The sequence below is a fragment of the Streptomyces avidinii genome (genome assembly GCF_045161815.1).
GTDB lineage: Bacteria > Actinomycetota > Actinomycetes > Streptomycetales > Streptomycetaceae > Streptomyces > Streptomyces avidinii.
The window spans coordinates 3,274,940-3,329,588 of record NZ_CP108863.1 but is presented as its reverse complement, the minus strand read 5'-3'; the positions used below and the strand labels follow the sequence as shown (position 1 = coordinate 3,329,588).

Sequence of the window (54,649 nt, the reverse complement as noted above, 5' to 3'; positions counted from 1 at the left end):
CCGTCACCGCACAGGTCGCGGCCGAACTGCAGCTCCGCCTCCACGGCCTCCTTCAGCATGTCGGTGACCTGCTGCTGGAGAGCGTCGTCGAAGAGCTCCGGCTCCTCCTTGCGGACGGTGTCCACGACCTCGAACGCGAAGTTCATGTGCATGGTCTCGTCGCGGAACACCCAGTTGGTGCCGGTGGCCAGACCGTGCAGCAGACCGCGCGAGCGGAACCAGTACACGTACGCGAAGGCGCCGTAGAAGAACAGGCCCTCGATGCACGCGGCGAAGCAGATCAGGTTCAGCAGGAAGCGGCGGCGGTCGGCGGCCGTCTCCAGCCGGTCGATCTTCTCGACCGAGTCCATCCACTTGAAGCAGAACTGCGCCTTCTCGCGGATGGAGGGGATCTCCTCGACCGCGTCGAAGGCGGCCGCGCGGTCGTCCGGGTCCGGCAGGTAGGTGTCGAGCAGCGTCAGATAGAACTGGACGTGCACGGCCTCCTCGAACAGCTGGCGCGACAGGTACAGGCGCGCCTCCGGGGAGTTGATGTGCTTGTAGAGCGTCAGCACCAGGTTGTTGGAGACGATCGAGTCGCCCGTCGCGAAGAACGCGACCAGCCGACCGATCATGTGCTGCTCGGAGGGCGTCAGCTTCGCCAGGTCGGCGACGTCCGAGTGGAGGTCGACCTCCTCGACGGTCCAGGTGTTCTTGATCGCGTCCCGGTAGCGCTCGTAGAAGTCCGGGTAGCGCATGGGGCGGAGCGTGAGCTCGAAGCCCGGGTCCAGGAGGTTCTTGGTGTCGTTGGAGCGCATTACTGGCAGGCCTCGCAGGACTCGGGGTTCTCAAGGGAGCAGGCCAGCGCCTCGGCGTCGGCGACCGCCTGCGGCAGCTCGACGGGGGTGGCCGCCTGCGCGGCGCGGGCGATCTTCGTCGCCGGGCGGGAGCGCAGGTAGTAGGTGGTCTTCAGGCCCTGCTTCCAGGCGTACGCGTACATCGAGCTGAGCTTGCCGATGGTGGGCGTCTCCAGGAACAGGTTCAGCGACTGCGACTGGTCCAGGAACGGCGTACGGGCCGCCGCCATGTCGATCAGGCCGCGCTGCGGGATCTCCCACGCCGTGCGGTACAGCTCGCGGACCTCGGCCGGGATCCAGCTGAAGCCCTGGACCGAACCGGAGGCGTCGCGCAGCGCCTCGCGGGTCTGGGCGTCCCACACGCCGAGCTGCTTCAGCTCCTCCACCAGGTAGCCGTTCACCTGGAGGAACTCACCGCTGAGCGTCTCGCGCTTGAAGAGGTTGGAGACCTGCGGCTCGATGCACTCGTACACGCCGGCGATCGAGGCGATCGTCGCCGTCGGGGCGATGGCGAGCAGCAGGGAGTTGCGCATACCGGTCTCGGCGACGCGGGCGCGCAGCGCCTCCCAGCGCTCCGGCCAGTTCAGCTCGACGTCGTAGTGGTCCGGGTGCAGGACACCGCGGGCGGTGCGGGTCTGCTCCCAGGCCGGCAGCGGGCCGCTGCGCTCGGCGAGGTCGCACGAGGCCTCGTAGGCGGCCAGCATGATGCGCTCGGAGAGCTTGGTGGACAGGGCCTTCGCCTCGGGGGAGTCGAAGGGCAGCTTCAGCTTGAAGAAGACGTCCTGGAGGCCCATCGCGCCCAGGCCCACCGGGCGCCAGCGGGCGTTGGAGCGGCCGGCCTGCTCGGTCGGGTAGAAGTTGATGTCCACCACGCGGTCGAGGAAGGTGACGGCGGTACGGACGGTCTCGTCGATCCGCTCCCAGTCGATCTCGCCGTCCACGACGAAGGCACCCAGGTTGACCGAGCCGAGGTTGCAGACGGCGGTCTCGCCGTCGTTGGTGACCTCGATGATCTCGGTGCACAGGTTCGAGGAGTGCACGACGGTGCCCGGCTCGGCGGTCTGGTTCGCCGTGCGGTTGGAAGCGTCCTTGAAGGTCATCCAGCCCTGGCCGGTCTGCGCGAGGGTGCGCATCATCCGGCCGTACAGGTCGCGGGCGGGCATGGTCTTGCGGGCCAGGCCGTCCGCCTCGGCCTTGCGGTAGGCGGCGTCGAAGTCGTCGCCCCACAGGTCGACCAGCTCGGGCACGTCGGCCGGGGAGAACAGCGACCACTCGGCGTCGGCGTTCACGCGGCGCATGAACTCGTCCGGCACCCAGTGGGCGAGGTTCAGGTTGTGCGTACGGCGCTGGTCCTCACCGGTGTTGTCGCGGAGCTCCAGGAACTCCTCGATGTCCGCGTGCCAGGTCTCCAGGTAGACGGCGGCGGCGCCCTTGCGGCGGCCGCCCTGGTTCACGGCGGCGACGGAGGCGTCGAGGGTCTTCAGGAACGGCACGATGCCGTTGGAGTGGCCGTTGGTGCCGCGGATCAGCGAACCGCGGGCGCGGATGCGGGAGTACGACAGGCCGATGCCGCCGGCGTGCTTGGAGAGCCGGGCCACCTGGTGGTAGCGGTCGTAGATCGAGTCGAGCTCGTCCAGCGGGGAGTCCAGCAGGTAGCAGGAGGACATCTGCGGGTGCCGGGTGCCGGAGTTGAAGAGCGTGGGGGAGGACGGCAGGTAGTCCAGGCGGCTCATCAGCCGGTACAGCGAGGCCACTTCCTCCACGGCCTGCACGCTGTCGTCCGCCGCGAGGCCGCAGGCCACGCGCAGCATGAAGTACTGCGGGGTCTCGATGACCTGACGGGTGATCGGGTGGCGCAGCAGGTAGCGGCTGTGCAGGGTGCGCAGACCGAAGAAGCCGAAGCGGTCGTCGGCGCCCTCGGCGAGGGTGAGCTCGACGAGCGAGTCCAGGCGGCTCGCGTGGGTGCGCACGAACTCGGCCGTGCGGTCGGCGATGAGGCCCTCGCGGTGGCCGACCTCGACGGAGGCCGAGAAGGAGGTGGAGCCCTGGCCCGCGGCCTCGTCCCGGACGGCCAGCGTCAGCAGGCGGGCGGCGAGCCGGGAGTAGGCCGGGTCCTCGGAGATCAGACCGGCGGCGGCCTCCGTGGCCAGCCCGCGCAGTTCGGCATCGTCGGCGGCGGAGCTGCGGCCGCGCAGGGCGGAGGCCGCGACCCGGCCGGGGTCGGTGTCGGGGAGGTCCGCCGTCAGTTCGGTGAGGGTACGCAGCAGCGTGGCCCCCGGGCCCTCGGTGTTGTCGCCAGAAGTGGACTCGGCGCGCGGTGCGGAAGGCGCGATGGTCACGGCGGGAGCTCTCCCTCGCTCGGCCCGGTCATCGGCGGAGCGGGGCGCGAGCGGGCGCATGCGGGCGCGACAGGAACGCGTACCCCGCATGGCGTCCACCGGCCCAACCGCGAGGCCCGGACGTGTCGGCACCCGGTTCGGTCGAGCCGGGCGCGCTGACGGCAGGTCATCGGACTTGGTGTCCGGATGCCGGACACTTCATACCGTTGCGGGACAGTTCCGGATTCTCACCGGATTCCCCTGCGGCGACAGCAGGCATGAGCATACATGTGGGGGCGGCCCGATGCGGCAACCCCCACATGTAGTGTCGGCGTGGCTACAGCTTGAGCCGATACGTGAGGAGTGTCAGGCCTTCGATCGGCGCCCAGTCCCGCTCCGGCGTGCGTACGAAGCCCAGGCGCGTGTAGATCCGGTGGGCGCCGGCCATGCTGCGCTGGGTGGAGAGCACGATGCCCGTGACCCCCTCGACGGCCCGCGCCCGTTCGATGCACGCCCGCACCAGAGCCTCGCCGGCGCCCTGGCCGCGCGCCGCGTGGGCCACCGCGAGCATCCGGAACTCCGCCTCGTCGGGGGCGGCGATGTCGGCGAGCGGGCTGCCGGGCGCGGCGAAGGTCACCCCGCCCAGCACCCGCCCGTCCCGCTCGGCGACGAGCACCTCGGCCGAGGCCGCCCGGCCGGCCACGTCGCGCAGCACGTGTAGGTATGCGTCGTCCTCGTTGAAGTCCAGATGCCCGTCGGCGAGGTAGGCCTGCGCCGTGATCTCGCCCAGCTCCGCGTAGTCGGCGGGCACCACCGTTCTGATCACCATGTCCATGCGGTCGAGTGTGCAGGACGGGTGCCGGCGGGCGGCGCCGTCGCCGGAGACGGCTGAACAGCGCGAAGGCCCCGCCGGAAGCAACCGGCGGGGCCTTCGGCGCGCGGGGCGGCTCAGCAGCAGCGGAAGCCCTCGCGGGGGTCCGCCTCGCGCGCGTCCGTACGGGCGCGTTCGAAGGCGCGGCGGGTGAGGACCTCCGCGTCCGGGTCGTGGGAGCGGGCGTGGGCCACGTACCGGTCGTACGCGGCCTCGCCCGAGAACTCCCGTACGTAGAACCGGGCCCTGGCCAGCGCGCTCCGTACGGTGCTCACGCCACCGGCTCCTTGACGTGTCCGCCGCCCGCGTCCGGGCCCGCCGCGGCGAGCTCCGCCCGCTCGTCCGCGGTGGCGATCAGACCGGCCGGGGCGACGATCTTCGACTCGGTCCACGGGACCTCGGAGAGGGTCGCCGACTCCGGGTTGCGGACGGCCTTCAGGCAGGTCCGGGCCGCGTCCGCGAGGACCACGATGATCAGGACGGCGAAGAAGGCGCACAGCACGCCGTCGACCGTGGCATTGGTGACCACGGTGTGCATGTCGTCCATGTTCTTGGCCGGCGCCAGCACCTTGTCGGCGTCGATTCCGGCCTGGTACTTGTCGCGCTGGGCGAAGAAGCCGACCTTCACGTCCTCGGAGAAGATCTTCTGGTAGCTCGCGGTGAGGGTCACGGTGGCGTCCCAGACCAGCGGAACGCCCGTCACCCAGGCCCACTTGAGCCGGCCGGACTTGACCAGCAGCGTGGTGCAGACGGCCAGCGCGACCGCGGCGAGCAGCTGGTTGGCGATGCCGAAGAGCGGGAAGAGCTGGTTGATGCCGCCCAGCGGGTCCTTGATGCCGACCCACAGGAAGTAGCCCCAGCCGCCGACGACGATCGCGCTCGCGAACCACACGCCGGGCTTCCAGCTGACGTCCCTGAAGGACTTGTGCACGTTGCCGAGGGTGTCCTGGAGCATGAACCGGCCCACGCGGGTGCCCGCGTCGAGCGTCGTCAGGATGAAGAGCGCCTCGAACATGATCGCGAAGTGGTACCAGAACGCCTTCATGCCCGCGCCGCCGATCACGGCGGAGAAGATCTCCGACATTCCGAGTGCGAAGGTCGGCGCGCCGCCGGTGCGGGAGAGCAGGCTGGCTTCCTCCACGTCCTTGGCGGCCTGGGCGAGGGCCTCGGGGGAGATGGCGAAGCCGAAGTTCGTCACCGCCTGGGAGGCGGACTCGACGGTGGTGCCGATGACGCCACCGGGGGAGTTGACGGCGAAGAAGAGGCCGGGTTCGATGATGCAGGCCGCGATGATCGCCATGACGGCGACGAAGGACTCGGTCAGCATCGCGCCGTAGCCGATCATGCGGACCTGGGTCTCCTTCTGGATCATCTTCGGGGTGGTTCCCGAGGAGACCAGGGCGTGGAAGCCGGAGAGCGCGCCGCAGGCGATGGTGATGAAGACGAACGGGAACATCGACCCGGCGAAGACCGGTCCGTCGCCGCTCGCCGCGAAGTCGGTGACCGAGGGCATCTTCAGCGTGGGCATCGCGATGACCACGCCGAGCGCGAGGAGCGCGATGGTGCCGACCTTCATGAAGGTGGAGAGGTAGTCGCGGGGCGCGAGCAGCATCCACACCGGCAGGACCGATGCGAGGAAGCCGTACACGACCATCCAGATGACCAGCGTCTCCTTCTCCAGGGTGAAGGTCCCGGCGAAGGAGGACTCGGCCACCCAGCCGCCCGCGACGATGGCGAGCAGCAGCAGCGCGACGCCGATGACGGAGACCTCGGTGACCCGGCCCGGCCGCAGGACGCGCAGGTAGAAGCCCATGAAGACGGCGATCGGGATGGTCATCCCGATGGAGAAGACACCCCAGGGCGAGTGCGCCAGGGCGTTGACGATGACCAGGGCCAGCACCGCCAGCAGGATGATCATGATGGCGAACACGGCGACCAGGGCGGCGGCCCCGCCGACGGGACCGATCTCGTCCCGGGCCATCTGGCCCAGTGAACGCCCGTCGCGGCGGGTGGAGAAGAACAGGGTGACCATGTCCTGGACGGCCCCGGCGAAGATGACGCCCGCGACGATCCAGATGGTGCCCGGCAGGTAGCCCATCTGCGCGGCGAGCACGGGTCCCACGAGCGGACCGGCGCCGGCGACGGCGGCGAAGTGGTGGCCGAAGAGCACCCGGCGGTCGGTGGGATGGAAGTCGACACCGTTGTCAAGGCGTTCGGCGGGGGTGGCGCGGGTGGCGTCCACCTTCAGTACGCGGTCCGCGATGAAGCGCGCGTAGAAGCGGTAGGCGATCGCGTACGAGCCCAGTGCGGCGGCGAGCAGCCAGGCCGCGGAGATCTCCTCGCCGCGGGAGAGCGCGAGCACGCCCCAGCCGATCGCGCCGACGAGTCCGACGAGCACCCACACGGCGATGGACCTGGGCGAGGGCGAGCCGGGCGTGGTGCCCGGACTCGCCGCGTCCCGTTCTGTCCCTGTTGCTTCCGGTTCAGGCATGACCTCGTCCCCTCGTCGATCATCTGCGTAAGCGCAGGGAATCTACGGGGGATTGCCCGGTGAGCGTAAGCCCCCGTCCGCAATCCGGTATGTGAAGGAATTCGGTACGCGGGATCCGCCGGGCGGGGACGCAGGGCCAGGTCAGACGGCGGGACGCTTGAGCCTGGCGACGAACTTGTAGCGGTCGCCGCGGTACACCGACCGCACCCACTCCACCGGTTCGCCGTCGGCGTCCAGGGAGTGCCGGGAGAGCATCAGCATCGGCAGCCCGACGTCGGTGCCGAGCAGGCCGGCCTCGCGCGGGGTGGCCAGGGAGGTCTCGATGGTCTCCTCGGCCTCGGCCAGGTGCACGTCGTACACCTCGGCGAGAGCGGTGTAGAGAGAGGTGTACTTGGCGAGAGACCGGCGCAGCGCGGGGAAGCGCTTGGCCGACAGGTGGGTGGTCTCGATGGCCATCGGTTCGCCGCTCGCCAGCCGCAGCCGCTCGATGCGCAGCACCCGGCCGCCGGTGGTGATCTTGAGCAGTCCGGCGAGGGTGTCGTCGGCGGTCACGTAGCCGATGTCGAGGAGCTGGGAGGTGGGTTCCAGCCCCTGGGCCCGCATGTCCTCCGTGTAGGAGGTCAGTTGCAGGGCCTGGGAGACCTTGGGCTTGGCGACGAAGGTGCCTTTGCCCTGGATCCGCTCCAGTCGCCCCTCTACGACCAGTTCCTGAAGGGCCTGCCGGACGGTGGTCCGCGAGGTGTCGAACTCGGCCGCGAGCGTGCGCTCCGGCGGCACCGGGGTGCCGGGCGGCAGTGTTTCGGTCATGTCGAGCAAGTGCCGCTTGAGTCGGTAGTACTTGGGCACGCGCGCCGTGCGAGTGGCTGCCCCGCCCTCCGGCTCCGTGGTCGCCCCTTCGGTGGCCATCGCCGCCCGCCTTCCCGACTCCAGTTTCGCTGCCGTCACCGGCTCCTCCGATATGTGCGGTCACATCGTGACACGTAAGGGGGGACAGGCCTTCTCTCTCCCCAGGTGTCGGTCCGATAACGGACCGGGCACCCGCTCATTAGACCCTTGACACCCCTAAAGGTCTAGGCCAAGCTCCAGCTACTGGTCTAAACCAATATGGATCAGATCCCGGCCCCACGGCAGTACTTCGCGTATGTCACCGCGGCGGGCAAGGGAAGTGCAGGCAGGCATCCCTGAGGAGGGTGGCGTGAAGCGCAAGCTCATCGCGGCGGTTGGAGTCGCGGGCATGGTTATCGGCCTCGCGGCGTGCGGTGATTCCGACAGCAAGGGCGGCGACAAGGCCTCCGATGCCAAGGAGCTCACCGTCTGGCTGACGGTCGACGCGCAGAAGAACTGGCCGGAGCTCGTGAAGGCGGCCGACGACGCGATCGTCGCCAAGCACCCGGGTCTCACCATCAAGCACGAGTACTACGGCTGGCCGGACAAGAACGCCAAGCTGGACGCCGTGCTCGCCACGGACAAGGCCCCGGACGTTGTCGAGATGGGCAACTCCGAAATGATCGGCTACATGTCGACCGGCGCCTTCGCCGAGGTCGACCCGTCGAAGTTCGAGAACTCGGCCGCCTGGCTGGACGCCCTCAAGGAGTCCGTGACCTACGACGGCAAGACCTACGGCGTCCCCTACTACGCCGGTGGCCGCGTCGGCACCTGGCGCAAGGACATCGCCGCCGAGGCCGGCGTCACCGCCGCGCCGAAGACCTGGGCCGAGTACACCGCAGCGCTCGACAAGATCCAGGCCGCGAAGGGCGACAAGTTCAGCGCCCTCTACCAGCCCTCCCCGGACTGGTACGCCGCGATGTCCTTCGTCTACGAGGCGGGCGGCAGCATCGCCAAGAAGGACGGCGACAAGTGGAAGGGCAACCTGTCCTCCCCCGAGTCGCTGAAGGGGCTCAAGCAGTACAAGGAGCTCCTCGACAAGTACATGCACGCCGACAAGACCAAGGACGAGTCCGACCGTCCGGTCGTCTTCGGCCAGGGCAACTCCGCGGCGATCTTCGCCGCCGCCTGGGAGGGCGCCACCGCCGGCACCCCGGAGAACGACAAGGTCGGCGGCCTGAAGGACAAGCTGGAGAACTTCGTCCAGCCCGGTCCGAGCGGCAAGAACCTCCCGGTCTTCCTGGGCGGTTCGGACCTGGCCATCCCTGCCAAGTCCAAGGCCAAGGACATCGCCGCCGAGTGGATCAACGTCTTCACCGGCGCCCAGGGCCAGAAGGGCCTGATCGAGAAGGGCAACCTGCCGAACAACAAGACGGACCTCGGCCCGCTGAAGGCCGACCCGAAGACGCAGGTCGCGGCCACCGCGGCCGAGTCCTCCTGGTTCGTCCCGACGGCGTCCGGCTGGGGCCAGATCGAGAAGGCCAAGCTCCTCCAGACCACGCTCCGCGACATCGGCACCGGCAACAAGTCGGTCGAGGACGCGGCCAAGGCCGCCGACGCCGAGATCGACAAGGTCATCAACACCAAGTGACCTGAGTGGGCAGGGCCCCGCCGGACCGGCGGGGCCCTGCTGCCCGTCAAGAGAGGGACCCCCGAGGAGCGCGCGATGAGTGCCGCACAGACAACCACCGCCGACCTGCCGCCGGCGAAGCAGAAGACTTCCCCCGGAGCGACGCCGGGCAGCCCGGCCGCACCGGCCCGGCCCGGCCGCAAGGGCCCCGGTGCCACTCCCTGGCTGCTGCTGGCCCCGTGCCTGCTGGTCATCGCCCTCGTCATGGGGTACCCGCTCTACCGGCTGGTGGCCCTGTCCTTCCAGAGCTTCGGCAAGTCCGAGCTCTGGGGCTTCAAGGATCCCGAGTTCGTCGGCTTCGACAACTTCGCCAAGATCCTCGGCGACGGCGAGTTCTGGGCCGTCGTCCTGCGTACGGTGATCTTCGCGGTCGGCGCGGTCGCCGCGACGATGGTGATCGGCATGCTCATCGCGCTGCTGCTCCAGAAGGTCTCCGGCTGGGTCAAGGCACTCATCAGCATCGCCCTCGTGGCCAGCTGGGGCATGCCGATCATCGTCGCCACCGCCGTCTTCAAGTGGCTCTTCGACGCCGACTACGGCGTCCTCAACTACCTGATGAGCAGGCTCCCCGGCGTCGACATGATCGGCCACAACTGGTTCACCAGCGGCCCCCAGGGCCTCGCGGTGATCATGCTGCTGGTGGTCTGGGGTGCGGTCCCCTTCGTCGTCATCACCCTCAGCGCGGGCCTCACCCAGGTGCCCAAGGAGCTGGAGGAGGCCGCCCGGCTCGACGGCGCGGGCGCGTGGGGCGTGTTCCGGCACGTCACCCTCCCCATCCTGAAGCCGATCCTCGTCATGCTGACGACCCTCTCCGTCATCTGGGACATGGGCGTCTTCCCGCAGGTCTTCGTGATGCGCAACGGGAACCCGGAAGCCGAGTTCCAGCTGCTGACCACCTACTCGTACCAGCAGGCCTTCGTGGTCAACGACTATTCGGGCGGCTCCGCGATCGCCCTGGTGACCGTTCTGCTGCTGCTCGGCGTGGTCGCCGTGTACATGCGCCAGATGCTCAAGATCGGAGAGGTGGAATGAGCGTGACCACCACGCCCACCGCGACCCCGCGCGTCGCAGGCCTGAAGCAGCGCAAGAAGTCCAAGCTCGGCTGGAACCTCCTCGGCCTGCTGGTCTTCGCCACCGCGGGCTTCCCGGTCTACTGGATGCTCAACACGGCCTTCAAGCCGTCCAAGGAAGCGATCAACCCCGATCCGCAGTTCTTCCCGCACACCTTCACGCTGGCCAACTTCTCCCGCGCGCTGGACATCGCCGACTTCTGGGGACCGGTCGGCCGCAGCCTGATCGTCTCGCTCGTCGTGGTCGTCATCGGCATCGCCGTCGGCATGCTGGCCGCCCTGGCCATCTCCCGCTTCGCCTTCCGCGGCCGCAAGGTCGTGATCGTCGGGATCCTCGCCGTCCAGATGGTCCCGCTCGTCGCGATGATCATCCCGGTCTTCCTGCTGCTGAACGACCTCGGTCAGTACGACAGGCTCACCGGCCTGATCATCACGTACCTGACCTTCGTCCTGCCCTTCACCGTGTGGACGCTGCGCGGCTTCATCGTCAACATCCCCAAGGAGCTGGAAGAGGCGGCCATGGTCGACGGCTGCACGCCGACCGGCGCCTTCCTGCGGGTCGTCTTCCCGCTCCTCGCCCCCGGCATGGTCGCCACCTCCGTCTACGCCTTCATCCAGGCGTGGAACGAGTACCTGTACGCGCTGATGCTGATGAGCCAGCAGAACCAGACCGCCACCGTCTGGCTCGGCAACTTCACCACCAAGCACGGCACCGAGTTCGCCCCGATGATGGCCGGCTCCACCATGATGGCCGTCCCGATCGTGGTCCTCTTCCTCATCGTCCAGCGCAAGATGGCCGCGGGCCTCACCGCCGGCGCCGTGAAGGGATAACGGCCCCATGACTGTTCTTGCGCACCGCACCGATACGGTCACCCGCGACGCCCTCGCCGTCCTCCAGCCCGGCTTCGAGGGCACCACCGCCCCCGCCTGGCTGCTCCGCCGGGTCGGCGAAGGCCTCACCGCCGTCGGCCTGTTCGGCCGCAACATCGCCTCGCCCGAGCAGCTCGCCGCGCTGACCGCGCAGCTGCGTACCGAGCGCGACGACGTCCTGGTCGCCATCGACGAGGAGGGCGGCGACGTCACCCGCCTGGAGGTCCGCGGCGGCTCGTCCTTCCCCGGCAACCTGGCCCTCGGCGCCGTCGACGACACCACACTGACCCGCGAGGTCGCCCGCGAGCTGGGCCGCCGCCTCGCCGAGTGCGGGGTCAACCTCAACTGGGCCCCGTCCGCGGACGTCAACTCCAACCCGGACAACCCGGTGATCGGCGTACGGTCCTTCGGCGCCGACACCCACCTCGCCGCCCGGCACACCGCCGCCTACGTCGAGGGCCTCCAGGCCGCGGGCGTGGCCGCGTGCACCAAGCACTTCCCGGGCCACGGCGACACCAACGTCGACTCGCACCACGCCCTGCCGCGCATCGACGTGGACCTGGACACCCTCCAGGCCCGCGAGCTCGTCCCCTTCAAGGCGGCCATCGAGGCCGGCACCAAGGCCGTGATGAGCGCGCACATCCTGGTGCCCGCCCTCGACCCGACCCGCCCGGCCACGCTCAGCCCGCAGATCCTGACGGGTCTGCTGCGGGGGGAGCTCGGCTACGAGGGCCTCATCGTCACCGACGGCATGGAGATGCACGCCATCGCCGGCACGTACGGGATCGAGCGCGGCTCGGTGCTGGCCATCGCGGCCGGCGCCGACGCCATCTGTGTCGGCGGCGGACTCGCCGACGAAGCCACCGTCCTGCGGCTGCGCGACGCGCTGGTCGCGGCCGTCCGCGAGGGGGCACTGCCCGAGGAGCGCCTCGCAGACGCCGCGGCCCGCGTCCGCGCGCTCGCCGCATGGACCCGCGGAGCCCGGCCGGACGCGCAGCCGGAGGGGAGCCGCGCGTCCGGCATCGGGCTGACGGCCGCCCGCCGCGCCGTGCTCGTCACGGGCTCTGCCAAGCCGCTCACCGGCCCCTACGTCGCCACGCTCGCGCCCGTCGCGAACATCGCGGTGGGGGACGAGACCCCCTGGGGCGTGGCGGCCGAACTCGCCGAGCTGCTCCCGGGCACCGGGTCGGGCGTCTACCCGGAGGGCTCCTCGGCCGGGGACGTCCTGGCGGCCGCGGGGGACCGTACCGTCGTCGTGGTGGTCCGTGACGCGCACCGGCACCCCTGGATGACCGAGGCCGTCGACGCGCTGGTCGCGGCCCGGCCGGACACGGTCGTGGTCGAGATGGGCCTGCCGCGCGCCGAGCCGCGCGGGGCCCTGCACATCGCCACGCACGGCGCCTCGCGCGTCTGCGGCCGAGCCGCCGCCGAGGTGATCGCGGGCGCCTGATCCCGCCAAGAGCCCCTGACCAGGGCGTCAGCCCCTGTGCCGGACACCGTCCGGGGCAGGGGCTGCCGGGTGTCCGGAGCCGGCCACCGCGCGTACGGAGAAGGGCCGGACATCCCCCGGCGGGGAGTCCGGCCCTTCTCCGTGCGGGCCTGCGGGTCCTACAGACCCTGCCAGGACGGCTTGTTGGCGTAGGTGTGGCGGAAGTAGTCGGCCAGCTTCAGCTTCGAGGCGGCCGCCTCGTCCACCACCACGGTGGCGTGCCGGTGCAGTTGCAGCGCGGAGGCCGGCACCAGCGCGGACAGCGGGCCCTCGACGGTCTGCGCGATCGCCTCGGCCTTGCCCTCGCCGGTGGCCAGCAGGACCAGGTGGCGGGCGTCGAGGATGGTGCCGATGCCCTGGGTGATGACGTGGTGCGGCACCTGGTCCAGGTCGTTGTCGAAGAAGCGCGCGTTGTCCACGCGGGTCTGCTCGGTGAGCGTCTTGATCCGGGTGCGGGAGGCGAGCGACGAGCACGGCTCGTTGAAGCCGATGTGGCCGTCCGTTCCGATGCCCAGGAGCTGGAGGTCGACGCCGCCGGCCTCGGCCAGGGCACGGTCGTAGGCCTCGCACGCGCCGACGATGTCCTCGGCCGAGCCGTCGGGGCCCATGAAGGAGGCCTCGGACAGGCCCAGGGGCTCGACGACCTCGCGGAGCACGACCGCGCGGTAGGACTCGGGGTGCCCGGCCGGCAGGCCCACGTACTCGTCGAGCTGGCAGATCCGGGCCCTGGAGGCGTCGGCCCGGCCGGCCCGGACCTCGGCGGCGAGGGCTTCGTAGATGGGCAGCGGGGTAGAGCCGGTCGCCACACCGAGCAGGGCGTCGGGCTTGCGGCGCACCAGGGCGGCCATGGCCTCCGCGATGAGCTCGCCGCCTGCCTTGGCGTCCGGGACGATGACAACTTCCACGCGGGGCCTGCCGATCTGGAGTGGTGGTGTGGTATAGACCAATCTAGCAGAGGCCGGCGCGTCCGGCGGGGGTCTCGCCGTTATCCATCGTGGTCCGGATCCGGGCGTCCGGCCCGCCGGTGCCGCCGGGCCCGGAGCGTGGTGCCCCGGGCCCGGCTCCCGCGCTCAGAGCAGGGCCAGCCGGAGGCCTCCCGTCGCGTCCAGGTGCTGTCCGGTGACCCAGCGGGAGTCGGGGGAGGCCAGGAAGGCCACCACGTCGGCTACCTCCTGGGTCGTGCCCACGCGACGGAAGACGGAGCGGGCGGCCAGGTGTGCCCGGGTCGCCTCGTCCGCCAGGAGGTCGGCGTTGAGATCGGTCTCGGTGATGCCGGGGCCGACCGAGTTCACCGTGATCCCGCGCGGGGCCAGTTCGGCGGCCAGTGACCGGGTCAGTGCGTTCACCGCGCCCTTCGCCGTGACCGTGGCCAGGATGGCCGGCAGGGCGATGTGCGGGGTGCCGGTCACGTTCACGATCCGGCCCCCGTCCCGCAGCCGCTCCAGCCCGTACTTGATCACGAAGAACGGCGCCCTGGCGTTGAGCGCGTGGGCCCGGTCGTACGTCTCCTCGTCGGTCTCCCCGATTCCCGCGAAGGCCGCCGCCCCGGCGTTGTTGACCAGGATGTCCACGCCCTCGGTGTGCGCGGGATGGGCCCCGTACGCCGCCCAGAGGGCCTGTGCGTCACCGGGGACGCCGAGCTCCGCCCCGATGGCGAAGGCCCGTCCGCCGGCCGCCCCGATCGCCTCGACGGTCTCCTGTGCCGCCGCCGCGTTGCGTCCGTAGTGCACGGCGACCAGGGCCCCGTCCCGCGCCAGCCGCTCGGCCACCGCCCGCCCGATGCCCCGGCTGCCGCCGGTGACCAGTGCCGTCTTTCCCTTGAGCACGCCCATGACGCGCCCCCCTCCGGTAATTGCTAGTGGTCGCTACAGAAAGGAACGTATCAGATTCCCTAGCGACCGCTATAGAATCTCGGCATGGTGACCGGACAGCGCGGCAGACCCCGTTCCTTCGACCGCGACGCCGCCCTCGACAAGGCGATGCTCGCCTTCTGGGAGCGCGGCTACGAGGCGACCTCCATCGCCGACCTGACCGCCTCGCTCGGCATCAGCGCGCCCAGCCTCTACGCGGCCTTCGGTGACAAGCGCAAGCTCTTCGACGAGGTCGTGGTGGTCTACGGAGGCCGGTACGGGGACTTCGCGAGCGTGGCGCTCGCCGAGGAGCCCACCGCCGCGGCGGCCGTCGCCCGCATCCTGCGCGAGGCCGCCGAGGTCTACACCGACCCGGCCCACCCGCGGGGCTGCATGGTGATCAGCGCGGCGATCAACACCACCTCGGAGGAGGTGGCGCAGGCGCTGCGCGAGCGGCGCAACGCCAACCTGGAGATGTTCGAGAGCCGGATCCGGGCCGACATGGCCACGGGGACGCTGCCGGCGGACACGGACGCACGGGGGCTGGCCCGGTACGCGGGAGCGGTCATCCAGGGGATGTCGCAGCAGTCGCGCGACGGGGCGAGCAGGGAAGAACTGGAAGCGGTGGCGGAGCGGGCGCTGCTGGCCTGGCCGAAGGCCTAGTCGGCCGAGTCCGGATCAGGGGGCTTCCGCCCGGAATCCACTCCGGAATTGCGCGGAGGGGCGTTCCTCTGGGCCACGGTGCAGAACGGGACCCTCGACCCGCCCGGCACCGTAGCCCGGAGTACTTACGGCCGACAGGTGTGCGGTTCCCGACGGCCGGTGGAGGTGCCTGCGCGGTCAGGGCAGAGCGCGCGGCTTACCTCGATCCGTCCTCCTGTGCGGGGAGGGCGGAGGTTCTTGAATCAATTGTGGACTAGACCATTCTGTTCTGTCCATCCAATGACAGGGCCCGGAAACCCGTCACTTCCTCCAACAGTACGCGGCTCGCGCCCCGCTTGGATACTCCTGAGTACTGTCGTGGGCAAAGTCATGGCGCGTACCCGGGGTACGCTCGCAACGTGCCCTCCATGAACGACCTCGTACGCCAGCACACCGCTCTCGGTGAAACCGACCTGGAGTGGCTCCACCTGCTGGTCTCGGAGTGGCAACTGCTCTCCGACCTGTCCTTCGCCGACCTCGTGCTGTGGGTGCCCACCCTCGACGGCACGCGGTACGTCTCGGTCGCCCAGATGCGCCCGAACACCGGTCCCACCTCGTACCAGGACGACATGGTCGGCCACCTGGTGCCGCGCGGCCGCCGCCCGCTGCTGGACGCCGCGCTCGACGAGGGCCGGATCGTCCGCGAGGGCGACCCCGAGTGGCGCGAGGAGGTGCCGGTCCGCGTCGAGTCGATCCCCGTCCGCCGCGAGGGCCGGGTCCTGGGCGTGATCGCGCGCAACACCAATCTGCTCACTGTGCGTACACCGAGCCGGCTGGAGCTGACCTACCTCCAGTCCGCCTCCGACCTGGCCCAGATGATCGCGGCGGGTTCCTTCCCGTTCCCCGGCCAGCAGGTCGACATGGACGCCTCCCCGCGCGTCGGGGACGGCCTCATCCGGCTCGATGCCGAGGGCGTGGTCACCTACGCCTCGCCGAACGCGCTCTCCGCCTACCACCGGCTCGGCCTCGCCTCCGACCTCGTCGGTCAGCATCTGGGCAACACCACCGCCGAACTCGCACCCTCCCGCGGACCGGTGGACGAGGCCCTGGTCAAACTCGCCAGCGGGTGGGCCCCCCGGGAGACCGAGGTCGAGGGCAACAGCGGGGTCATCCAGCTGCGCACCATCCCGCTCAAGCCGAAGGGCACCCGGATCGGCTCCCTGGTGCTGTGCCGCGACGTCACGGAACTGCGTCGTCGCGAACGTGAATTGATCACCAAGGACGCGACCATCCGGGAGATCCACCACCGGGTGAAGAACAACCTCCAGACCGTGGCCGCGCTGTTGCGGCTCCAGTCCCGCCGGATGGATTCGGCGCAGGGCCGCGAGGCGCTCAACGAGGCGGTGCGCCGTGTCGGTTCGATCGCGATCGTGCACGAGACGCTGTCTCAGAACCTCGACGAGCGGGTCGAGTTCGACGAGATCGCCGACCGCGTCATCGCGATGGTCTCGGAGATCTCGCCGGGCAAGGTCGACTGCCGACGCACCGGCAGGTTCGGGATCCTGGACGCGGAGGTCGCCACTCCGCTGTCGATGGTGCTGACCGAGATCCTCCAGAACGCCCTGGAGCACGCCTTCACCCAGGGGGAGCGGGGCGCCGTGGAGGTGGCCGCGATCCGTTCCGGAACCGGTCGCACGGACGGCCGGCTGCTGATCACCGTGCTCGACGACGGCAGCGGTCTGCCCGAGGGATTCGATCCCCAGCGGGCCGGCAACCTCGGGCTGCAGATCGTACGGACCCTCGTGGAGGGGGAGCTCGGCGGCACCTTCGACATGCTCAGGGCCGAGCCGCGCGGCACCAAGGTCGTCCTCGACATCCCGTCCAGCCCGCAGAAGTAGCAGCCGATCCGTAACTCAGCGTGATGCTCTGCTGTGCGCCCCGCACAGCACTGAGCCCCGGACCGAATGATTCGGTCCGGGGCTCAAGAGCACGTTGCTGAGCGCTTGTTCGGTTACTACGCGCTGCGCGTCGAGGCTCGAAAGTCGTTTGTCAGGCGCTGGCGTTGCGCGCCCGGTTGCGAGCGGCGCGGCGCTTCATGGCGCGGCGCTCGTCCTCGCTGAGACCGCCCCAGACGCCGGAGTCCTGACCGGACTCGAGCGCCCACTGCAGGCACTGCTCCATAACGGGGCAACGGCGGCAGACGGCCTTGGCTTCCTCGATCTGCAGCAGCGCAGGACCGGTGTTGCCGATGGGGAAGAAGAGTTCCGGGTCTTCCTCACGACAAACGGCGTTGTGACGCCAGTCCATGGCTGCTCCATCTCCTTGTATTGCGGGCAAGTTGCTTGTGAATGTGAACGCTTTCACGAATCCCCCCGTGAGGGAAGCGCGACCGCCCGGTTTCACGCGGGTGATCAATCAGAGATTCGTGGAGGGGTTCTGGCGGTCTGTGTGGGTGCCGGGTGTTGCGGGCTGTCCCGATCGCCATGAAGAGATTCGCAAACCTCGGACGGGGATACAACCCCTTCCGGAAAGTTTTTTTTGATTCGTCGGTGTCGACTAGGTCACAGCCCTACATCGTGAGGGTGGACCGGCGTGTAAACGTTCGACTGAAAGGCCCTCGGGCCCTTCTACTCACACAATCACACGCAGTGCACGGCGTACGCCTGTGAACCGAACGCTGGTCCGCAGTCCGAGGTGATCGCCGTCCATCTGGAACGGGAGCGGAACCTTCGAATGCAAGGTGAAGTCGGTCAGATCGTGCAGAGACACCGCATGCTTGCCGTGTGGACCCCGCTCAGGAGTGGAGGTCAGGAGCTGTGTCGCGTACCGAGCGACCGCCGGAGTTGACAAACGGTTCAGTGCCAATACGTCAAGCGCAGTATCGAACGAAGCTTCGGGAGAGGCGTAAAGCGGACGATTCCCCAGATACGTCCACGGTGACGTATTGCACACTATCGACAGCACCAGATCGGTCACAGGGTCCGCGCCGGGGCGTTCCAGCGTGACCGTGCCGTGCCGCCGGTTGGGCTCCTCCCAGAACTGGCGCATCAGCTGTCGCACATACAGAGCGTGGGTCGAACGCTTGCCGCGCTCGCGCTGCTGCTCCACCCGGCCCACCACACCGGCGTCGAAGCCGAAGCCCGCGCAGAAGGTGAACCACCGGGCCGGGACCGACTCGTCCTCCGTGCCCGGGGTGCCGGCCGCCAGGCCCAGACCGACCGTCCGCTCGCGCTGCTCCCGCAGCGCGTCCAGGAGCGCGCCGGTCGCCTCGACCGCGTCGTTGGGCAGCCCCAGGGCGCGGGCGAACACATTGGTGGACCCACCGGGAACCACCGCCAGCCGGGGGAGGCGCTCCGGGTCGGGCCCGTTGTGCAGGAGCCCGTTCACCACCTCGTTGACCGTGCCGTCGCCGCCCAGTGCGACGACGAGGTCGAGCCCCTCGTGCGCGGCCTTGCGCCCCAGGTCCCGGGCGTGCCCGCGGTACTCGGTGGTGATCGCCTCCAGCTTCATCTCGCTGGCCAGGGCATGGGTCAGGACGTCGCGCGTGCGCGCACTGGTGGTCGTCGCTGCTGGGTTGGCCACGAGAAGTGCACGCATGAGCGCCAGACTACCCACCCCCTCGGATGCCGACCGTACTGCCCGTCCCCTCCGGGCCCGGGGCTGCGCCGCTACGCTGCTGGGGTGAGTCAGAAGCAGCCCGCGAATGCCCCCACCCCCGCCGCCGCCCCGCCCGCCGCGCTGCCCGGCCGGCTGACCGCGGCCGCCGCGCTCACCGCCCTGGAAGGCCTGGCGCTGGCCGGTCTCGGGCTCTACATGCTGTTCGTGGGGATCGCCGGTGACCCCGATTCCCCGCAGCAGGCCGAGACGGGCGGGATCACCCTGCTCGCACTCGCCGCGCTGCCGCTGATCGCGGCCCGGGGGCTGCGCCTGGGCCGGCGCTGGAGCCGCGGTCCGGCACTGATCACCCAGCTGATGGCGCTGCCGGTGGCCTGGACCCTCTACAGCACGGGCGGTGCGATGATCGCCGCCGCCGTGGCCCTGGCCCTGGCCGCGGTGGCCGTCGTAGCGCTCCTGGTGAACCCGACGGCGACCGAGGCTCTCGGTATCGGGCCCGGGGAACAGGCCCGATAACCGGTCGTCCGGTTCTTGGCCGGCCGCTCTGCTCGGCCGCCCGCTACTCCTCGACGAGGAGCTTGTCGCGGAGCTGGGCCAGGGTGCGGGCCAGCAGCCGGGAGACGTGCATCTGGGAGATGCCGACCTCCTGGGCGATCTGCGACTGGGTCATGTTGCCGAAGAAGCGAAGCAGCAGGATCCGCTTCTCCCGCGGGGGCAGGCCCTCCAGCAGCGGCTTGAGGGACTCGCGGTACTCGACGCCCTCCAGGGCCTCGTCCTCCGCACCCAGGGTGTCCGCGACCGCCGGCGACTCGTCGTCGGTGTCCGGGACGTCGAGGGAGAGCGTGCTGTAGGCATTGGCCGATTCCAGCCCCTCCAGCACCTCCTCCTCGGAGATCCCCAGCCGTTCGGCCAGTTCGTGCACCGTCGGGGAACGGCCGTGCTGCTGGGACAGTTCGGCCGTGGCCGTCGTCAGCGAGAGCCGCAGCTCCTGCAGACGACGCGGTACGCGCACCGCCCAGCCCTTGTCACGGAAGTGGCGCTTGATCTCGCCGACCACCGTGGGCGTGGCGTACGTGGAGAACTCGACCCCGCGGTCCGGGTCGAACCGGTCCACCGACTTGATCAGGCCGATCGTCGCGACCTGGGTCAGGTCGTCCAGCGGCTCACCGCGGTTGCGGAAGCGCCGCGCCAGGTGTTCCACCAGCGGCAGGTGCATCCGTACCAGCCGGTTGCGCAGCTCCGCCTTCTCCACCGACCCGTCGGGCAGTGCCCGCAGTTCGATGAACAGGGCCCGCGCGCCACTGCGGTCGCGTGGATCCGGCAGCGCGTGCGACACCGGGAGCACCGGCGCCGCCGGTACCACCGGTGCCAGTTCCGGGGCCGTGGCAGCGGCCTCGGTCGGCTGGGATGGTTGTGGTTGTTCCTGCTGGTTCTCGCTCATAGGGCCCGCCCGTCGCTCCGCCGAGTCCAAAAAGCCGTCTTCCGCATCCGCGTCAGCCGGGTGCGGTCGGGCGTGCTGCTGCTCCGGGATGCCGCCGTCGACCTCGTGCCGTACCCGGGGCCGATCCCCGCCCCGTACCGGGATCTCCCCGCCGCTCACGCCGGGCCTGGTCCCGCGCCGCGCTGTTTGTAGAGGCTGATGCTCACCGTCCGGTTCTCCTCGACCGTGGCCTCGACCTTGCCGGCCAGCGCCGACAGGACGGTCCACGCGAACGTGTCACGCTCCGGTGCGCGCCCGTCGGTGGTCGGTGCCGAGACGGTCACCTCCAGCGAATCGTCGATCAGCCGGAACACGCAGCTGAGGACGGAGCCCGGCACGGCCTGCTGGAGCAGGATCGCGCAGGCCTCGTCCACCGCGATGCGGAGGTCCTCGATCTCGTCGAGGGTGAAGTCCAAACGTGCCGCGAGACCGGCCGTGGCCGTCCGCAGCACCGACAGGTAGGCACCCGCAGCGGGCAGCCGGACTTCCACGAAGTCCTGAGTCCCGGGCTCGCCTGCGATCTGGGACACCCTCACCTCCAAGGTGGTACGAGCTCTGTTCGCCGGTGACGCTATCGCGATCCGGGCGATCGTGTCGCGGCACCCCTCTTGGTGCCCGCTTCGTGCACCCCGCCTGCGAGCCAGTGACTGATGGTAAGCCCATGGGTACGCACAGTGGCTAGGGGTCTGCGGGGCCCAAATCAGGGGAACCGGCGGAGGGTTGAACTACCCCGCTTCAGACGATCGAACCGTCGACAAAACACCAGCGCCAGGTCTCACCCGGTTCGAAGCTGCGCATCACCGGATGCCCCGTCTCCCGGTGGTGCGCCGTGGCGTGCCGGTGGGGCGAGGAATCACAGCAGGCCACGTGCCCGCATCCCAGGCACATCCGCAGCTGTACGGGGTGGCTGCCGAGTGCCAGGCACTCGGAGCAGGTGTCGTGGGAGGGCACCGGTTCGGGACGCGGCAGTTCGGCAACGTGGGTGCACTCGCTCATCGCATTCTCCTTGTACCGGAACCCCGGCCTTCAGTCTCGGGGCGAACCGCGCGCACGGGCCGGAGCTGCGATGCAGCGGAGTGTCGATGCGTCACGCTTTGACCGGAGCTCGATCTCGTACAGAATACGTTCCCGCCGTGCGAGTCATGAGGATCTCCTCGGTCAAGCCCGCGCGTTCGGGGCGATCGGCCGACGATTGAGGTGGATCTTCGATGGAGGTATTGCCGCTGGTGGCGCTGATCGCCGGCAGCGCGGCCGTCGCGGGGCTGGCCCGCCGGACCCCGGTGCCCGCGCCCCTGTTGCTGGTCGCCGCCGGCCTGCTGGCCGGGTACGTGCCGGGGGTGCCCGCGTACGCACTCGACCCGCACATCGTGCTGCCGCTGCTGCTCCCGCCGCTGCTGTACACGGCCGCCGTGGACAGCTCGTACCTGGACCTGCGCGCGAACATCCGGCCCATCGCGATGCTCTCGGTGGGCTACGTGCTCTTCGCGACGCTCGCCGTCGGGTACGCGACGTACCTGCTGGTGCCGGGGCTCTCCGTGCCGGTGGCCCTGGTGCTGGGTGCGGTGATCGCCCCGCCGGACGCCGTCGCCGCCACCGCGATCGCCCGCAAGCTGCGGCTGCCGAACCGCATCACGACCATCCTGCAGGGCGAGTCCCTGGTCAACGACGCGACCGCGATCACCGCCTACAAGGTGGCGCTGGCCGCGGCCGTCGGGGTGAGCGCAGGCTGGGCGGGCGGCATCGCGGAGTTCCTGCTGGCCTCGGTCGGCGGGATCGGCGTCGGCCTGCTGCTGATGGTGCCGATCCACCACCTGCGCACGCGGCTGAAGGAGCCGCTGCTCCAGAACACCCTCTCGCTGCTGATCCCCTTCGTGGCGTACGCGGCCGCGGAGCGGGTGCACGCCTCCGGGGTGCTGGCCGTGGTCGTCGTCGCGCTGTACCTCGGCCACCGCAACTGGCAGGTCGACTTCGCCACCCGGCTCCAGGAGGAGGCGGTGTGGAAGGTGGTCGCCTTCGTGCTGGAGTCGGTGGTCTTCGCGCTGATCGGGCTCCAGCTGCCGGTGGTCCTGGGCGGACTGGGGGAGTACGACGGCATGCACGCGGCCACGTACGCGGTCGCCGTGTTCCTCGCGGTGGTGGTGGCCCGGTTCCTGTGGGTGTTCCCGGCGACCTTCGTGCCGCGCTGGCTGTCGCCGCGGATCCGGGACCGGGAGCCGGAGACCGACTGGAAGGCCCCGGTGATCGTGGGATGGGCCGGGATGCGCGGCGTGGTCTCGCTGGCCATCGCCTTCTCCGTGCCCATGTCGGTGCCGCACCGGAACCTGATCCTCTTCCTGACCTTCACCACGGTCATCGGGACGCTGGTGGTGCAGGGGTTGACGCTGCCGCCGCTGATCCGGGCGCTGAACCTGCCGCCGAAGGACGTGCAGGCCGAGACCCTGGCCGAGGCACAGGCACAGAGCGAGGCCTCGCGGGCGGCGGAGGAACGGCTGGCGGAGCTGCTGGAGGAACCGGAGAACAGCACGCTGCCGCCGCCGCTGGCGGACCGGCTGCGGACTGTCCTGGAGCGGCGGCGCAACGCGGTGTGGGAGCGGCTCGGCGAGGTCAACCCGGAGACGGGGGAGTCGGCGGACGACATCTACCGGCGCCTCGCGCGGGAGATGATCGCGGCCGAGCGGGAGGTCTTCGTGACGCTGCGGGACCAGCGGCGGATCGACGACGAGATGCTGCGGGCGCTGCTGCGCCGCCTGGACCTGGAGGAGGCCGCGGCCTACCGCGAGGAGGGCTGAGACCTACCGCGAGGAGGGCTGGGGCCGAGGGCCGGGGCGGCAAGCCGCCCGCTACGGCCGGCCCGTGACGACCGCGGCGAGGGTCGTGCCGGGCGGGAAGGCGCCGGACGCGGTGAGTTCGGTCAGGGCCCAGAGCAGCTTGGCCACGTAGATCCGCTCGACCGGCAGGCCGTGGCGGGACCCGAAGTCGGCGGCGAAGGCCTCCAGCGCGGCCGGGACCCGGGCGTAGCCGCCGTGGTGGAAGTCCTCGGCCAGACTCCAGTCGCCGGCCGGACCCCCGAAGGCGGCCGCCTGGAGGGAACGTATCTCCGCGGCCAGGAAGCCGCCCGCCAGGACCGGAACGCCGAGCGCCCGCTGCCCGGGGCCCAGCCCGGCCGCGAGGCCCGCCAGGGTGCCGCCGGTGCCGCAGGCCACCGCCACCACGTCGGCGGCGCCGCGCAGTTCCCGGCCCAGCTCGGCGCAGCCGCCCAGGGCGAGCGCGTTGCTGCCGCCCTCGGGGACGACGTACGCACCGCCCGCGCCCGCCGCGTCCACCAGCCGTGCCAGCAGATGCGGCTCGGCCTTGCGGCGGTACTCCGACCGGGACACGAAGTGCAGCCGCATGCCGTCCGCGGCGCACCGGGCCAGGGAGTCGTTGAGGGGCCGCCCGGCCAGCTCGTCCCCCCGTACGATGCCGACCGTCCGCAGCCCGAGCAGCCGCCCGGCGGCGGCGGTGGCCCGCAGGTGGTTCGAGTACGCCCCGCCGAAGGTGACCAGCTGATCGTGACCGCCCTCCAGGGCGGCCCGGAGATTGGGCGCGAGCTTGCGCCACTTGTTGCCGGGCAACTCGGGATGCACGAGGTCGTCCCGCTTCAGCAGCAGCCGCACGCCGTACCGCTCGAACCTGTCGTCCGCCGCCTCGACGAGCGAAGACGGCGGGCGTGGCAGCAGTTCGGAATGGGTCACCAGGCCATTGTCCCTGGTGGGGGCCCGATTACTTCAGGCGCTCGCCGATGCGGGCGCGCATGGCGTCCATCGTGAAGCCCCTGGGGTCGACCTTGCCCGGCTGCCATTCGCGGTGGCCGATCACCGAGCGGGACGTCCAGCGGTGGACCCGGCACAGGGCCGCCGCGGCACGGGCGATGGCGTCGAGCTGGACCGCCGGCCAGGGGTCCTCGCCGTCGCCGAGGTTCTCGCACTCGAAGCCGTAGAAGTGGCGGTTGCCGTCGGTGTCCGTCTCGTTGTCCGGCGGGAGCCGCTTCTCCGCGATCACCGCCGCGAGGACGTCGGAGTCGCCGGCGCCCGCGTGGTTGGTGCGGCCGTAGCCGACGAGGTGGACGCGACCGTCCTTGGCGATCACGCCGTGACACAGGGGGCCGGGCAGGGCGCTGTGGCCCTCGCGGCAGAGCTCGACGGTGCGGGCGGTGCCGCGGGTGACGGTGTGGTGGATCATCACCCCGTGGACCGGCCCCCAGGGGCCCTTGTGGTTGCGGTTGTGGGTCCGCCAGGCGCCGACTTCGACGACGGTCAGACCCTCGTTCCGCAGTGCGTTGATGAAACGGTCCGCGGACATGGGTGCGGCCATGGCCGCCTCCTTCGTTGCGGTGCGCGACGACACCCTCTGTGCTCGTCTCGTCACCCTACGGTTTAGTGGAGGCGGCCCTTCCGCGCTAGTGCTTTCGTACGGCGAGCGAGCCGATCCGGCCAGGTGTCAGACCGATGCGAGCCACAGGTCCGGGCCGAAGACCTCGTAGTGGATGTCGGCGGCCGGCAGCCCCTTGGCGATCAGCTGCTCGCGAACCGCCCGCATGAAGGGGAGCGGCCCGCACAGGTAGGCCCGGGTGCCCGGGGCGACGGCGACGGCCGAGAGGTCCATGAGGCCCTCGCCGTCGCCCGGCTCCGCCGCCTCCTCGTACCAGAACCGGGCCGAGGCGTCCGGCAGCTTGTGCGTCAGCGCCCGGTGGTCGCTGCGCAGCGGGTGGTCGGCGGGGGAGCGGTCGGCGTGCAGCACGGTCACCGAAGCGGTGTGCCCGGTGTCGGCCAGGTGCTCCAGCATCGACAGCATCGGGGTGCAGCCGATGCCGGCCGAGGCGAGCAGGACCGGGGCGGCCGAGTCCGCCAGGACCAGGTCGCCGTACGGGGCCGAGACCCGCAGCGTGTCGCCGGTACGGACCCGGGCGTGCAGGTGGTTGGAGACCTCGCCGTCCGGGCCCGCGGCGGCCGGGCCGTGGACCCGCTTGACGGTGATCGCGCGGACCGCGGAGCCGGGCGAGGTGATGAGGCTGTACTGGCGGATCTGGCGGGCGCCGTCCGGGAGTTCGACCTGGACCGAGACGTACTGGCCGGGCCGGTGCGCGGGTGCGGGGGCGCCGTCCGCGGGGGCGATCCGGAAGGTCGTGCAGTCCGCCGTCTCCGCCACCCGGTCGGTGACGGTCCACTCGCGCCACACGTCACCGGCGACGACCCGCTGCTCGGCGTAGAGGCGCTCCTCGATGGCGATCAGGGCGTTCGCCATCAGCCAGTAGACCTCGTCCCAGGCCCGGGCGACCTCGGGGGTGACGGCCTCGCCGAGGACCTCGGCGATCGCCTCGAACAGGTGCCGGTGGACGACCGCGTACTGCTCGCGGGTCACGCCGAGGCTGGCGTGCTTGTGGGCGATGCGGTTCAGCATCACGTCGGGGCGGGTGTCCGGGTGGGCGAGGAGGTGGGTGGCGAAGGCGGCGATCGAGCCGGCGAGGGCCTGCTTCTGGAGGCCGGCGTTCTGGTTGCCCCGGTTGAAGAGGTCGCGGATCAGCGCCGGGTGGGCCGCGAAGAGCTTGGTGTAGAAGAGCTCGGCTATCTCTCCGATCGCCCCTCCGACGGCGGGCAGGGTGGCTCGTACGGTCGCGCTCGACGTCTCGGACAGCATGGGGAACTCCTCGCGTGATGGGCCTGTGAGCGTGGGGGATTGAATTTGCATCTGAGATGCGTATTTTTGATCGCAGAAGGACCGCCGTGGTGCGGACTTCTGTTCGGACTCGTGCCGGACCGGTTCGCCCGGGCGGCGGTAACCGGCCATCCGGACCGAGGGTCAGGGGCTGCTGCCCGTCCCGGTCGGCGCCCTGCTCGAAATGCCCAGCAGGAGCGGCCCGGTCGGCGACGCCACCAGGTCGTTCACCGTCAGCGGGTCCAGCGCGGCGTAGAAGGCCTCCTGGGCCCGGCGCAGTGCGCCGCGCAGGACGCAGGCCCCGCGCAGCGGGCAGGGGGTGGTGCCTTCGCAGTCCACGACGTCCCCCTCGCCCTCCAGTTCGCGCACCACGGAGCCGACCGGTGCGGCCCGCCCGGCGGCGGTCAGGGCGAGCCCGCCGCCGCGGCCGCGCCGCGCCTCGACCAGGCCGAGGTGCTGGAGCCTCGCGACCACTTTGGCCGTGTGCGTGTAGGGGACCTCCATGGTCGCCGCCACGTCGCGGGTGGTCGGGAGGTCCGTTTCCTCGATGGCCAGGCGCATCAGGACGCGCAGTGCCAGGTCGGTGAATCGGGTCAGCCGCATGGGGCCACCGTAGAGAAATATGCATCCTTAATGCAAGTTAGGTCGCCCAGGGTGTCCCGCTTGGCCGAAATCGATGGGTCGCGTGGGGCCTGAGGGGCTCGTGGGGAAGGAGTGCGACCCCAAAGAGTGCCCCGCACCCGGACGGAGTAGTCCCACCCTTTTGTGTAATGGTCCGATCACGTTCCGTACTGAAAGGCTGCACCCGCAGATCCATGGAGTGATCGAAAGGGAAAGACATGTCGGTCCAGGCAGGTTCCGAGTCCGAGGCCCAGACACCGCAGCGAAGTCTTGGGACGACGGCCGCACGGAACTTGGCAACCACGACCAAGTCCGCGCCGCAGATGCAGGAGATCACCTCGCGGTGGCTCCTGAAGATGCTCCCGTGGGTGTCGGTGCAGGGCGGTACGTACCGCGTCAACCGCAGGCTGAGCTACTCGGTCGGCAACGGCGTCGTGGAGTTCATCAAGACCGGCACCCAGGTCCAGGTGATCCCGGCCGAGCTCGGTGAGCTCCCGCTGCTGCGCGACTACGAGGACCTCGACGTCCTCGGCGAACTCGCCCAGCGCTGCCGGCAGGTCGAATTCGAGGCCGGACAGGAGCTCACCTCCTTCGGCAGCCCCGCCGACCAGGTCTTCCTGCTCGCCCACGGCCGTATCGACCAGATCGGCCCCGGCCCCTACGGCGAGGACGCCGTCCTGGGGACCGTCGCCGACGGCGCGTACTTCGGCGACGAATCCCTCGTCGATGAAGAATCGATTTGGGAGTACACCGCCCGCGCCGCCACCTCCGGCACCGCGCTGACCCTGTCCCGGCAGGACTTCCAGCTCCTCGCCGACCGGGTCGAATCGCTGCGCGCGCACGTGGAGAACGTACGGAGCCGGCCCGACCGGCAGACCAACAAGTACGGCGAGGCCGCGATCGAGCTCTCCGCCGGCCACCGGGGCGAGGCCGTCCTCCCCGGCACCTTCGTCGACTACGAGGCCCGGCCGCGCGAGTACGAACTCTCCATTGCACAAACGGTCCTGCGCGTCCACAGCCGCGTCGCCGACCTCTACAACCACCCGATGAACCAGACCGAGCAGCAGTTGAGGCTCACGGTCGAGGCGCTGCGCGAGCGCCAGGAGCACGAGATGCTCAACAACCGCGACTTCGGCCTGCTCCACAACGCCGACTACGACCAGCGCATCCAGCCCCACGACGGCGCGCCCAGCCCCGACGACATGGACCAGCTGCTCAGCATGCGGCGCGGCTCCAAGCTGTTCCTGGCACACCCCAAGGCGATCGCCGCCTTCGGCCGCGAGTGCAACAAGCGCGGGATCTACCCCGAGTCGGTGGACATCGGCGGCAACCGGGTGCCGGCCTGGCGCGGGGTGCCGATCTTCCCGAGCAACAAGATCCCGATCAGCGACGCCCGCACCACGTCCATCCTCTGCATGCGCACCGGCGAGGACGAGCAGGGCGTGATCGGGCTCCACCAGCCGGGCATCCCCGACGAGATCGAGCCGAGCCTGTCGGTCCGCTTCATGGGCATCAGCGAGCAGGCGATCATCTCGTACCTGGTCACCGCCTACTTCTCGGCCGCGGTGCTGGTGCCGGATGCGCTCGGCGTGTTGGAGAATGTCGAGATCGGCCGTTGGCGCTGACCCCGGTGAACACCATCGCGACCGGTGAGGGCCAGGACGCCGCAGCCCTCCTGGACCGGACGAGAGAAGCGGTCGACCCGCAGCTGCGCCGTACCGTCGAGAGTCTGCCGGGCTCGATGCGGCGCGTGGCGATGTACCACTTCGGCTGGGAGCACGAGGACGGCAGCCCCGCCGCGGGCGGCGCCGGGAAGGCCATCCGGCCGGCCCTGGTGCTGGCATCGGCGCAGGCCCTGCGCGGTCCGGGTGCCGGGCCGGCCGACGAGGCCGTGCGGGCGGCGGCCGCCGTGGAGCTGGCGCACAACTTCACGCTGCTGCACGACGACATCATCGACAAGGACGTCCGGCGGCGCGGCCGGGCCACGGCCTGGACCGTCTTCGGGACGCCGGACGCCATCATCACGGGCGACGCGATGATGGCGCTCTCGCTGCGGCTGCTCGCGGAGGATCCGCATCCGGCCGCGGCGGCGGCCTCGGCCCGGCTCGCCGCCTGCGTCATCGAGCTGTGCGCGGGCCAGCAGGCGGACTGCGCGTTCGAGCGGCGCGGGGACGTCTCGCTCGACGAGTGCCTGGCCATGGCCACCGCCAAGACCGGGGCACTACTGGGCTGCGCGTGCGCGCTGGGCGCCCTGTACGCGGGGGCCGGGCCCGACGAGGTCGATGCCATGGACGCGTTCGGTCGGGAGGCCGGGCTGGCCTTCCAGCTGATCGACGACCTGATCGGCATCTGGGGGGACCCGGGGCACACCGGCAAGCCCGCCGGGGCCGACCTGATCGCCCGCAAGAAGTCCCTCCCGGTCGTGGCCGCCCTCACCTCGGACACCGCGGCGGGGAAGGAGCTGGCCGCGCTGTACGCCGGCCCCATGACCGGGGACGACGTACGCAGGGCGGCCGACGCGGTGGACCGGGCCGGCGGGCGGGACTGGGCGCAGGCCGAGGCCGCGGACCGGATGGGGCGGGCGGTACAGCAGCTGTCCCGGGCCGTGCCGGACCTCGGGGCGGCGGGCGGGCTGCTGGCCCTCGCGGAGTTCGTGACGCGCCGCACGAGGTGAGCCCGAGGGGCGCTCCACGGGCCCGAGGCCCGTTCCGGTACCGCATGGTGCCGGAACGGGCCTTACCGCATGTCCGCGCCAACTCTAGGATCGCTCACGGTTGTTGACACGTGAGTGAAGGGTGTGACCCATGGCGGCGCTGGAGATACGACAGGCGGATCAGTCGGACCGGGACGCGGTGGCGCGGCTGCTCGACGAGTCCTTCCGGACCGACCCGGTGAGCAGCTGGGTCTTCCCGGACCCGGAGCACCGCGCCGCGGTGCACGGGAAGTTCCTCGGCGTCTTCGTGGACGTGGCGCTGGAGGAGGGCCGGATCGACTACGCCGCGGACGGTTCGGCGGCCGCGCTCTGGCTGCGGATCCCGGCGGCCGACCCGGAGGGGGAGCCCGTCGAGGACGAGGTCCCGGCGCGGATGCGGGCCGTGGCGGACCCGGACAACGAGCGGTGCGAGCTGGTGGGGCGCCTCACGGGCGCGGTGCACCCGACGGCGGAGGAGCACGAGTACCTGCTGATGATCGCGGTCGCCCCGGACCGGCAGGGTCAGGGGCTGGGGAGCGAGTTGATGCGGCCGGTGCTGGAGCGCTGCGACCGCGAGGGGGTGCCGGCGTACCTGGAGGCGAGCAGTGAGCGCAGCAAGGAGCTGTACGAGCGGCTCGGCTGGGAGTACACGGGGGAGGCGGTGCAGCTCCCCGAGGGCCCGCTGATGTGGCCGATGTGGCGCAAACCGCGCGGCTGAGGGCGACGCCGGGCCCGCCCGGGGGAGCCGGGGAGGGGCCTGGAGGTTGTCCGGGAGGGGCTGGTGAGGTGCCGGTGAGGCGGCGGTGAGGCAGCGGTGAGGCGGATGGGAAACGGAGAGGCGCGGGGCCTTGCGTAACCACTGCACCTGAAGTACTTTATGCGACGTGCCCCGGTGCGGTGGCACTGTCCAGCGAAAGAGAATCGCTTGCGCAAGCTCACGTACTTCATCGCCACCTCCGTCGACGGGTTCATCGGTGCCCCGAACGGTGACGGCGATTTCTTCTACAGCCACCTCGACGCGGAGTTCGTCGGATTCCTCGCGGCCGAATACCCCGAGACGATCTCGGCCCAGGGGCGCGTCCACCTCGGGATCGCCGATGCCGCCCCCAAGCACTTCGACGCGGTGATCATGGGGCGGCACACCTACGAGCCGGGCCTCAAGCAGGGCATGACCAGCCCCTACGGTCACCTGCCCGAGCAGTACGTCGCCTCACGCTCCCTCGCCGCCCCGCCGGACCCGCAGGTCCGGCTGATCAGTGGCGACCTGGCGGCCGAGGTCCGCGAGCTCAAGGCCAGGGACGGCCTCGGCATCTGGCTCTGCGGCGGTGCGGACCTCGCCACCCAGCTGATCGACGAGATCGACGAGATCATCGTCAAGACCTACCCGGTCTTCGCGGGCACCGGCATGCCGATGTCGCGCGCCGGCTTCGGAGTGCGCCCCCTGGAGCTCACCGGGGTCAGGACCTTCGGCGGCGGCCAGGTCGTCAGCACCTACACCGTCCGCGAGCGCTGACCCGCCGAACGCGCAGAACCGGCCTACCTTGGAGGTATGGCCGGTGAACAGCAGCATCACGCGCACGAAACGGTGGCCCCGCAGGCCGGGCACGAACAGCAGTCGTGCCCGGCGTGCGGACGCCGCGTCGACACAGTGGTCAGGCGGCGCAAGTCCCTCGGGATCTTCATTCCGGTGTGGGGCCGGGGTCCCTGCCGGAACCCCGACTGCCCTGACTACGCGGACCCCGAGGAGCGGTGACTCAGCCCTTGGTGGCGAGATCCTTCGCGCCCAGGCCCGAGGCGAAGCCGTTGGCCCAGAGCTGGTTGACCCGTGTCCGCTCGGCGGAGTTCGGGGTCGCGTTCGTGCACGAGGTGCCCGGGCCGCCACCCGACATCAGCTCGCTGCACGGGCCCGAGTAGTGGTCCGGCAGACCCAGCACGTGGCCGGTCTCGTGCGCGGTCACCCGGGTGGAGTTGTACTGCTGGTTCTGGCGGTAGTCGAGGAAGATGTAGCCCCGGCCGTGCCCGTCCGTGCTCGCGTACGAGCCGCGTGAGTCGTTGCCCTCCCGGTAGGAGAAGTTCCCGCCCGAGGACACCTCCTGCAGCTTGACGTTGGACACCGAGCTGTTCCAGATCTGCGTGGAGCGGGCTATCTGGGTGCGGAAGCTGGGGGCGCTGCGGGTGTTGTACGTGACGGTCACGGCCAGGGCGCCGGGGTTCGCGGCGCGCTGCTCGGCGACCGAGCGCTGCACGGCCTCGAAGAACGCGCGGTTGGCGGCCGCGTTCTCCGGCGAACCCTCGTACGCGGCGTAGCTCACGGCGCTGCCGACGGGGGCGGGCGCGGCGGTGGCGGTGGGGACGACACCAAGGGTGGCGGCGAGGCCGAGGCCGACGGTCGTGGCCAGCATGGCCTTACGGGAGTGGCGCATGTGGGGGAGCTCCTACTCGTCCGGTGCGGTGGGGGGTGGTCTTTCGGTACCGGAGTCTGCGGGAGCGGAAGTGCCCGGCGGATGATGTCAGTCCCCGATAGCGCGGGCCTATCGGGAAGATTTCGGAAGCCCAACTAGCGTGAGAATGGCGGGATTCGGGGGGCTATCGGTGGCTGGTGCGGTCCGTAGGGACCGGCCTACCCTCAGGGCATGGAGCTTGAGGTCAGGCACCTGCGCGCCCTGTGCGCCATCGCCGACGCCGGAAGCCTGCACAAGGCCGCCCGGCAACTCGGCGTGAGCCAGCCCTCCCTGACGACTCAGCTGCGCCGCATCGAACGGGCCCTCGACGGCGAGCTGTTCCTGCGCGAGCGCACCGGCTGCCGCCCCACCCCCTTCGGCCGGACCGTCCTGGGCCGGGCCCGTCCGCTGCTCGCCGAGATGGCCGCGCTGGTCGCGGAGGCCCGCGAACTGGCCCACGCCTCAAGGCTGCGCATCGGTTCCACCGCCAGCAGCGCGCTGCCGGGCTGGCTGCGCAGGATCCACCGCCGGCTGCCGGACACCGAGACCTCGCTGGTGGTGGACGTCTCCGCCAACGCGCTGCTCAGGATGGTCGCCGCGGGGCAGCTGGACGTGGCGTTCGTGCACGAGGTGGAGGGCAGCCCGCTGCGGGTGCCGCCCGGGCTGCAGATGCACGTACTGATGGAGCGGGAACCGCAGTTCGTGTCGATGTCCCGGGACCATCCGGCCGCCGGGCAGGCGGTGGTCTCCTTAGGGGACCTCGCCGCCGACCGCTGGATGGTGGACCCCTCGGTCGACGGCGAGTGGGACGGGCTGCGCCGGGTCTTCGCCGGGGCCGGGCTCGACCCGCCGGTCCTGCACGCCGACTACCACACGGCGACCTCGCTGATCATCTCCGGCGAGGCGGTCGCGCCCTGCCAGCCGACCTCCGGGCCGCGCGAGGACATGGCGATCCGGCCACTGTGCGGGGACCCCCTCGCCGTGCGCCTGCTGCTGGCGACCCGGCCCGGCGCGCACGCCGAGGTCTACGAGGACCTGCGCGCGGCCTATCGCGAGGCCGCCCTGCGGACGCCCCCGTACCGGGCCTGGCTCCACCACCACGCGAGCCCGCTGCTGGAGGTGGCGTAGCGGCGGATTCCCCCGGTCAGCGCCGCGCGCGGGCCCGGTCGTAGGCGAGGGTCGCGGCCCCCTGCGCCAGCAGGACCGCGCCCGCCGTCGCCCAGCCCGGGCTGCGGCGGTGGGCGGCCCAGGCCAGCAGGGGTGCGCCCGCCGTGAGCTGGGCCGCGCCCAGCAGCCGGGCCCTGGGGCCGCGGACCCACGGGCCCAGCGGGCCCCCCTCCACCGCGTCGAGTTCGGCCCGCACCGCGTCGCGCCAGCCCGACCACTCCACCGTCTCGACCCCGGTGGCCACCCGGGCCGCGCCCCGAAGCCGGTCGGCCGGTTCGCCCGGCGCCAGCCCGGGCGGCAGGGCCAGCCCGGCGCGGGTCAGCAGCGCGACCAGGGCGAGCAGCCGGCCCTCCCCGTCGAGGGCCGGGTCCGCATCGGCGCGGGTGAGGCGTTCCAGTTCCGCCAGGTCGAGGACCGGGTCCAGGCCGAGCCGCGCCGACAGGGCCCGCATCGCACCGGGCTCGCCGGCCGGGCGCCCGGCCGCGTCCCACCCGTAGGCGGCGGTGCGCCGGAACCCGCTCGACAGGGCGAAGCCGGTCCGGCCGTCCTCCCACCACAGGCCGAGCACGGGCCAGTCGGTGCCGATCGCGAGGGCCGAGCCCCAGCCGGCGACGACCTCCGCCACCGTCTCCGGGCCGTCCCGCCAGGGCTTCTCCTCGGGAACGAGCACGCTCCACCCGCCCGCCGGGGCGAGCAGCAGGCGGACGCGCAACAGGTGGGCCGCAGGGCGGACGGCCAGAGGTTCGGCGCGGCAGAGCAGCAGCCCGCCGGTCACGGTCCGGGATATTGACATGCCCACACAATAGAGCAAAACACCCCAAACGGCGGGGTTTCGGGAGGGCGCTTGACTTCCCCCGACCGCGATATATCGTGTTAACGGAAGACGCGATATGTTGCGTGCGTCGAGTCCGGTCCGTGTACGCACGAGGAGGATCAGCACCATGGCAGAGCAGTCGCCCGAGTCGCCCCAGCCGTCGCCGGCGCCGTCGACGTGGCACTTCGCCGAACCGCGGAAGCTCACCTTCGAGGAGCCGGTGACCGAGCTCCGCGTCCGTGTCGTGAGCGGCACCGTCAATGTGGTCGCCGCCGAGGAGGGGCAAGCCCGCCTGGAGGTGACCGAGGTCGACGGACCGCCCCTGTACGTCGTGCAGGACGGCGGCACGCTGACCGTCTCCTACGAGGACGCGCCCTGGAACGGCTCCCACGGACTCAAGGAATGGTTCGAGTCCAAGCCCTGGAAGGCCTGGTCCGGCTCGTTCTCCGGCCGCAAGGCCTGGGAGCGCAGCGCCGCGATCACCCTCACCGTCCCCGCCGGCACCCATGTCCGCGTGGCCGCCGTCGACGCCGTCTCCTTCGTCTCCGGAATCTCCGGAGGCACCGACGTCAACGGGGTCTCCGGCGACGCCACGCTGGTCGGCCTGTCCGGCCGGGTCAAGGCGCACACCGTCTCCGGCAGCGTCGAGGCCCAGTCCGTCACCGGCGAGTTCGGCTTCCACTCGGTGTCCGGAAGCCTGACCGTCGTCGACGGCGCCGACGTGAAGGTACGGGCCGACTCGGTCAGCGGCGACATGCTGATCGACCTGGACCCCGGCCCGGAGGACGCCGGTCCCGTGGACATCGCGCTGAACTCCGTCTCCGGCCAGGTCGCGATCCGCCTCCCGCACCCCGCCGACGCGCGCGTGGAGGCCAACACCGCCACCGGCCGCGTCTCCAACGCCTTCGAGGACCTGCGGGTCTCCGGCCAGATGGGCGCCAAGCGCATCACCGGAACCCTCGGCTCCGGCGCGGGCACCCTGCGGGCGACCACGGTCTCCGGCTCGATCGCACTGCTGCGCCGCCCGCAGGCCGAGGCCGACACCCCCGCCGCCCCCCTCGCGCTCGACAAGAAGGTGCTCTGACATGCCGCCCGTCTTCGCCCACGGCCGCCTCCGCCTGTACCTCCTCAAGCTGCTGGACGAGGCCCCGCGCCACGGGTACGAGGTGATCCGCCTGCTGGAGGAGCGCTTCCAGGGCCTGTACGCGCCCTCCGCCGGCACCGTGTACCCGCGGCTGGCGAAGCTGGAGGCCGAGGGCCTGGTCACGCACGCCACCGAGGGCGGGCGCAAGGTGTACTCCATCACCGAGGCGGGTCGCGCCGAGTTGGCCGACCGGGGCGGTGAACTCGCCGACCTGGAGCTGGAGATCCGCGACTCGGTCACCGAACTGGCCGCCGAGATCCGCAGCGAGGTCCGGGGCGCGGCCGGTGACCTGCGGCGCGAGATGCGGGAGGCGGCCTCCGCGTCGGCGACGCGGACGGCCGAGGAGGAGTCCTGGCAGACCGCCAAGGAGGAGCTGCGCAAGGCGCGGCAGGAGTGGAAGGAACAGGCGCGCCGGGCGAAGGACGAGAGCCGCCGCGCCCGCGAGGAGGCGCAGCAGGCCCGCCGCCAGGCCAAGGAGGCGCAGGAGCGGGCCCGTGAGGAGGTCCAGCGGATAGCGGTCCAGCTGCAGGAGCAGTTCGCCAGGTCCGGCGGCGTGCTGGGCAGCCTGGCCGGCGCCTGGCTCGGTGGCGGTACGCCGACCACGGCTCCGGGGGCGGCCGGTGCGGGTGGCGGTGCGGGTAGGGGTGGCGGTGCGGCGGCGAAGGCGGCGGACGCCTGGGCGGATGCGGCGGCGGACGCGGACGCGGACCGGGCTTCGGACTGGGCCGCGGACCTGACGGCCACCGGTGACCCGGCCCGTGACCTGGACCGGCTGCTCGACCGCTTCCGCGACGAGGTGCGCGACGCGGCCCGGGACCGCGGGGTGACCGCGGCCCAGGTGGCCGAGGCCCGCCGGCACCTCGAGGCGGCTTCCCGGCGGCTGGGAACCACGTTCGGGGCCAGGTCGTAACCCGCCCGCGGCACCGCTGCCGGGGCGCCGCCCCGGACCCCGCGCCTCGAACGCCGGCGGGGCTGGGAGTGGGGCGCTGCCCCGGCCCTGCGCCTCGAACGCCGGCGGGGCTGGAAGAGTGTGGCCCGGCGGGGCTGGGAGTGCGGCGCCGTTCCGGGCCCCGCGCCTCGAACGACGGCGGGGGCTGACGGAGGGCGGCGGGGCTCGGGTGGGGGTGGTCAGGCTGCCAGGGTGGTTTCGGCCGTGCGGTAGGTGATGCCGTGGTCCGTCAGGACCTCAGAGACCGTGCCGGGGCGGGAGAGCAGCGCCAGCAGCAAGTGCAGGGTGCCGATGTGGTTGTCCTTCCGGCCCAGGGCGATGCGCAGCGACTGCTCCAGCACCTTCTTCGCCCCGGCGGTGAAGGGGACGTGCCGGCTGCCGGTGCGGTCGTCGGCGTCCTCGCGCCCGAGGACGGAGCGGAGCGAGGAGCCCAGGGTCCGCCTGCGCGGCGCCGCGGCCGCGAGCGCGCCCTCGCCGTGGGTCTCCTCGATGCGGGAGACGATCTCGGTGACGTCGATACCGAGTCCGGCCAGCGCCTCCTCGTCCGCCCTGGACATGCCGCCCCGGCGGCGGGCCGCCGTGAGATCGGCGGCCACCGCCGCGCGGTCCACCCCGAGGGGGTCCAGGGTGCCCAGGGCCAGCAGGGACAGCAACAGGTGTTCCTCGGTGACGGTGGCGGCGCCGCTCCGGCGGGCCTCGGTCACCGCCCCGGTCACGGTCGACCGGGCCTCGCGGGTGAAGCGTTCGAACATCAGAGCCTCCCGTACTTCTTGTGCACGGCCTGCCGGCTGACGCCGAGCTCGGCCGCGATCTCCTGCCAGGACCACCCCTGCGCGCGGGCGCTGCGTACCTGTACGGCCTCCAGCTGCTCCAGCAGCCTGCGGAGGGCGGACACGGCACGCAGGCCCACGCGCGGGTCACGGTCACCGGCCCGCTCGGCGAGATCAGTGGCTTCGGTCATGCATGTCAATGTAGGTTGACGCGGGAGGTTCGTCAACCCCGGTTGACATCAGGGGTTCACGGGGTGAGGACGATCTTTCCGAAGAGGTCGCCCGACGCGAGCTTCTCGAAGCCCTCCCGCGCCCGGTCCAGCGGCAGCACCTCGTCGATGACCGGCCGCAGCCCGGTGGTCGCGCAGAAGGCGAGGAGGTCCTCCAGCTCGTCCTTCGAGCCCATCGTGGAACCGACCACCTTCAGCTCCAGGAAGAAGATCCGCGTCAGCTCGGCGTGCGCCGGGCGGTCGCCGCTCGTGGCACCGGAGATCACCAGGGTGCCGCCGGGGCGCAGGGACTTCACCGAGTGGGACCAGGTGGCGGCGCCCACCGTCTCGATCACCGCGTCCACCCGCTGCGGCAGCCGCGCGCCCGGCTCGTACGCCTCCACCGCACCCAGCTCCACGGCCCGCTTGCGCTTGGCCTCGTCCCGGCTCGTGGCGAAGACGCGCAGGCCGGCCGCCTTGCCCAGGGCGATCGCGGCGGTCGCGACACCGCCGCCGGCGCCCTGTACCAGGACGGAGTCCCCGGGACGGACCCCGGCATTGGTGAACAGCATCCGGTACGCCGTCAGCCAGGCCGTCGGAAGGCAGGCGGCCTCCTCGAAGCTCAGCTCGGCGGGCTTGCGCAGCACGTTCCAGGCGGGGACGGTCACCTGCTCGGCGAAGGTCCCCTGGTAGCGCTCGGTCAGGATCGAGCGGGGCTCGTCCGGGCCGACCCCGTGGCCGCTCTGGCCGATCACGGAGTGCAGGACGACCTCGTTGCCGTCCTGGTCGATCCCGGCGGCGTCGCAGCCGAGGATCATCGGGAGTCTTTCCTCGCCGAGGCCGACCCCGCGCAGCGACCACAGGTCGTGGTGGTTGAGGGAGGCGGCCTTGACGTTCACGGTCACCCAGCCGGGCCGGGCCTCGGGAGCCGGGCGGTCGCCCAGCTCAAGGCCGTTCAGCGGCTGGTCACGGTCGATTCGGGCGGCGTAGGCAGCGAACATGCGGCGACGCTACCGCTCGGTAGCCCCGGCATCCACCCCCGTTCCCGTCACACGGCCGTACCCGCCCCCGGCTCCGGCCTCGGGACTCCGCCCGTGCCGCCGGGGCCGGGCGGGGCCGTGCGAGGGGGGCGGGGAAAGCCAGAGGCCCGGCCGGATCGCTCCGGCCGGGCCTCTGCGGGTACTGCTCAGGTCCGGTGTCAGACCAGGCGGGCCACGCCGTCGGCCTTCGCCGCGGCGGCGACGGCCGTGGCGACGGCCTCGGCGACGCGCTCGTCGAACGGCGACGGGATCACGTAGTCGGCGGCGAGCTCGTCACCCACGACACCGGCGATGGCGTCGGCGGCGGCGATCTTCATGCCCTCGGTGATCCGGGTGGCGCGCACCTTGAGGGCGCCCGCGAAGATGCCCGGGAACGCCAGCACGTTGTTGATCTGGTTCGGGAAGTCCGAGCGGCCCGTGGCCACGACCGCCGCGTACTTGTGCGCGACGTCCGGGTGGACCTCCGGGTTCGGGTTGGCCATGGCGAAGACGAACGCGTCCTTCGCCATCGAGGCCACCGCCTCCTCCGGGACCGTACCGCCGGAGACGCCGATGAAGACGTCCGCCCCGTTCAGGGCCGCCTCCAGGGAGCCGGTCTGCCCGGTCCTGTTGGTCAGGCCCGCGATCTCCGCCTTGACGTCCGTCAGGTCGGAGCGGTCCGCGGACACGACGCCCTTGCGGTCGGTGACGCAGACGTCGCCGATGCCCGCGTCCACCAGGATCTTGGCGATGGCGATACCGGCGGCGCCGGCACCCGAGATCACGGCGCGCAGGTCGCCGAGGGTGCGACCCGTCAGCTTCGCCGCGTTGCGCAGCGCGGCCAGTGTCACGATGGCCGTGCCGTGCTGGTCGTCGTGGAAGATCGGGATGTCCAGCGCCTCCTGGAGGCGGCGCTCGATCTCGAAGCAGCGGGGGGCGGAGATGTCCTCCAGGTTCACCCCGCCGAAGGACGGAGCGAGGCGGATGACCGTCTCGATGATCTCGTCCGTGTCCTTGGTGGCGAGCGCGATCGGAACCGCGTCCACACCACCGAACTGCTTGAAGAGGATGGCCTTGCCCTCCATGACGGGGAGGGAGGCCTCGGGACCGATGTCACCGAGTCCGAGCACGGCCGTACCGTCGGTGACGACGGCGACCACGTTGGACTTCCAGGTGTACTCGTTCACCAGCTCCGGCTGCTCGGCGATGGCGCTGCACACCTTCGCCACGCCGGGCGTGTACGCGAGGGAAAGGTCATCCTTGTTGGTGACCGGCACTGTGGCCTGGATGGCCATCTTGCCGCCCCGGTGCAGCGCGAACACCGCGTCCGGGTTGTTGTCCGTGACGCTGTCACTGCGAGGGTTGATGATCTCCGCTGCCACTTCGTGTGACCCCTTAAGTCCTTTGAATCGTTGAGGGTGGCCACTCCTGGTTAAGGGGTGGGCGGGCACCGCGTCCGTACTCCGCGTCAACGGTTGGCCCGTCTCCGCGAAGGGGAGGTTCGTACGCGCGGGCGCGCCGCACGCGCGCCCTGAGCCCCGGATGAGGGGTGTAAGGATCTGTTCTACCCGAAGAACGCTCGCCCAGACGAGTCGATTCCCGCTCAACTGTAGGTCCCTTGCCCGGCTTTTGGCGAAAAGTCCAAACCTTGCCGTCCAGTGGGCGAGACGCTCCGTAGAAACTGCGGCAAAAAGGCCAGGTCACAGCAGTATCTGCGGCCTCGAACCCCCTTCCCCGCAGTCCTGTTGGGCTACCCCTACCGCCCGTTATGCGATTTTGACCTGACGGGCACCCTGAATGTCTCAGTCCGAATGGCAAGATGCCGTAATCACACAAGGTCGCGACACTCGATGGTGCGTGTCCGACCGTTTTTCGATGCTTTTCCACCAGCGCCGGAGGAACCAAGCCATGACCGCTAGCACCACCCGTCGTACGACCGCCGCACGGTCCCGGATCGCCGCGGTCGGCGCGATCGCGGTCGCGGGCGCCCTGATCCTCACCGGCTGTGGTGACCAGACCGACAAGGCCTCCAGCACCCCGTCGGGTGCGGCGAACAACAGCAGCGCGCCGCTCTTCTCCAAGCTCCCGAAGAAGATCCAGGACGCCGGTGTCATCAAGGTCGGCACGGACGCCACCTACGCGCCGATGGAGTTCACCGAGGGCGGCAAGATCGTCGGCGTCGACCCCGACGTCGCGGCGGCCCTGAGCAAGCAGCTCGGCGTGCAGTTCAAGTTCGAGTCCGGCACCTTCGACACCCTGATCGGCAGCATGCAGACGGGTCGCAGCGACCTGGTCATGTCCTCGCTCACCGACACCAAGGCCCGTCAGGAGGGCCTGGACGACAAGGGCGCCAAGACCGGCGCCGGTGTCGACTTCGTCGACTACTTCTCCGCCTCGACCGGCATCCTGGTCAAGAAGGGCAACCCCCAGGGCATCAAGACCCTCGACGACCTGTGCGGCAAGACGGTCGCCGTGCAGCGCGGCACCACGTACGAGGACTCCGCCAAGACCCAGGCCGAGAAGTGCAAGACGGACGGCAAGGGCGAGCTCAAGATCGAGTCCTTCCCGACCGATGCAGAGGCCCAGACCCGAGTGAAGGCCGGCGGCGCCGCCGCGGACCTGAACGACTCCCCGGTCGCCGCGTACATCGCGCAGACCGCCGGTGGCGGCAACGACTTCGAGGCCATCGCCAACCCGACCGACGCCGGTCTCTTCGGCATCGCGGTGGACAAGAAGAACACCGAGCTGCGCGACGCGCTCAAGGAAGCCCTCGACGCGGTCATCAAGGACGGCTCCTACAAGGCCGCCCTGGACAAGTGGAACGCGGGCTCCGGCGCCGTGACCGAGGCCAAGATCAACGCCGGTTCCTGACCTCCGCGCACACCGCAGCACACTGAAGGGCAGTCACTGTGACTGACAAGCTCGACAAGGTCCCGGACCCGGCGGACACCCCGCCGGCCGGGGCCGTCCCCCCCGAGGCGATCCGCGCCATCCCGGTCCGCCACTACGGCCGCTGGATCAGCGCCGTGGTCGTCATCGGCCTGGTCGTGGCGCTCGCGATCGCCTTCTCGCAGGGCAACGTGCGCTGGGCGACCGTGCCGGAGAAGCTGTTCGACCCCACCATCCTCCGTGGTGTCGTCAACACGATCTGGATCAGCGTCGCCTCGATGGCCCTGGGCCTGGTCCTCGGTGTCCTCTTCGCAGTCATGCGGCTCTCGAAGAACCCGGTGACCAGCACCATCTCCTGGTTCTACATCTGGCTGTTCCGCGGCACCCCGGTGTACGTGCAGCTCCTCATCTGGTTCAACCTCGCCCTGATCTTCCCGATCCTGAACCTCGGGTTCTACAAGGACGAGATGACCCAGGTCATGACGCCCTTCCTGGCCGCCCTGCTGGGTCTGGGTCTGAACGAGGGCGCGTACATGGCGGAGATCGTCCGGGCCGGCATCCAGTCGGTGGACGAGGGCCAGACCGAGGCCTCGCACGCCCTCGGAATGACCCGGATGCAGACCATGCGCCGCGTGGTGCTGCCGCAGGCGATGCGGGTGATCGTGCCGCCGTCCGGCAACGAGTTCATCAACATGCTCAAGACCTCCTCGCTCGTGGTGGCCGTGCAGTACTTCGACCTGCTGCGCGCGGCCCAGGACATCGCGTCCACGTCGTTCGCGGTGATGGAGATGTTCTTCGTCGCGTCGATCTGGTACCTCGCCCTGACCAGCGTCTTCAGCGTCGGCCAGTACTACCTGGAGCGCCGCTACGCCCGTGGCGCGCTGCGCTCCCTGCCGCCGACGCCGATGCAGAAGATCAAGGCGAAACTGTCCAGCTTCTCGAACCGCAAGGCGGTGGCCTGATGACGACTGCCATGGTGAAGGCCGAGGGCGTCCACAAGTCCTACGGTGCGGCGCACATCCTCAAGGGCATCGACCTGGAGGTCGCCCCGCGTGAGGTGTTCTGCCTGGTCGGTCCGTCCGGTTCCGGCAAGTCGACGTTCCTGCGGTGCATCAACCACCTGGAGCAGGTCAACGCCGGACGGCTGTACGTCGACGGGCAGCTCGTCGGCTACCGCCAGAAGGGCGACAAGCTCTACGAGCTGAAGGACAGCGAGGTCGCGGCCCAGCGCCGGGACATCGGCATGGTCTTCCAGCGGTTCAACCTGTTCCCGCACATGACGGCCATCGAGAACGTGATGGAAGCGCCGGTCATGGTCAAGGGCGAGTCGAAGGCGGTGGCGCGCGAGCGCGCCGCCAGGCTGCTGGACCGCGTCGGTCTGGGTGACAAGGGCGGGAACTATCCCACCCAGCTCTCCGGCGGCCAGCAGCAGCGCGTGGCGATCGCCCGCGCGCTGGCCATGGAGCCGAAGCTGATGCTCTTCGACGAGCCGACCTCCGCGCTCGACCCGGAGCTCGTGGGTGACGTCCTGGACGTCATGCGGGACCTGGCCGAGTCGGGCATGACCATGATCGTGGTCACCCACGAGATGGGCTTCGCCCGCGAGGTCGGCGACAACCTCGTCTTCATGGACGGCGGCGTCGTCGTCGAGTCGGGCCACCCCCGCGACGTCCTGGGCAACCCCCAGCACGACCGGACGAAGGCATTCCTGTCCAAGGTGCTGTAGTTCCACGCACCCGCGGACGGTGAGGGGCGGTACGGGAATCCCGTACCGCCCCTCCGTCGTGTGCCGACGTACCGGTCCCTGTTTGCGGGTCCCTACTTCAGTCCTAGGACCAGCGCGTCCGAGGGGGAGCGCCAGACCGTACGGGCCTCCGCGAAGCCCGCGGCGCGCAGGGTCTCGGCGTGCCAGGCCTCGGAGGGGGTGTCGCCGTCCGCGTGCTCCCCGTAGATCTCGAAGCGCCGCTTCACCTGCTCGGTCAGCGCCGGGTCCGCGCCCGCCAGGTCCCACCACTCGCGCCAGTCCACCGCCCCCGCCGCCCTGGCCCGGTCCATGCCGGCGTGCCGGTGGGCGTGCTCGGCGGCATCGATGCGCGGGGTGGCCGGGTCGGGCATGTGGTCGGCGTTCATGAACACCCCGCCCGGCGCCAGCAGCGGCGCGAGCTGCCCGTACAGGACGGCCAGGTCCTTGCTCGGGAGCCAGTGCAGGGCGGTGGCCGTCAGGACGGCGTCGTAGGTGGCGCGGGGGAGGGCGGCGCGCCAGTTCGGGTCCTTGAGGTCGGCGGTCACGAAGGTGACCCGCTCGTCCCCCGCGAAGTGGCCCTCGGCGATGGTCAACAGAGCGGGGTCGAGATCGACGCCCGTACTGGTGGCTTCCGGGAACCGCTTGAGGACGCGGTCCGTAATACTTCCCGTACCGCATGCGAGATCCAGCACCCGGGGGGTGGGTCCCACCAGTGCCTCGACCATGTCCAGCATCACGCGGAACCGCTCCTCGCGGTCGGGCATGTACCACTCCTGCTGCCGGTCCCAGCTGTCCTGCCAGGCCTGCCAGTCGGTCGTGCCCGCCGTACCCGTGCTGTCCGCCGTATCCGTCATCCCGAACCCCTCCATACGTAATACCCTCGAAGACGTCTCAGCCGTTACCGGAGACACTAATCCGCAGCCGTAAGGACTACAAGTGGAACTGGCCCATTACTCGGACTTCGCCGTGCGCCTGGTCAACACCGAGGAGCCGGCCCGCAACAAGGACGCGCTCACCTCGGTGGACGCCGTCCGCGCCCTGTTCGGCGCCAGTCAGCAGATGGCGCGCCGCGTCACCGACGGTGACGTCACGCGCTTCCGCAACGTCCGCGGCCGCCTGCGCTCCGTCTTCGAGGCCGCCGACGGCGGCGACGAGGTCCTCGCGGTCGACCTGCTGAACTCGCTGCTCATGGAGTTCCCCGTCAGCCCCCAGGTGTCCGGCCACGAGACCCTCGCCGACGACGGCCGCCCCGACTGGCACATCCACCTCGCCGAACACCCTTCGAACGCCTCCGCGGGCTACGCCGCCATGGCGGCCATGGGCCTGGCCTTCGCCCTCACCGAGCACGGCCCCGACCGGCTCGGCCTGTGCCAGGCCGCGCCCTGCCGCAACGCCTACCTCGACACCTCCACCAACCGCTCCCGGCGCTACTGCTCCGACCGCTGCGCCACCCGGGCGAACGTGGCCGCCTACCGTGCCCGCAAGCGACTGGAGGCCGAGGCGTCCGCCCGCAGCGGGCGCAGCGCCGAGACCGCCCAGGACAGCCGGGCCCTCAGCGAACGCTGATCCTCCTCGCGCGGCCGGAAGCGCAGCACCGCCGTCGCCAGCACCAGCTCCCCGGGCACCGGCCCGTAGTCGGTGCTGTCACCGGTTTCGTTGAACGGGTTGTCGCCGAGCACCCACCAGCTGCCGCCCGGCCGCCGCTCCACCGCACGCTTGACCACCAGCAGGTCCTGCTGGAAGGGGTGGCGCAGCACGACCACGTCACCCGGCCGGACGGCAGCCCCGTACCGGACCACGAGCCGGTCCCCGTTCAGCAGCGTGGGCACCATCGACGCCCCCGTCACCTCCACCACCTCGAACCGCTTCCGCGGGCGCCCGATCTCCACCATCCGTGTCCTCCTCGTCACCCCCGCATGCTCCCGCACGAGTCCGTACATTCGCTCACCGGTCCGGCCGCGACCCTGGACTTTTGTCCTAAGCCCATGGGGGCGCCCGCGAAATCCGGTTGTTCAGCGAGTAATCTCCCCCTTGAGAAGACGATCACGAGGAGGACAAACTCCATGCTTTCCCGCCTCTTCGCCCCCAAGGCGAAGGTCTCCGCCCACTGCGATCTTCCGTGCGGCGTGTACGACCCTGCCCAGGCCCGCATCGAGGCCGAGTCCGTCAAGGCCGTGCAGGAGAAGTACCAGGCCAACGAAGACGCCGACTTCCGTGCGCGCGCCATCACCATCAAGGAGCAGCGCGCCGAGCTCGCCAAGCACCACGTCTCGGTGCTGTGGAGCGACTACTTCAAGCCCCCGCACTTCGAGAAGTACCCGCAGCTGCACACCCTGGTCAACGACACCCTGAAGGCCCTCTCGGCCGCCAAGGCGTCGAACGACCCGGCGACCGGCGCGAAGGCTCTTGAGCTCATCGCCGAGATCGACCGCATCTTCTGGGAGACCAAGGCCGCCTGATCCTGGGCGCCCCGGGGAACTCCCCGCGCTGCTGGTCAGAGCGCAAATAGCAACGGCCCGACCGCTTCGAGCGGCCGGGCCGTTGGGCTCTCACAAGATCATCTGGGAATCAGTCCTGCCGGAGGTGGTGCAGCATCAGCAGCGCCGCAATCGCGTTCGCGCTCCGGATCTCACCGCGCGCCACCAAGTCAGGTACGCGTGCGAGCGGCACCCACTCGCGCCGCGCAGACTCGAAATCGTCCGCAGGGGGCCCGATGTACTCCGCCCGGTCAGACCAGTAGACACGATGGTGCGATGTGGAGATACCCGGCATCGGGTCGATCGCCATCAGCAGCTTCATCGGGCCTGGGCGCCAGCCGGTCTCCTCCTCCAGCTCGCGCGCGGCAGCCACGGCCGCGTCTTCGTCCTCACCAATTCCGCCAGACGGGAGCTCCCAACCCCAGGCGTCCGTAATGAATCGGTGACGCCATAGAAGCAAGACCTCGTCGCGCTCATTGACGACAGCGGCCACCGCGACCGGGCGCAGCCTGATCACGGTGTGGTCCAGGTGTCGGCCGTCGGGAAGTTCGACGTCGGCCATGTTCACTCGCAGCCAGGGGTTCTCGTACACGGTTCGCTCGCCGTGGGTCTGCCACACTGACACGCTCTTGCCTCTCGTCGGGGTGCCCCTATCCCAGCATGGATCGGTCAGAAAGGGATGCGGAGGGTGTCGTCGATGCGTTCGACGACATCGGCTGTCGCCTTGCTGCCCAGGCTGGACATCGACTGGCGGACCTTGACGAGTCGGTCCCGCAGCCGCCGGGACTCCATGCCTTCCATGGTGTCGAGCATGCTCATTGCCGTGGCCGCGGCGAGCTCGGGTCTGCCGCCGCGCAGCTGGCAGTCCGAGAGGGTCGCCAGCCGGTGGACTCGGCCGCGCTCGTGTGTCTGAACGGCGACGGCCTCGGCTGCGTAGGTCTGCGCGGGCGCCATGTCTCCCAGCCTCATGAGCGCGTCCGCGAGGTTGGCTTCCAGCAGTCCGGCTTGGACGTAGCTGGTCTCGGCTGGTTCCTCTGCGCGGCGGATGAGCCCCGCCTCTGCCTCGGCCAGTCCCATGCACCGGTGTGCCTGCCGCTGGTCGCCCAGACGGGAGTACGCCTTGGCTTGCATGGCGTAAAGGTCGCAGGCCAGGGCGTGGGAGATGGCATTGCCGGCAGTTCTCAGGCCCGCCTCGACGAAGGCCACGGCCTGACGGTGCTCGCCCATGTACAGCGACTGGTTGACGAGCAGCGCTATCACGTACCCGCCGAATGCCCTGTCCCCACTGGCCTTGGCCAGCCGCAGCGCCTGGTGGAAGTAGCGCTGGGCAAGGCCTTGCGCGTCGGAGTCGTAGGTACAGATCCCGGCGACAGCCACGATGCCGCCGGTAGCGCGGTGGAGCTCTCGGCCCGTGGCATCCGTGTACGAGCCTCGTAGAAGCGGGGCGGTCTCGTCGGTCAGGTAGGTCACCACTCGGGCCCGGGTCGTGACGCCGCCGACCTTGCGGTACATCTGCTCGTAGTGCGTGCGGGCGGTGCGGAGTACGGCTACGTCGTCCAACCCCACGCGGATGGTGCCTCTCCTGGACACGTCAGCGTCATCCGGGGGGTTCTCCCACTCCCAGACGGGCCCGACCGCCGGCAGCCCGGTGATCACGGCGGCGTCCTGGACGTCTCGCCGCTGTTGCTGGTCGCCTCGCCATAGGGCGGTCGATCGGTCGATGAATCCGGCGAGCGGTGTGGCCACTGGGGGTGTTGCGCTGCCTCCCATACCGGTGTCCTCCAGGGCAATTGGGCGGCCGAGTCGCTCTGTGAGGATCGAGCAGATCAGCTCCGGCACGATGCCTCGGGGGCGCTGGCCTTTGAGCCAGCGGATCACCGATGAGTGGTCGTAGGAGACCGGCTTGCCTTGGGCCTGCGCCGCCGCGTTGATGCGTGCGGCTAAGCCGACGCGGCTCATCCCGGCTTCGTCAAGGAGCGCGTCGAGCAGCGTATTTGCGTCCATGTGTGCCCCAAATCACTGAGAGGCCGAGGGTATCGGCATCGGCTTCACACAGTGTGTGGAGCGACCAACGCGGCGCAGACCCTGCGCACAGTGCCGGTGGCGCCGCGACAGCGAGAGCATCGAAGGCATGGCCACTCAGACAAGATCGCGGAAGCCGGATACGTTCCCCCAACACGGCGCCCGCAACGTGCTCAGCATCGACACACCGGACAACCCCTCGGCGAGGGTGGCGTCTGTGGTCGAACCCAGCGCCGAACTCCTGGACCGCGCGCTGGTCGGCTGGGAACTCTTCCTCGGCTCCCCCTCGGGGGTGACCGATGAGTGAGCAGTACGAGTACGTGCCGCACCGGCTTCTGCGCCGCCGAGTACGCGACATCGCGTCCGGCGCCGAGGGCGAACTGATGGCTGTGATCAACGAGAACGTCTCGAACACCGGCATCGAGCACTGGATGGAGGAGGCCTACATCCGGGGCGCCTCCGGCCGTGAATTCACCACCGCCGTCGACAACGTCGAGGCCGCCCGATGAACGAGGTTCAGCGGCAGGCCCTGTACGTCTCGATCGTGCTCGACTTCCTCGCCGTGATCATCGTCGGCACGCACTGAACCGAAGACGGCCCCGGAGGCCATACAGCGATGACCGTCGGCGACAACGATCAGGACCGGATGCGTTGGGAAGCATTCGACCTCGCGCCCCTGGAGCCGGAGGCAACGGCATCTGTCGCCCACCCCGATGGGGTGTGCTTCAGCGAGTACATGTTGTGTCGCAGCTGCAACCTGCTGGCCCCGCTGGGGCCCGGGTACTGCGGGAGCAAGATGGCTCACTGTCGGCTCTGCGGCTTCGCCTGGATGGTCAACCACGATCCCGAACTCTGCCGGCAGCGCGAAGACCTCCTCGGCCTGCACTTGACCGAGGAGCACGTGACCGCACTCATGCTCGCCCGGCTGGAGCTGCCGTGAAGCCTTGGCTTGAGCAGACGTTGTGTCTCCTGGCCGTTGTGGCCGTCGGCGGCGCCATCTTCCTGGCGGAGGCCGCTGGCCGGTAACAGCCCTCAGACTCCCGCCCGATCAGGGCGGGCCATGCACGATCCGACCATGAGAGAAGGGAACCACCCATGCCTCGTATGAAGCACTCCGGGAAGCCGGACACCGCCTCGTCGGACGGCCACCGGGACAAGCCGCCGAACGTCACCCCGCCGCCGAGGAACAACCCGCCCCAGAACCCGCAGACGCCGCCCAAGACGAAGTAGAGGGGCACCGCGTGCACACCCAGCGACACCTCGTCCAGGCCCTGGAGGAGGCCGGCACCCTGCCGCCCGAATGGGCGGCAACGGTCCGGGCGGTCGATCGAGGTATGTTCATCCCCGACAAGACGCAAGACCTGGACCGCTTCACGGACGCTGCCGGCTGGGCCGCCGCCGTCTACTCGGACACCCCCCTCGTCACGCAGTACGACGACGGGGCGCCCGAGGGCCCGGGGATGCCGACATCGTCCTCGTCGAAGCCGTCGGCCATGCTCGAAATCCTGGCCCTGGCGGACATCCAGCCCAGGGACAAGGTCTTCGAGATCGGCACGGCCACGGGCTACATGGCCGCCTGGCTGTGCCAGCAGCTCGGCGACGAGCAGGTGACGACCATCGAGTTCGACGAGGGCCTGTACCTCGAAGGCCGGCAGAATCTGCGTCTCGCGGGCTACGGCCCTACGGTTCTCCACGGCGACGGCCTCAAGGGGAGCCCGGACCGAGCACCCTTCCACAAGGTGATCGCGACGTGTTCCCTGGGGGCCATCCCGGGCGACCTGCTCGGGCAGGTGAAGGACGGGGGCCGGATCGTCGCCCCGTTCGGTAGCGCGTTCCACTCGTACTCGTACGTGACCCTCGACGTCTCGGGCGGCCGCGGCATCGGCCGGTTCAGCGGGAACCCCGACTTCATGTGGGCCCGCCAGCAGCGCAACCGGCACGCCGCCATCTCGGACGTCTACCACGAGGAGAGGGGAGAGGAGGGCACCACCCGCATCAGCCCGTACGACATCCACCACCAGGGCGACGCCGAGTTCTGGATCGGACTGCACGTCCCCGAGGTCTGGGGGCAGCTCCACGGCGGCGGCGACGAGGCGCCGGACGAGGCGACCTACTGGCTTTTGGCCAACGACCGGAAGTCTTGGGCGACCGTCGAGTTCACCGCCGGCGCGGAGGAGTTCGTCACGGAGCAGTACGGCCCGCGCGAGCTGTGGACCGAGGTGGAGAACGCCTACAAGTCCTGGCAGAGCCTCGGCAGGCCGGGCCGTGACCAGTTCGGCATGACCGCGTCCGAGACCGGGGGCGTGGTCTGGCGCGGCGAACCGAGCAACGTGATCGCGAGGGTCTGAAGAGCTCCCAGCGGCCCCAGGCGGTGCGTACTCGCCCCGCCTGGGGCCCTTTTCTCACCCAGCGCGAAACCGGGAAACGCGGTGTGATCACGGACCCCGGAGGGCATGACCACTTCCCCCCCCCGGCGCTGCTCCGCGCCTCTTCAGGGAAGGCCGGCGGCTCCGTCGATACTGAGAATCTCCGCGTGAACCTTTCCTACCTGCGCCTCCCGCTGAACTCCCACCCCCCCCGTGCGTCGGCGCCGGTCGGGGCCCCGGTGACGGGCCCGGCCGTGGGGCCGGGCCGGGTCACTCGTCCTCGTCGTCGTCCTCGTCGTCCAGGCGGGCCAGCCAGGTGGCCAGGCGTTCCACCGGGACCTCGAAGTCCGGGTTCAGGTCGACGAAGGTGCGCAGCTGCTCGGCGAGCCACTCGAAGGTGACCTCCTCCTCGCCGCGCCGCTTCTCCAGCTCCTCGATGCCGCGATCGGTGAAGTACAAGTCGGGCTCCGTGCCGTGATGGGGGTGTGCAGGGGGTGTTTCCCGCCAGGATAATCCGCCTTACGGCGAGACCTCCCGCCCGCGCCGCCCCCGGGTCTAGCCTGGATGCCCAACGAGCGGGGGGCGCGCATGACGGACGGGCGCACGACCGGGTCCGCGCGCGCCTTCGAGCTCCTGGAGCCCCTCGTTCAGGCCGCGACCGTACGCGTTCACGCCCCGCCGGGCGGGTATGAGAACCCCCGCAGTCATCGGACCGGTCCCACGTGGGGGAGCGGCTTCTTCATCGCTCCCGGGTGGGTCCTGACGTGTGCGCACGTGGTCGGCGAAGGGGGTGCTGCGGTGCGTCTGACAGGGCGCGAGGTCGGCATCACCTTCTCCGCCGGGAGCCTCACCGGGACGGTCACCGGGCGCGTGGAGTGCGTCCTGCCCGAGCGGCTGGAGGAGCGGCGGCCCGGTCGGCGCGCGCTGTGGGACCTGCCCGACCTCGCGCTGGTCAGGGTGCTGGCGCCCGTCTCGCACGCCTGCGTCTGGCTGACCGACCGTTCCCGCCCGCGCTTCGACGAGGTCGCCTACTTCGGCTGCACCGAGGACCTCGGCACCCCCGAGATCACCGGCCGCACCACCCGGTTGCGCGGCACCGCCGGCAACGGCGCGGCCATCCGGCTCGGCGACGACGACGAGATCGAGCCCGGCATGTCCGGCGGACCCGTCGTCGACCTGGCCCGCGGGGAGGTCGTCGGCGTGCTCAAGGCCCGTCGGCAGACCGGGGGCGGCGGGCTCGCCGTCTCCGTCGTACAGCTGCGCACCCTCCCGATGGCCGCACGGGGCCAGGTCGGGCTCTACCGGCGGATCATGCAGGCCCACGACCTGTACCACTACGACCAGCACCTCAGCGATCTCGACAACCGCCGGACCTGGACGGACGTGCACGGCGAACTCCCGCCGGAGGAGGGCGACCCGTACGCCGGCCGGGGCAGGCTCACCCCCGGCGAACGCACCACGCTGTGCGGGTTGCTGGCCGAACTGCCCCCGCCCGGCTCCTCCGAGGTCGTACGCGCCCTGGTCGAGGCGGCCCGCGGCGAGGAGCCGGACCCGCTGCCGCCCGCCCCGCTGAGCTGGCGCGACGGGCTGGGGCTGCTGCACGACCCGCCCGGCGGGACCGGGGAGGCCGCGGCGATGCTCCGGTACGCGACGGACGTGAGCGTGGCCGACTACCGCGAGCCCGTCACCCCGGGCGCCGACGAGGAACTGTGGGACTGGGTACGGGCCACGGCCGAGCGGCTGTGGCGGCCGCTGCGCAGGGAGCTCGGCGAGCGCCACGAGCGGGGCCTCGCCGAGCGCGAGCGGCGCCGGCGGGCCTCGGCCGGCCGGGCGGTGCACGGCACGGCCCGGCGGGCCGGCGGGCTGCCGTCCGGGGCCTCGGTGCTGCTGGAGGTGTGGGCGCACGGCTGGGAGGACGTCTACGACTGGCGGGTCTCCGTGCTCGCCGGTCCCGTGCACGCGGGGCGGGTGACACCGGTGGACTCCGGCGTACGGGCCACCCTGGCGGGTCTGCCGGAGGCGTTACGGGTCCCGCTCGCCGAGGGCTTCCGGCGGTGCGACACCCACGAGGCGGCGGCCCTGCTCGAAGTGGCGGTGGCTCCCGAGCTGTTCGGGCTGGCGGTGGACGCGTGGGTGGTGGTGGGCGGCGTACCGCTGGGCGTGCAGCGGCCGGTGGTGCTGCGCCACCCGGCCGGGACCGCAGGGGCCGGCAGGGCGGGCGGGACCACAGCGGCCACAGCGACCACAGCGGCCACCGGGCCGAACCCGGGCGGTGCGCGCGAGCATCCCGCCGACCGCGAGGGCACCGACGCCGCCGCCCGCTGGGCCCGGGTGCAGGCGGGCCCGCTCCAGGACGAACGGGCCGACTGCGCAGGGGGGCGCCCGCGCAGCCCCGCCACCGAGTGGCTGACCGGGCTCCCCGACAACACCGTGCCCGTGCACTGCCGGGCGGCGGACCAGGAGCCCACGCTCGGCTCGCTGCACGCGGTACGGGACGCCGGGTACGGGGTGGTCGTGACCCGGCGGCCCCCGCCGGAGCCGGGAGCCTCGTGCGCGCCCTTCCACCGCGGGCTGCGCGAGGAACTGGCCGACGCGGGGCGGGCGGAGGTCCTGCCGGTGCGCTTCCAGACCCTGCGGGGGCGGGCGTACGGGGCGGACCCCGACGCCTACTGGGCGGCCGGGGCGGGGCTGGTGTGGGAGGACCCCACGCGGCCGCTGCCCGAGGAAGAGCCGCTGCAGGGCGACCTGTGACGGGCGCCGGCCCGGCCGACGCGAGGGAGGGAGCAAGCACCATGAACGACGAGTGGCTCATTTACCGCGGGGTGGGCGAGCCCCACGACGGGATCGACGCCCTGCCCGACCCGCCGCCCTGGCGGGACTTCGACGGCGGACCCGTGGCGGAGCCGGGCGGTCCGGCCCGCGTCGCCGACGGCAACGTGGCCCGGCGGCTCGGCGCGCACCGGCAGGCCGCCGAGCTGCACCGCCCGGAGCCCGAGGAGCTGGAGGCCATCAACGCGGCGCTGTACCTGCGACGGCCGCTGCTCGTGACCGGCTTCCCCGGAACCGGGAAGTCCACGCTCGCGCACGCCGTCGCCCACGAGTTGAAGCTGGGGCGGGTGCTGCGCTGGCCGGTGGTGTCGCGGACCGTGCTCCAGGACGGGTTGTACCGGTACGACGCCCTGGCCCGGCTCCAGGACGTGCAGATCGCCGCGAGCGGCCGGGCCAGGGACCCCCACGGCACCGACACCGGCACCGGCACCGCACCCGGCCCCGGACCCGCCACCGTCCCCGGCATCGGGAAGTACATCCGGCTCGGGCCGCTCGGCACCGCTCTGCTGCCGACCGCGAGGCCCCGCGTCCTGCTCATCGACGAGCTCGACAAGAGCGACATCGATCTGCCCAACGACCTGCTGAACGTGCTGGAGGAGGGGGAGTTCGCCCTCCCCGAGCTGGAACGGGTCGCCGACACCGAGCCCGAGGTGCAGGTGCTCACCGACGACGGGACGAAGGTGACCGTCCGCGGCGGCCGCGTCCGCTGCCGGGCCTTCCCGTTCATCATCCTGACCAGCAACGGGGAACGGGACTTCCCGGCCGCCCTGCTGCGCCGCTGCATCCAGCTCGGGCTCGGCCAGCCCGGCGAGAAGCGGCTCGCCACCATGGTCCGCGCCCACCTCGGCGAGGAGGCCGCCCGGCTCGGCGCCGACCTGATCCGCGAGTTCCTCAGCCGCTCCCAGACCGAGCTGGTCGCCGCCGACCAGCTGCTCAACGCCGTGTACCTGACCCACTACGCCGCCCCGCCCACCCGGGAGGACCTCGCCGACCTGCTCATCCAGCGCCTCGACCGCCCCAGGTGACCGGCCGTGTCACCCGCACCCGCCGGAGCGCCCGGCGTCCGTGAACTGGCCGCCCTGCTGCGCGCCGCCGGACTCGACCCGTCCGCCGAGGAGATCGCCGACGCCCTGTGGCTCGCCGGCCACATCCGCGGGCCCGTCCGGGCCGCCCCGGGCGGCCGGGAGCCGGGCGGCGGCGGCCCGGACACCGCGGCCGCCGAACCGGTCGCCGAGCCCGCCGAGCCCGTACGGGCGGAGGCGGAGGCCGACGACCCGGTCGGGCTCTACGCGCCCGGGGCGGCCCGCAGCGACGGCGCCGGCGGGGAACGGCCGGGGGAGTCGCCCGAAGAGTACGGAGTGCCCGTGCGGGTGCCCGGAGCCGCCGCGCTGCCCCGCATCCTGGAAGTCCAGCGGGCCCTGCGCGCCCTGCAGCGGCACCGCCCGCCCGGCCCGCCCACCCGGCTGGTGATCGACGAGAGCGCCACCGCCGAGGCCAGCGCCCGCACCCTCGGACTGGTCGTCCCGGTGCTCCGGGCGGAGAGCCGGCGCGAGGCGACCGTACGGCTGGTGATGGACGCGTCCCCGTCGATGGCCGTATGGCAGGACATGTTCGAGGAACTACGGGCGGTGTGCGAGCGGTTGGGGGCCTTCCGGGACGTCCAGGTGCACTACCTGCACCGCCTCACCGACGGCACGGCCGCCCTCGGACGCAGCCCCGCACCCGGCTGCGTACGCGCCTCCGGACTGCGCTCCGGAGACCAGCTGCGGGACCCGACCGGCCGGGCCCTGACCATGATGGTCTCCGACTGCGCCGGGCCGCTGTGGCGCGAGGGCACCGCGCAGCGCCTGCTGCACCGCTGGGCCGAGTGCACGCCGTGCGTGGTCGTCCAGCCGCTGCCGCAACGGCTGTGGGGGCGCAGCTGGCTGCCCACCGAGCGGGGCACGCTCACCCGGCTGGAGGGCGGCGCGCAGCAGCTCGCCTTCCGGCCGGACCGGCCGCCGTTGCCCGGGCGGCCCACCGGAGGGCTGACCGTGCCGGTGCTGCCGCCGAGCCCGACGGCCCTCGGGGCGTGGGCCCGGCTGCTGGCCGGACTCGCCGCAGGAGCCGTACCGGCCGAGGTGGGCCGCGTACGGGCCGACCATCAGGCCGCGCCCCTGCCGCCGCCGCGTGCCGTGCGGCCGCCGCGCGAGCTGGTGGCGCGCTTCCGGTCCTCGGCCGCGCCCCGGGCCGTACAGCTCGCCGTGTACCTGTCGGCGGCGCCGCTCACCCTGCCCGTGATGCGGCTGGTGCAGCGCACGATGCTGCCGGACTCCGATCCCTCCGACCTGGCGGAGGTGCTGCTGAGCGGGCTGCTGCGGCGCAGCGGGCCGGGGCACGGGCACTGGTACGAGTTCGTACCCGGGGTGCAGGACGTGCTGCTGGGGCCGCTGGGGCGGGACGAGGCGGCGCTGGTGCTCAAGCACTGCTCCGAGTACGTCCTGGCGCACTTCGGCCGGGGCGTACGGAACTTCCCCGCGCTCGCCGTCTCCCAGCTGACCGGGGTCCCGCCGGCGGTCGCCGACTCCGGACCCGAGGACACCGAGCGCCCGCCCGAGGGGCGGCTCCCGCAGGCCTTTGCACAGGTTTCGGCCAAAGTCGTACGGCGCTACCTGCCCGGGATGCCCCAGGAGGCCCCGCCGGTACGGGAACCCGCCCCGGCCCGGGTGCCCGCCCGGGCCGGCGCGGTGCGCGCCGCCCGGGACCGGCTCGCGGA

The 54,649-nt window shown here is 71.2% G+C and carries 55 protein-coding genes and 1 riboswitch (2 of these 56 cut by a window edge); of the genes, 27 read left to right on the top strand and 28 right to left on the bottom strand.

The features are described 5' to 3' along the window. The 6 genes from OG373_RS14390 to OG373_RS14365 form a co-directional block, all read right to left on the bottom strand. Window positions 1–797, bottom strand: partial view of a ribonucleotide-diphosphate reductase subunit beta gene (locus tag OG373_RS14390; RefSeq protein WP_405438641.1) — the 5' portion only. Its footprint begins 220 nt before the window's first position; the window shows 797 of its 1,017 coding nt (coding positions 1–797); the start codon lies at window positions 795–797; its stop codon lies beyond the left edge, outside the window. After that, window positions 797–3,175: a ribonucleoside-diphosphate reductase subunit alpha gene (locus OG373_RS14385; RefSeq protein WP_405438639.1), complete on the bottom strand. Its 2,379-nt coding sequence runs from the start codon at window positions 3,173–3,175 to the stop codon at window positions 797–799. Before OG373_RS14385 ends, OG373_RS14390 begins: the two co-directional genes overlap by 1 nt. A 142-nt stretch (window positions 3,176–3,317) precedes the next feature. Beyond that, window positions 3,318–3,447, bottom strand: a riboswitch (cobalamin riboswitch). Between the two features lie 44 nt (window positions 3,448–3,491). Next, on the bottom strand, window positions 3,492–3,989 hold the full coding sequence (locus OG373_RS14380) for a GNAT family N-acetyltransferase (protein WP_405438637.1): 498 nt from the start codon (window positions 3,987–3,989) through the stop codon (window positions 3,492–3,494). A 113-nt stretch (window positions 3,990–4,102) separates the two neighbouring features. Beyond that, window positions 4,103–4,300, bottom strand: coding sequence for a CstA-like transporter-associated (seleno)protein (locus tag OG373_RS14375; RefSeq protein WP_397729155.1), 198 nt, complete (start codon window positions 4,298–4,300; stop codon window positions 4,103–4,105). Further along, window positions 4,297–6,516, bottom strand: a complete 2,220-nt coding sequence (locus OG373_RS14370) for a carbon starvation CstA family protein (RefSeq protein ID WP_405438634.1) — start codon at window positions 6,514–6,516, stop codon at window positions 4,297–4,299. Before OG373_RS14370 ends, OG373_RS14375 begins: the two co-directional genes overlap by 4 nt. Window positions 6,517–6,657: 141 nt before the next feature. Continuing rightward, window positions 6,658–7,422, bottom strand: a complete 765-nt coding sequence (locus OG373_RS14365) for a GntR family transcriptional regulator (protein WP_030016685.1) — start codon at window positions 7,420–7,422, stop codon at window positions 6,658–6,660. Window positions 7,423–7,711: 289 nt separating this feature from the next. Here OG373_RS14365 and OG373_RS14360 point away from each other — a divergent pair, with 289 nt between their 5' ends. The 4 genes from OG373_RS14360 (at window position 7,712) to OG373_RS14345 (ending at window position 12,421) form a co-directional block, all read left to right on the top strand. After that, window positions 7,712–8,992, top strand: coding sequence for an extracellular solute-binding protein (locus tag OG373_RS14360; protein WP_405438632.1), 1,281 nt, complete (start codon window positions 7,712–7,714; stop codon window positions 8,990–8,992). A 75-nt stretch (window positions 8,993–9,067) separates the two neighbouring features. After that, window positions 9,068–10,063: a carbohydrate ABC transporter permease gene (locus OG373_RS14355; protein ID WP_397729152.1), complete on the top strand. Its 996-nt coding sequence runs from the start codon at window positions 9,068–9,070 to the stop codon at window positions 10,061–10,063. Further along, window positions 10,060–10,932 carry a carbohydrate ABC transporter permease gene (locus OG373_RS14350; protein ID WP_405438630.1) on the top strand — a complete coding sequence of 291 codons (873 nt, stop codon included), beginning with the start codon at window positions 10,060–10,062 and terminating at the stop codon, window positions 10,930–10,932. Before OG373_RS14355 ends, OG373_RS14350 begins: the two co-directional genes overlap by 4 nt. 7 nt (window positions 10,933–10,939) lie before the next feature. Further along, on the top strand, window positions 10,940–12,421 hold the full coding sequence (locus OG373_RS14345; protein WP_405438628.1) for a glycoside hydrolase family 3 protein: 1,482 nt from the start codon (window positions 10,940–10,942) through the stop codon (window positions 12,419–12,421). Window positions 12,422–12,579: 158 nt separating this feature from the next. Here OG373_RS14345 and nagB read toward each other — a convergent pair whose 3' ends face one another. After that, window positions 12,580–13,365: a glucosamine-6-phosphate deaminase gene (nagB, locus tag OG373_RS14340; RefSeq protein ID WP_405438626.1), complete on the bottom strand. Its 786-nt coding sequence runs from the start codon at window positions 13,363–13,365 to the stop codon at window positions 12,580–12,582. Between the two features lie 165 nt (window positions 13,366–13,530). Continuing rightward, window positions 13,531–14,292, bottom strand: a complete 762-nt coding sequence (locus OG373_RS14335; protein ID WP_397729148.1) for an SDR family oxidoreductase — start codon at window positions 14,290–14,292, stop codon at window positions 13,531–13,533. A gap of 84 nt (window positions 14,293–14,376) precedes the next feature. On the opposite strand from OG373_RS14335, the gene OG373_RS14330 reads away from it, so the two are divergent. Beyond that, complete coding sequence (locus OG373_RS14330; protein WP_405438624.1) at window positions 14,377–14,973, top strand: TetR/AcrR family transcriptional regulator; 597 nt, start codon at window positions 14,377–14,379, stop codon at window positions 14,971–14,973. 407 nt (window positions 14,974–15,380) lie between these two features. Beyond that, the gene (locus OG373_RS14325) at window positions 15,381–16,850 is read left to right on the top strand and encodes a PAS domain-containing sensor histidine kinase (protein WP_405444055.1); all 1,470 of its coding nucleotides are present in this window, start codon (window positions 15,381–15,383) and stop codon (window positions 16,848–16,850) included. A gap of 151 nt (window positions 16,851–17,001) precedes the next feature. On the opposite strand, the gene OG373_RS14320 is transcribed toward OG373_RS14325, so the two are convergent. After that, on the bottom strand, window positions 17,002–17,259 hold the full coding sequence (locus tag OG373_RS14320) for a WhiB family transcriptional regulator (RefSeq protein WP_003953983.1): 258 nt from the start codon (window positions 17,257–17,259) through the stop codon (window positions 17,002–17,004). Window positions 17,260–17,583: 324 nt separating this feature from the next. Then, window positions 17,584–18,549 (bottom strand): diacylglycerol/lipid kinase family protein, encoded by a 966-nt coding sequence (locus tag OG373_RS14315; protein WP_397729146.1) that lies wholly within the window; start codon window positions 18,547–18,549, stop codon window positions 17,584–17,586. An 84-nt stretch (window positions 18,550–18,633) separates the two neighbouring features. Here OG373_RS14315 and OG373_RS14310 point away from each other — a divergent pair, with 84 nt between their 5' ends. Next, window positions 18,634–19,083, top strand: a complete 450-nt coding sequence (locus OG373_RS14310) for a hypothetical protein (RefSeq protein WP_405438622.1) — start codon at window positions 18,634–18,636, stop codon at window positions 19,081–19,083. Between the two features lie 43 nt (window positions 19,084–19,126). Here the strand turns inward: OG373_RS14310 and OG373_RS14305 are convergent, their stop codons facing one another. The 3 genes from OG373_RS14305 to OG373_RS14295 all read right to left on the bottom strand — a co-directional run bounded on the left by OG373_RS14305 (window position 19,127) and on the right by OG373_RS14295 (window position 21,043). Continuing rightward, the gene (locus OG373_RS14305) at window positions 19,127–20,167 is read right to left on the bottom strand and encodes an RNA polymerase sigma factor SigF (RefSeq protein WP_397729144.1); all 1,041 of its coding nucleotides are present in this window, start codon (window positions 20,165–20,167) and stop codon (window positions 19,127–19,129) included. Beyond that, on the bottom strand, window positions 20,164–20,577 hold the full coding sequence (locus OG373_RS14300) for an anti-sigma regulatory factor (protein ID WP_030012703.1): 414 nt from the start codon (window positions 20,575–20,577) through the stop codon (window positions 20,164–20,166). Before OG373_RS14300 ends, OG373_RS14305 begins: the two co-directional genes overlap by 4 nt. 205 nt (window positions 20,578–20,782) lie before the next feature. Then, window positions 20,783–21,043 (bottom strand): UBP-type zinc finger domain-containing protein, encoded by a 261-nt coding sequence (locus OG373_RS14295; RefSeq protein ID WP_030385976.1) that lies wholly within the window; start codon window positions 21,041–21,043, stop codon window positions 20,783–20,785. A 212-nt stretch (window positions 21,044–21,255) separates the two neighbouring features. Here OG373_RS14295 and OG373_RS14290 point away from each other — a divergent pair, with 212 nt between their 5' ends. Continuing rightward, a complete protein-coding gene (locus tag OG373_RS14290; RefSeq protein ID WP_405438620.1) occupies window positions 21,256–22,836 on the top strand; it encodes a Na+/H+ antiporter in 1,581 nt (526 codons plus the stop codon). A 51-nt stretch (window positions 22,837–22,887) separates the two neighbouring features. On the opposite strand, the gene OG373_RS14285 is transcribed toward OG373_RS14290, so the two are convergent. From OG373_RS14285 to OG373_RS14270, 4 genes are all read right to left on the bottom strand, one after another. After that, window positions 22,888–23,781, bottom strand: a complete 894-nt coding sequence (locus tag OG373_RS14285) for a 1-aminocyclopropane-1-carboxylate deaminase/D-cysteine desulfhydrase (protein ID WP_405438618.1) — start codon at window positions 23,779–23,781, stop codon at window positions 22,888–22,890. A gap of 28 nt (window positions 23,782–23,809) precedes the next feature. After that, window positions 23,810–24,400, bottom strand: a complete 591-nt coding sequence (locus OG373_RS14280; RefSeq protein ID WP_397729141.1) for an N-acetylmuramoyl-L-alanine amidase — start codon at window positions 24,398–24,400, stop codon at window positions 23,810–23,812. Between the two features lie 126 nt (window positions 24,401–24,526). Then, the gene (locus OG373_RS14275) at window positions 24,527–25,723 is read right to left on the bottom strand and encodes a globin domain-containing protein (RefSeq protein WP_405438616.1); all 1,197 of its coding nucleotides are present in this window, start codon (window positions 25,721–25,723) and stop codon (window positions 24,527–24,529) included. 162 nt (window positions 25,724–25,885) lie between these two features. Beyond that, on the bottom strand, window positions 25,886–26,344 hold the full coding sequence (locus OG373_RS14270) for an RrF2 family transcriptional regulator (protein ID WP_405438614.1): 459 nt from the start codon (window positions 26,342–26,344) through the stop codon (window positions 25,886–25,888). Window positions 26,345–26,580: 236 nt separating this feature from the next. Here OG373_RS14270 and OG373_RS14265 point away from each other — a divergent pair, with 236 nt between their 5' ends. The 4 genes from OG373_RS14265 (at window position 26,581) to OG373_RS14250 (ending at window position 30,567) form a co-directional block, all read left to right on the top strand. After that, window positions 26,581–27,987: a family 2B encapsulin nanocompartment shell protein gene (locus tag OG373_RS14265; RefSeq protein WP_397729138.1), complete on the top strand. Its 1,407-nt coding sequence runs from the start codon at window positions 26,581–26,583 to the stop codon at window positions 27,985–27,987. A 5-nt stretch (window positions 27,988–27,992) separates the two neighbouring features. Then, window positions 27,993–29,036 carry a family 2 encapsulin nanocompartment cargo protein polyprenyl transferase gene (locus tag OG373_RS14260; protein ID WP_405438612.1) on the top strand — a complete coding sequence of 348 codons (1,044 nt, stop codon included), beginning with the start codon at window positions 27,993–27,995 and terminating at the stop codon, window positions 29,034–29,036. 130 nt (window positions 29,037–29,166) lie between these two features. Beyond that, complete coding sequence (locus tag OG373_RS14255) at window positions 29,167–29,772, top strand: GNAT family N-acetyltransferase (protein ID WP_405438610.1); 606 nt, start codon at window positions 29,167–29,169, stop codon at window positions 29,770–29,772. Between the two features lie 207 nt (window positions 29,773–29,979). Then, a complete protein-coding gene (locus OG373_RS14250) occupies window positions 29,980–30,567 on the top strand; it encodes a dihydrofolate reductase family protein (RefSeq protein ID WP_405438608.1) in 588 nt (195 codons plus the stop codon). A 241-nt stretch (window positions 30,568–30,808) separates the two neighbouring features. On the opposite strand, the gene snpA is transcribed toward OG373_RS14250, so the two are convergent. Next, window positions 30,809–31,477, bottom strand: coding sequence for a snapalysin (snpA, locus tag OG373_RS14245; protein ID WP_189972298.1), 669 nt, complete (start codon window positions 31,475–31,477; stop codon window positions 30,809–30,811). Window positions 31,478–31,687: 210 nt separating this feature from the next. On the opposite strand from snpA, the gene OG373_RS14240 reads away from it, so the two are divergent. Then, complete coding sequence (locus tag OG373_RS14240; RefSeq protein WP_405438606.1) at window positions 31,688–32,623, top strand: LysR family transcriptional regulator; 936 nt, start codon at window positions 31,688–31,690, stop codon at window positions 32,621–32,623. A gap of 16 nt (window positions 32,624–32,639) precedes the next feature. On the opposite strand, the gene OG373_RS14235 is transcribed toward OG373_RS14240, so the two are convergent. Then, window positions 32,640–33,455 (bottom strand): hypothetical protein, encoded by an 816-nt coding sequence (locus OG373_RS14235; RefSeq protein WP_405438604.1) that lies wholly within the window; start codon window positions 33,453–33,455, stop codon window positions 32,640–32,642. A 148-nt stretch (window positions 33,456–33,603) separates the two neighbouring features. On the opposite strand from OG373_RS14235, the gene OG373_RS14230 reads away from it, so the two are divergent. Together OG373_RS14230 and OG373_RS14225 are read left to right on the top strand one after the other, a co-directional pair. Next, the gene (locus OG373_RS14230; RefSeq protein ID WP_405438602.1) at window positions 33,604–34,560 is read left to right on the top strand and encodes a DUF4097 family beta strand repeat-containing protein; all 957 of its coding nucleotides are present in this window, start codon (window positions 33,604–33,606) and stop codon (window positions 34,558–34,560) included. Window position 34,561: 1 nt separating this feature from the next. Continuing rightward, entirely contained in the window at window positions 34,562–35,530 is a 969-nt protein-coding gene (locus OG373_RS14225; protein ID WP_405438600.1) for a helix-turn-helix transcriptional regulator, read from the top strand. A gap of 218 nt (window positions 35,531–35,748) precedes the next feature. On the opposite strand, the gene OG373_RS14220 is transcribed toward OG373_RS14225, so the two are convergent. The 4 genes from OG373_RS14220 to OG373_RS14205 all read right to left on the bottom strand — a co-directional run bounded on the left by OG373_RS14220 (window position 35,749) and on the right by OG373_RS14205 (window position 38,949). Beyond that, window positions 35,749–36,321, bottom strand: a complete 573-nt coding sequence (locus OG373_RS14220) for a Clp protease N-terminal domain-containing protein (RefSeq protein WP_405438598.1) — start codon at window positions 36,319–36,321, stop codon at window positions 35,749–35,751. Further along, window positions 36,321–36,530, bottom strand: a complete 210-nt coding sequence (locus OG373_RS14215; RefSeq protein ID WP_030385998.1) for a helix-turn-helix domain-containing protein — start codon at window positions 36,528–36,530, stop codon at window positions 36,321–36,323. The genes OG373_RS14220 and OG373_RS14215 overlap by 1 nt, the downstream gene beginning before the upstream one ends. Before the next feature lie 56 nt (window positions 36,531–36,586). Next, window positions 36,587–37,549 (bottom strand): zinc-binding dehydrogenase, encoded by a 963-nt coding sequence (locus OG373_RS14210; protein ID WP_030385999.1) that lies wholly within the window; start codon window positions 37,547–37,549, stop codon window positions 36,587–36,589. 197 nt (window positions 37,550–37,746) lie between these two features. Then, window positions 37,747–38,949: an NADP-dependent malic enzyme gene (locus tag OG373_RS14205; RefSeq protein ID WP_405438596.1), complete on the bottom strand. Its 1,203-nt coding sequence runs from the start codon at window positions 38,947–38,949 to the stop codon at window positions 37,747–37,749. Window positions 38,950–39,475: 526 nt separating this feature from the next. Here OG373_RS14205 and OG373_RS14200 point away from each other — a divergent pair. The 3 genes from OG373_RS14200 to OG373_RS14190 are packed head-to-tail and all read left to right on the top strand — an operon-like array spanning window position 39,476 to window position 42,182. Beyond that, on the top strand, window positions 39,476–40,438 hold the full coding sequence (locus OG373_RS14200) for an ABC transporter substrate-binding protein (protein WP_397729127.1): 963 nt from the start codon (window positions 39,476–39,478) through the stop codon (window positions 40,436–40,438). 38 nt (window positions 40,439–40,476) lie between these two features. Then, entirely contained in the window at window positions 40,477–41,418 is a 942-nt protein-coding gene (locus tag OG373_RS14195) for an amino acid ABC transporter permease (protein WP_397729126.1), read from the top strand. Then, a complete protein-coding gene (locus OG373_RS14190) occupies window positions 41,418–42,182 on the top strand; it encodes an amino acid ABC transporter ATP-binding protein (protein ID WP_356789730.1) in 765 nt (254 codons plus the stop codon). The genes OG373_RS14195 and OG373_RS14190 overlap by 1 nt, the downstream gene beginning before the upstream one ends. A gap of 92 nt (window positions 42,183–42,274) precedes the next feature. On the opposite strand, the gene OG373_RS14185 is transcribed toward OG373_RS14190, so the two are convergent. Beyond that, window positions 42,275–43,054: a methyltransferase domain-containing protein gene (locus OG373_RS14185; RefSeq protein ID WP_405438593.1), complete on the bottom strand. Its 780-nt coding sequence runs from the start codon at window positions 43,052–43,054 to the stop codon at window positions 42,275–42,277. A gap of 82 nt (window positions 43,055–43,136) precedes the next feature. Here OG373_RS14185 and OG373_RS14180 point away from each other — a divergent pair, with 82 nt between their 5' ends. Beyond that, complete coding sequence (locus OG373_RS14180) at window positions 43,137–43,766, top strand: CGNR zinc finger domain-containing protein (RefSeq protein ID WP_397729124.1); 630 nt, start codon at window positions 43,137–43,139, stop codon at window positions 43,764–43,766. Here OG373_RS14180 and sodX read toward each other — a convergent pair. After that, the gene (gene sodX, locus OG373_RS14175; RefSeq protein WP_397729123.1) at window positions 43,670–44,092 is read right to left on the bottom strand and encodes a nickel-type superoxide dismutase maturation protease; all 423 of its coding nucleotides are present in this window, start codon (window positions 44,090–44,092) and stop codon (window positions 43,670–43,672) included. The two genes, OG373_RS14180 and sodX, sit on opposite strands and share 97 nt — an antisense overlap. 171 nt (window positions 44,093–44,263) lie before the next feature. Here sodX and sodN point away from each other — a divergent pair, with 171 nt between their 5' ends. Then, the gene (gene sodN / locus OG373_RS14170) at window positions 44,264–44,659 is read left to right on the top strand and encodes a superoxide dismutase, Ni (RefSeq protein ID WP_030009413.1); all 396 of its coding nucleotides are present in this window, start codon (window positions 44,264–44,266) and stop codon (window positions 44,657–44,659) included. Between the two features lie 109 nt (window positions 44,660–44,768). Here the strand turns inward: sodN and OG373_RS14165 are convergent, their stop codons facing one another. Both OG373_RS14165 and OG373_RS14160 read right to left on the bottom strand, forming a co-directional pair. Beyond that, window positions 44,769–45,239, bottom strand: a complete 471-nt coding sequence (locus OG373_RS14165) for an NUDIX hydrolase (protein ID WP_405444053.1) — start codon at window positions 45,237–45,239, stop codon at window positions 44,769–44,771. A 107-nt stretch (window positions 45,240–45,346) separates the two neighbouring features. Next, a complete protein-coding gene (locus OG373_RS14160) occupies window positions 45,347–46,681 on the bottom strand; it encodes a transcriptional regulator (RefSeq protein WP_405438590.1) in 1,335 nt (444 codons plus the stop codon). 317 nt (window positions 46,682–46,998) lie between these two features. Here OG373_RS14160 and OG373_RS14155 point away from each other — a divergent pair, with 317 nt between their 5' ends. The 4 genes from OG373_RS14155 to OG373_RS14140 all read left to right on the top strand — a co-directional run bounded on the left by OG373_RS14155 (window position 46,999) and on the right by OG373_RS14140 (window position 49,047). Beyond that, the gene (locus OG373_RS14155; RefSeq protein ID WP_405438589.1) at window positions 46,999–47,208 is read left to right on the top strand and encodes a hypothetical protein; all 210 of its coding nucleotides are present in this window, start codon (window positions 46,999–47,001) and stop codon (window positions 47,206–47,208) included. A 107-nt stretch (window positions 47,209–47,315) separates the two neighbouring features. Further along, window positions 47,316–47,639 (top strand): hypothetical protein, encoded by a 324-nt coding sequence (locus tag OG373_RS14150; protein WP_405438587.1) that lies wholly within the window; start codon window positions 47,316–47,318, stop codon window positions 47,637–47,639. Window positions 47,640–47,794: 155 nt separating this feature from the next. Continuing rightward, window positions 47,795–47,929, top strand: a complete 135-nt coding sequence (locus tag OG373_RS14145; protein WP_405438586.1) for a hypothetical protein — start codon at window positions 47,795–47,797, stop codon at window positions 47,927–47,929. 11 nt (window positions 47,930–47,940) lie between these two features. Further along, complete coding sequence (locus OG373_RS14140; protein ID WP_405438584.1) at window positions 47,941–49,047, top strand: rRNA adenine N-6-methyltransferase family protein; 1,107 nt, start codon at window positions 47,941–47,943, stop codon at window positions 49,045–49,047. A 288-nt stretch (window positions 49,048–49,335) separates the two neighbouring features. Here OG373_RS14140 and OG373_RS14135 read toward each other — a convergent pair whose 3' ends face one another. Beyond that, the gene (locus tag OG373_RS14135) at window positions 49,336–49,524 is read right to left on the bottom strand and encodes a DUF6104 family protein (RefSeq protein ID WP_351336564.1); all 189 of its coding nucleotides are present in this window, start codon (window positions 49,522–49,524) and stop codon (window positions 49,336–49,338) included. A gap of 105 nt (window positions 49,525–49,629) precedes the next feature. Here OG373_RS14135 and OG373_RS14130 point away from each other — a divergent pair, with 105 nt between their 5' ends. The 3 genes in view from OG373_RS14130 to OG373_RS14120 are tightly spaced (at most 41 nt apart) and all read left to right on the top strand, a layout consistent with a single transcriptional unit that may run on beyond the window. Continuing rightward, complete coding sequence (locus OG373_RS14130) at window positions 49,630–51,816, top strand: trypsin-like peptidase domain-containing protein (RefSeq protein ID WP_405438583.1); 2,187 nt, start codon at window positions 49,630–49,632, stop codon at window positions 51,814–51,816. A gap of 41 nt (window positions 51,817–51,857) precedes the next feature. After that, window positions 51,858–52,919, top strand: coding sequence for an AAA family ATPase (locus OG373_RS14125; protein WP_405438581.1), 1,062 nt, complete (start codon window positions 51,858–51,860; stop codon window positions 52,917–52,919). Window positions 52,920–52,925: 6 nt separating this feature from the next. Beyond that, window positions 52,926–54,649, top strand: the 5' portion of a protein-coding gene (locus OG373_RS14120; RefSeq protein WP_405438579.1) for an SAV_2336 N-terminal domain-related protein. The gene runs 1,633 nt beyond the window's last position; only the first 1,724 of its 3,357 coding nucleotides appear in the window; the start codon lies at window positions 52,926–52,928; the stop codon falls past the right edge of the window.

Coding starts and splice junctions, on each gene's coding strand:
- OG373_RS14380 (WP_405438637.1), bottom strand. CDS start 3,989: ATGGACATGGTGATCAGAACGGTGGTGCCCGCCGACTACGCGGAGCTG.
- OG373_RS14370 (WP_405438634.1), bottom strand. CDS start 6,516: ATGCCTGAACCGGAAGCAACAGGGACAGAACGGGACGCGGCGAGTCCG.
- OG373_RS14365 (WP_030016685.1), bottom strand. CDS start 7,422: ATGGCCACCGAAGGGGCGACCACGGAGCCGGAGGGCGGGGCAGCCACT.
- OG373_RS14355 (WP_397729152.1), top strand. CDS start 9,068: ATGAGTGCCGCACAGACAACCACCGCCGACCTGCCGCCGGCGAAGCAG.
- OG373_RS14350 (WP_405438630.1), top strand. CDS start 10,060: ATGAGCGTGACCACCACGCCCACCGCGACCCCGCGCGTCGCAGGCCTG.
- OG373_RS14345 (WP_405438628.1), top strand. CDS start 10,940: ATGACTGTTCTTGCGCACCGCACCGATACGGTCACCCGCGACGCCCTC.
- OG373_RS14335 (WP_397729148.1), bottom strand. CDS start 14,292: ATGGGCGTGCTCAAGGGAAAGACGGCACTGGTCACCGGCGGCAGCCGG.
- OG373_RS14330 (WP_405438624.1), top strand. CDS start 14,377: ATGGTGACCGGACAGCGCGGCAGACCCCGTTCCTTCGACCGCGACGCC.
- OG373_RS14325 (WP_405444055.1), top strand. CDS start 15,381: ATGAACGACCTCGTACGCCAGCACACCGCTCTCGGTGAAACCGACCTG.
- OG373_RS14320 (WP_003953983.1), bottom strand. CDS start 17,259: ATGGACTGGCGTCACAACGCCGTTTGTCGTGAGGAAGACCCGGAACTC.
- OG373_RS14315 (WP_397729146.1), bottom strand. CDS start 18,549: ATGCGTGCACTTCTCGTGGCCAACCCAGCAGCGACGACCACCAGTGCG.
- OG373_RS14295 (WP_030385976.1), bottom strand. CDS start 21,043: ATGAGCGAGTGCACCCACGTTGCCGAACTGCCGCGTCCCGAACCGGTG.
- OG373_RS14290 (WP_405438620.1), top strand. CDS start 21,256: ATGGAGGTATTGCCGCTGGTGGCGCTGATCGCCGGCAGCGCGGCCGTC.
- OG373_RS14280 (WP_397729141.1), bottom strand. CDS start 24,400: ATGGCCGCACCCATGTCCGCGGACCGTTTCATCAACGCACTGCGGAAC.
- OG373_RS14275 (WP_405438616.1), bottom strand. CDS start 25,723: ATGCTGTCCGAGACGTCGAGCGCGACCGTACGAGCCACCCTGCCCGCC.
- OG373_RS14270 (WP_405438614.1), bottom strand. CDS start 26,344: ATGCGGCTGACCCGATTCACCGACCTGGCACTGCGCGTCCTGATGCGC.
- OG373_RS14265 (WP_397729138.1), top strand. CDS start 26,581: ATGTCGGTCCAGGCAGGTTCCGAGTCCGAGGCCCAGACACCGCAGCGA.
- OG373_RS14255 (WP_405438610.1), top strand. CDS start 29,167: ATGGCGGCGCTGGAGATACGACAGGCGGATCAGTCGGACCGGGACGCG.
- snpA (WP_189972298.1), bottom strand. CDS start 31,477: ATGCGCCACTCCCGTAAGGCCATGCTGGCCACGACCGTCGGCCTCGGC.
- OG373_RS14240 (WP_405438606.1), top strand. CDS start 31,688: ATGGAGCTTGAGGTCAGGCACCTGCGCGCCCTGTGCGCCATCGCCGAC.
- OG373_RS14235 (WP_405438604.1), bottom strand. CDS start 33,455: ATGTCAATATCCCGGACCGTGACCGGCGGGCTGCTGCTCTGCCGCGCC.
- OG373_RS14230 (WP_405438602.1), top strand. CDS start 33,604: ATGGCAGAGCAGTCGCCCGAGTCGCCCCAGCCGTCGCCGGCGCCGTCG.
- OG373_RS14225 (WP_405438600.1), top strand. CDS start 34,562: ATGCCGCCCGTCTTCGCCCACGGCCGCCTCCGCCTGTACCTCCTCAAG.
- OG373_RS14220 (WP_405438598.1), bottom strand. CDS start 36,321: ATGTTCGAACGCTTCACCCGCGAGGCCCGGTCGACCGTGACCGGGGCG.
- OG373_RS14215 (WP_030385998.1), bottom strand. CDS start 36,530: ATGACCGAAGCCACTGATCTCGCCGAGCGGGCCGGTGACCGTGACCCG.
- OG373_RS14210 (WP_030385999.1), bottom strand. CDS start 37,549: ATGTTCGCTGCCTACGCCGCCCGAATCGACCGTGACCAGCCGCTGAAC.
- OG373_RS14200 (WP_397729127.1), top strand. CDS start 39,476: ATGACCGCTAGCACCACCCGTCGTACGACCGCCGCACGGTCCCGGATC.
- OG373_RS14190 (WP_356789730.1), top strand. CDS start 41,418: ATGACGACTGCCATGGTGAAGGCCGAGGGCGTCCACAAGTCCTACGGT.
- OG373_RS14185 (WP_405438593.1), bottom strand. CDS start 43,054: ATGACGGATACGGCGGACAGCACGGGTACGGCGGGCACGACCGACTGG.
- sodX (WP_397729123.1), bottom strand. CDS start 44,092: ATGGTGGAGATCGGGCGCCCGCGGAAGCGGTTCGAGGTGGTGGAGGTG.
- sodN (WP_030009413.1), top strand. CDS start 44,264: ATGCTTTCCCGCCTCTTCGCCCCCAAGGCGAAGGTCTCCGCCCACTGC.
- OG373_RS14165 (WP_405444053.1), bottom strand. CDS start 45,239: ATGGCCGACGTCGAACTTCCCGACGGCCGACACCTGGACCACACCGTG.
- OG373_RS14160 (WP_405438590.1), bottom strand. CDS start 46,681: ATGGACGCAAATACGCTGCTCGACGCGCTCCTTGACGAAGCCGGGATG.
- OG373_RS14155 (WP_405438589.1), top strand. CDS start 46,999: ATGAGTGAGCAGTACGAGTACGTGCCGCACCGGCTTCTGCGCCGCCGA.
- OG373_RS14150 (WP_405438587.1), top strand. CDS start 47,316: ATGACCGTCGGCGACAACGATCAGGACCGGATGCGTTGGGAAGCATTC.
- OG373_RS14145 (WP_405438586.1), top strand. CDS start 47,795: ATGCCTCGTATGAAGCACTCCGGGAAGCCGGACACCGCCTCGTCGGAC.
- OG373_RS14130 (WP_405438583.1), top strand. CDS start 49,630: ATGCCCAACGAGCGGGGGGCGCGCATGACGGACGGGCGCACGACCGGG.
- OG373_RS14125 (WP_405438581.1), top strand. CDS start 51,858: ATGAACGACGAGTGGCTCATTTACCGCGGGGTGGGCGAGCCCCACGAC.